General features: G+C 62.1%; 55 protein-coding genes (2 of these 55 running past the window's edge). 28 read left to right on the forward strand and 27 right to left on the reverse strand.

Annotation, left to right across the window (positions count from 1 at the left end; genetic code table 11):
- Nucleotides 1-764: the end of a TonB-dependent siderophore receptor gene (locus TMS3_RS18945; protein WP_083491791.1), read on the forward strand. The gene continues 1,363 nt to the left of window position 1, outside the view; the window shows 764 of its 2,127 coding nt (coding positions 1,364-2,127); its start codon lies off the left edge, out of view; it ends in the stop codon at nt 762-764.
- Nucleotides 765-788: 24 nt separating this feature from the next.
- Entirely contained in the window at nt 789-1,505 is a 717-nt protein-coding gene (locus tag TMS3_RS18950) for a DUF4198 domain-containing protein (RefSeq protein WP_025166870.1), read from the forward strand.
- Nucleotides 1,506-1,564: 59 nt separating this feature from the next.
- Here the strand turns inward: TMS3_RS18950 and hisC are convergent, their stop codons facing one another.
- The 10 genes from hisC to TMS3_RS19000 all read right to left on the reverse strand — a co-directional run bounded on the left by hisC (nt 1,565) and on the right by TMS3_RS19000 (nt 9,607).
- Nucleotides 1,565-2,617, reverse strand: a complete 1,053-nt coding sequence (hisC, locus tag TMS3_RS18955) for a histidinol-phosphate transaminase (RefSeq protein ID WP_025166871.1) — start codon at nt 2,615-2,617, stop codon at nt 1,565-1,567.
- A 128-nt stretch (nt 2,618-2,745) separates the two neighbouring features.
- Nucleotides 2,746-4,056 carry a histidinol dehydrogenase gene (gene hisD, locus TMS3_RS18960; protein ID WP_025166872.1) on the reverse strand — a complete coding sequence of 437 codons (1,311 nt, stop codon included), beginning with the start codon at nt 4,054-4,056 and terminating at the stop codon, nt 2,746-2,748.
- A gap of 123 nt (nt 4,057-4,179) precedes the next feature.
- Nucleotides 4,180-4,815 (reverse strand): ATP phosphoribosyltransferase, encoded by a 636-nt coding sequence (gene hisG / locus TMS3_RS18965; protein WP_025166873.1) that lies wholly within the window; start codon nt 4,813-4,815, stop codon nt 4,180-4,182.
- A gap of 99 nt (nt 4,816-4,914) precedes the next feature.
- A complete protein-coding gene (gene murA / locus TMS3_RS18970) occupies nt 4,915-6,180 on the reverse strand; it encodes a UDP-N-acetylglucosamine 1-carboxyvinyltransferase (RefSeq protein WP_025166874.1) in 1,266 nt (421 codons plus the stop codon).
- A gap of 22 nt (nt 6,181-6,202) precedes the next feature.
- Nucleotides 6,203-6,442, reverse strand: coding sequence for a BolA family protein (locus TMS3_RS18975; RefSeq protein WP_025166875.1), 240 nt, complete (start codon nt 6,440-6,442; stop codon nt 6,203-6,205).
- Between the two features lie 136 nt (nt 6,443-6,578).
- Nucleotides 6,579-6,887: an STAS domain-containing protein gene (locus TMS3_RS18980; RefSeq protein WP_025166876.1), complete on the reverse strand. Its 309-nt coding sequence runs from the start codon at nt 6,885-6,887 to the stop codon at nt 6,579-6,581.
- Nucleotides 6,884-7,516: an MlaC/ttg2D family ABC transporter substrate-binding protein gene (locus tag TMS3_RS18985; protein ID WP_025166877.1), complete on the reverse strand. Its 633-nt coding sequence runs from the start codon at nt 7,514-7,516 to the stop codon at nt 6,884-6,886. The genes TMS3_RS18980 and TMS3_RS18985 overlap by 4 nt, the downstream gene beginning before the upstream one ends.
- A 14-nt stretch (nt 7,517-7,530) precedes the next feature.
- Nucleotides 7,531-8,001 carry an outer membrane lipid asymmetry maintenance protein MlaD gene (mlaD, locus tag TMS3_RS18990; protein WP_025166878.1) on the reverse strand — a complete coding sequence of 157 codons (471 nt, stop codon included), beginning with the start codon at nt 7,999-8,001 and terminating at the stop codon, nt 7,531-7,533.
- Nucleotides 8,001-8,798, reverse strand: a complete 798-nt coding sequence (gene mlaE, locus TMS3_RS18995) for a lipid asymmetry maintenance ABC transporter permease subunit MlaE (RefSeq protein WP_025166879.1) — start codon at nt 8,796-8,798, stop codon at nt 8,001-8,003. The genes mlaD and mlaE overlap by 1 nt, the downstream gene beginning before the upstream one ends.
- Nucleotides 8,798-9,607, reverse strand: coding sequence for an ATP-binding cassette domain-containing protein (locus tag TMS3_RS19000; protein WP_025166880.1), 810 nt, complete (start codon nt 9,605-9,607; stop codon nt 8,798-8,800). The genes mlaE and TMS3_RS19000 overlap by 1 nt, the downstream gene beginning before the upstream one ends.
- Before the next feature lie 249 nt (nt 9,608-9,856).
- Between TMS3_RS19000 and TMS3_RS19005 the strand changes: the two genes are divergently transcribed.
- The 10 genes from TMS3_RS19005 (at nt 9,857) to TMS3_RS19050 (ending at nt 17,186) form a co-directional block, all read left to right on the forward strand.
- Complete coding sequence (locus TMS3_RS19005) at nt 9,857-10,831, forward strand: KpsF/GutQ family sugar-phosphate isomerase (RefSeq protein WP_025166881.1); 975 nt, start codon at nt 9,857-9,859, stop codon at nt 10,829-10,831.
- Entirely contained in the window at nt 10,831-11,355 is a 525-nt protein-coding gene (locus tag TMS3_RS19010) for a KdsC family phosphatase (RefSeq protein WP_025166882.1), read from the forward strand. The genes TMS3_RS19005 and TMS3_RS19010 overlap by 1 nt, the downstream gene beginning before the upstream one ends.
- A gap of 8 nt (nt 11,356-11,363) precedes the next feature.
- Nucleotides 11,364-11,933, forward strand: coding sequence for an LPS export ABC transporter periplasmic protein LptC (gene lptC, locus TMS3_RS19015; RefSeq protein ID WP_025166883.1), 570 nt, complete (start codon nt 11,364-11,366; stop codon nt 11,931-11,933).
- Nucleotides 11,920-12,462, forward strand: a complete 543-nt coding sequence (gene lptA / locus TMS3_RS19020; protein WP_025166884.1) for a lipopolysaccharide transport periplasmic protein LptA — start codon at nt 11,920-11,922, stop codon at nt 12,460-12,462. The genes lptC and lptA overlap by 14 nt, the downstream gene beginning before the upstream one ends.
- 2 nt (nt 12,463-12,464) lie before the next feature.
- Nucleotides 12,465-13,190 carry an LPS export ABC transporter ATP-binding protein gene (lptB, locus tag TMS3_RS19025; RefSeq protein WP_025166885.1) on the forward strand — a complete coding sequence of 242 codons (726 nt, stop codon included), beginning with the start codon at nt 12,465-12,467 and terminating at the stop codon, nt 13,188-13,190.
- Between the two features lie 134 nt (nt 13,191-13,324).
- Nucleotides 13,325-14,833 carry an RNA polymerase factor sigma-54 gene (locus TMS3_RS19030; RefSeq protein ID WP_025166886.1) on the forward strand — a complete coding sequence of 503 codons (1,509 nt, stop codon included), beginning with the start codon at nt 13,325-13,327 and terminating at the stop codon, nt 14,831-14,833.
- A gap of 185 nt (nt 14,834-15,018) precedes the next feature.
- Complete coding sequence (gene hpf / locus TMS3_RS19035; protein ID WP_025166887.1) at nt 15,019-15,327, forward strand: ribosome hibernation-promoting factor, HPF/YfiA family; 309 nt, start codon at nt 15,019-15,021, stop codon at nt 15,325-15,327.
- Nucleotides 15,328-15,342: 15 nt separating this feature from the next.
- Nucleotides 15,343-15,807 (forward strand): PTS IIA-like nitrogen regulatory protein PtsN, encoded by a 465-nt coding sequence (gene ptsN / locus TMS3_RS19040; RefSeq protein ID WP_025166888.1) that lies wholly within the window; start codon nt 15,343-15,345, stop codon nt 15,805-15,807.
- A 236-nt stretch (nt 15,808-16,043) separates the two neighbouring features.
- Nucleotides 16,044-16,901, forward strand: coding sequence for an RNase adapter RapZ (gene rapZ, locus TMS3_RS19045; protein ID WP_025166889.1), 858 nt, complete (start codon nt 16,044-16,046; stop codon nt 16,899-16,901).
- Nucleotides 16,902-16,913: 12 nt separating this feature from the next.
- The gene (locus TMS3_RS19050; protein ID WP_025166890.1) at nt 16,914-17,186 is read left to right on the forward strand and encodes an HPr family phosphocarrier protein; all 273 of its coding nucleotides are present in this window, start codon (nt 16,914-16,916) and stop codon (nt 17,184-17,186) included.
- A gap of 68 nt (nt 17,187-17,254) precedes the next feature.
- On the opposite strand, the gene pmbA is transcribed toward TMS3_RS19050, so the two are convergent.
- Nucleotides 17,255-18,601 carry a metalloprotease PmbA gene (gene pmbA / locus TMS3_RS19055; protein ID WP_025166891.1) on the reverse strand — a complete coding sequence of 449 codons (1,347 nt, stop codon included), beginning with the start codon at nt 18,599-18,601 and terminating at the stop codon, nt 17,255-17,257.
- A 251-nt stretch (nt 18,602-18,852) separates the two neighbouring features.
- On the opposite strand from pmbA, the gene yjgA reads away from it, so the two are divergent.
- Nucleotides 18,853-19,371 carry a ribosome biogenesis factor YjgA gene (gene yjgA, locus TMS3_RS19060; RefSeq protein ID WP_025166892.1) on the forward strand — a complete coding sequence of 173 codons (519 nt, stop codon included), beginning with the start codon at nt 18,853-18,855 and terminating at the stop codon, nt 19,369-19,371.
- 100 nt (nt 19,372-19,471) lie between these two features.
- On the opposite strand, the gene tldD is transcribed toward yjgA, so the two are convergent.
- The 8 genes from tldD to mreB form a co-directional block, all read right to left on the reverse strand.
- Complete coding sequence (tldD, locus tag TMS3_RS19065; RefSeq protein WP_025166893.1) at nt 19,472-20,929, reverse strand: metalloprotease TldD; 1,458 nt, start codon at nt 20,927-20,929, stop codon at nt 19,472-19,474.
- Nucleotides 20,930-20,931: 2 nt separating this feature from the next.
- Entirely contained in the window at nt 20,932-21,780 is an 849-nt protein-coding gene (locus tag TMS3_RS19070) for a carbon-nitrogen hydrolase family protein (protein ID WP_025166894.1), read from the reverse strand.
- A gap of 87 nt (nt 21,781-21,867) precedes the next feature.
- Entirely contained in the window at nt 21,868-25,695 is a 3,828-nt protein-coding gene (locus tag TMS3_RS19075; protein WP_025166895.1) for a YhdP family protein, read from the reverse strand.
- A 31-nt stretch (nt 25,696-25,726) separates the two neighbouring features.
- Entirely contained in the window at nt 25,727-27,184 is a 1,458-nt protein-coding gene (gene rng / locus TMS3_RS19080) for a ribonuclease G (protein ID WP_025166896.1), read from the reverse strand.
- A gap of 86 nt (nt 27,185-27,270) precedes the next feature.
- On the reverse strand, nt 27,271-27,870 hold the full coding sequence (locus tag TMS3_RS19085; RefSeq protein WP_029866484.1) for a Maf family protein: 600 nt from the start codon (nt 27,868-27,870) through the stop codon (nt 27,271-27,273).
- A gap of 40 nt (nt 27,871-27,910) precedes the next feature.
- Nucleotides 27,911-28,399, reverse strand: coding sequence for a rod shape-determining protein MreD (mreD, locus tag TMS3_RS19090; protein ID WP_025166897.1), 489 nt, complete (start codon nt 28,397-28,399; stop codon nt 27,911-27,913).
- Nucleotides 28,396-29,313 carry a rod shape-determining protein MreC gene (gene mreC, locus TMS3_RS19095; protein ID WP_407691629.1) on the reverse strand — a complete coding sequence of 306 codons (918 nt, stop codon included), beginning with the start codon at nt 29,311-29,313 and terminating at the stop codon, nt 28,396-28,398. The genes mreD and mreC overlap by 4 nt, the downstream gene beginning before the upstream one ends.
- Before the next feature lie 136 nt (nt 29,314-29,449).
- Nucleotides 29,450-30,487: a rod shape-determining protein MreB gene (gene mreB / locus TMS3_RS19100; protein WP_025166899.1), complete on the reverse strand. Its 1,038-nt coding sequence runs from the start codon at nt 30,485-30,487 to the stop codon at nt 29,450-29,452.
- Between the two features lie 239 nt (nt 30,488-30,726).
- Between mreB and gatC the strand changes: the two genes are divergently transcribed.
- The 6 genes from gatC to TMS3_RS19130 all read left to right on the forward strand — a co-directional run bounded on the left by gatC (nt 30,727) and on the right by TMS3_RS19130 (nt 36,043).
- On the forward strand, nt 30,727-31,014 hold the full coding sequence (gene gatC / locus TMS3_RS19105; protein WP_025166900.1) for an Asp-tRNA(Asn)/Glu-tRNA(Gln) amidotransferase subunit GatC: 288 nt from the start codon (nt 30,727-30,729) through the stop codon (nt 31,012-31,014).
- 16 nt (nt 31,015-31,030) lie between these two features.
- Nucleotides 31,031-32,482: an Asp-tRNA(Asn)/Glu-tRNA(Gln) amidotransferase subunit GatA gene (gene gatA, locus TMS3_RS19110; RefSeq protein ID WP_025166901.1), complete on the forward strand. Its 1,452-nt coding sequence runs from the start codon at nt 31,031-31,033 to the stop codon at nt 32,480-32,482.
- Between the two features lie 11 nt (nt 32,483-32,493).
- Nucleotides 32,494-33,942, forward strand: coding sequence for an Asp-tRNA(Asn)/Glu-tRNA(Gln) amidotransferase subunit GatB (gatB, locus tag TMS3_RS19115; protein WP_025166902.1), 1,449 nt, complete (start codon nt 32,494-32,496; stop codon nt 33,940-33,942).
- 64 nt (nt 33,943-34,006) lie between these two features.
- The gene (locus TMS3_RS19120) at nt 34,007-34,456 is read left to right on the forward strand and encodes a septal ring lytic transglycosylase RlpA family protein (protein WP_083491793.1); all 450 of its coding nucleotides are present in this window, start codon (nt 34,007-34,009) and stop codon (nt 34,454-34,456) included.
- Nucleotides 34,457-34,554: 98 nt separating this feature from the next.
- A complete protein-coding gene (locus TMS3_RS19125; RefSeq protein ID WP_025166904.1) occupies nt 34,555-35,643 on the forward strand; it encodes a calcium/sodium antiporter in 1,089 nt (362 codons plus the stop codon).
- A gap of 19 nt (nt 35,644-35,662) precedes the next feature.
- A complete protein-coding gene (locus tag TMS3_RS19130; protein ID WP_025166905.1) occupies nt 35,663-36,043 on the forward strand; it encodes a carboxymuconolactone decarboxylase family protein in 381 nt (126 codons plus the stop codon).
- A 41-nt stretch (nt 36,044-36,084) separates the two neighbouring features.
- Here the strand turns inward: TMS3_RS19130 and TMS3_RS19135 are convergent, their stop codons facing one another.
- From TMS3_RS19135 to TMS3_RS19145, 3 genes are all read right to left on the reverse strand, one after another.
- Nucleotides 36,085-37,026, reverse strand: coding sequence for an AEC family transporter (locus tag TMS3_RS19135; RefSeq protein WP_025166906.1), 942 nt, complete (start codon nt 37,024-37,026; stop codon nt 36,085-36,087).
- Between the two features lie 208 nt (nt 37,027-37,234).
- Nucleotides 37,235-37,795 (reverse strand): response regulator transcription factor, encoded by a 561-nt coding sequence (locus TMS3_RS19140; RefSeq protein ID WP_025166907.1) that lies wholly within the window; start codon nt 37,793-37,795, stop codon nt 37,235-37,237.
- A gap of 22 nt (nt 37,796-37,817) precedes the next feature.
- Entirely contained in the window at nt 37,818-39,071 is a 1,254-nt protein-coding gene (locus TMS3_RS19145; protein ID WP_025166908.1) for an ATP-binding protein, read from the reverse strand.
- Between the two features lie 226 nt (nt 39,072-39,297).
- Between TMS3_RS19145 and TMS3_RS19150 the strand changes: the two genes are divergently transcribed.
- From TMS3_RS19150 to TMS3_RS19180, 7 genes are all read left to right on the forward strand, one after another.
- The gene (locus TMS3_RS19150; protein ID WP_025166909.1) at nt 39,298-40,026 is read left to right on the forward strand and encodes an SIMPL domain-containing protein; all 729 of its coding nucleotides are present in this window, start codon (nt 39,298-39,300) and stop codon (nt 40,024-40,026) included.
- A 223-nt stretch (nt 40,027-40,249) separates the two neighbouring features.
- The gene (locus TMS3_RS19155) at nt 40,250-41,851 is read left to right on the forward strand and encodes an ABC transporter substrate-binding protein (protein WP_025166910.1); all 1,602 of its coding nucleotides are present in this window, start codon (nt 40,250-40,252) and stop codon (nt 41,849-41,851) included.
- A gap of 108 nt (nt 41,852-41,959) precedes the next feature.
- Complete coding sequence (locus TMS3_RS19160; protein ID WP_025166911.1) at nt 41,960-43,567, forward strand: ABC transporter substrate-binding protein; 1,608 nt, start codon at nt 41,960-41,962, stop codon at nt 43,565-43,567.
- 167 nt (nt 43,568-43,734) lie between these two features.
- The gene (locus TMS3_RS19165) at nt 43,735-44,745 is read left to right on the forward strand and encodes an ABC transporter permease subunit (RefSeq protein ID WP_025166912.1); all 1,011 of its coding nucleotides are present in this window, start codon (nt 43,735-43,737) and stop codon (nt 44,743-44,745) included.
- Nucleotides 44,746-44,758: 13 nt separating this feature from the next.
- Complete coding sequence (locus TMS3_RS19170; RefSeq protein WP_025166913.1) at nt 44,759-45,670, forward strand: ABC transporter permease subunit; 912 nt, start codon at nt 44,759-44,761, stop codon at nt 45,668-45,670.
- A 100-nt stretch (nt 45,671-45,770) separates the two neighbouring features.
- Complete coding sequence (locus TMS3_RS19175) at nt 45,771-46,748, forward strand: ABC transporter ATP-binding protein (RefSeq protein WP_025166914.1); 978 nt, start codon at nt 45,771-45,773, stop codon at nt 46,746-46,748.
- Nucleotides 46,745-47,734 (forward strand): peptide ABC transporter ATP-binding protein, encoded by a 990-nt coding sequence (locus tag TMS3_RS19180; protein ID WP_025166915.1) that lies wholly within the window; start codon nt 46,745-46,747, stop codon nt 47,732-47,734. The genes TMS3_RS19175 and TMS3_RS19180 overlap by 4 nt, the downstream gene beginning before the upstream one ends.
- Before the next feature lie 134 nt (nt 47,735-47,868).
- On the opposite strand, the gene TMS3_RS19185 is transcribed toward TMS3_RS19180, so the two are convergent.
- The 5 genes from TMS3_RS19185 to TMS3_RS19205 form a co-directional block, all read right to left on the reverse strand.
- Nucleotides 47,869-48,789 carry a 5-oxoprolinase subunit C family protein gene (locus TMS3_RS19185; RefSeq protein WP_025166916.1) on the reverse strand — a complete coding sequence of 307 codons (921 nt, stop codon included), beginning with the start codon at nt 48,787-48,789 and terminating at the stop codon, nt 47,869-47,871.
- On the reverse strand, nt 48,786-49,463 hold the full coding sequence (gene pxpB / locus TMS3_RS19190) for a 5-oxoprolinase subunit PxpB (protein WP_025166917.1): 678 nt from the start codon (nt 49,461-49,463) through the stop codon (nt 48,786-48,788). Before pxpB ends, TMS3_RS19185 begins: the two co-directional genes overlap by 4 nt.
- Nucleotides 49,460-50,206: a 5-oxoprolinase subunit PxpA gene (locus TMS3_RS19195; protein ID WP_025166918.1), complete on the reverse strand. Its 747-nt coding sequence runs from the start codon at nt 50,204-50,206 to the stop codon at nt 49,460-49,462. The genes pxpB and TMS3_RS19195 overlap by 4 nt, the downstream gene beginning before the upstream one ends.
- 101 nt (nt 50,207-50,307) lie before the next feature.
- Nucleotides 50,308-52,686: a PepSY domain-containing protein gene (locus TMS3_RS19200; RefSeq protein ID WP_025166919.1), complete on the reverse strand. Its 2,379-nt coding sequence runs from the start codon at nt 52,684-52,686 to the stop codon at nt 50,308-50,310.
- Nucleotides 52,687-52,874: 188 nt separating this feature from the next.
- Nucleotides 52,875-55,172 carry a TonB-dependent receptor gene (locus TMS3_RS19205; protein ID WP_025166920.1) on the reverse strand — a complete coding sequence of 766 codons (2,298 nt, stop codon included), beginning with the start codon at nt 55,170-55,172 and terminating at the stop codon, nt 52,875-52,877.
- A gap of 216 nt (nt 55,173-55,388) precedes the next feature.
- On the opposite strand from TMS3_RS19205, the gene TMS3_RS19210 reads away from it, so the two are divergent.
- On the forward strand, nt 55,389-56,069 hold the full coding sequence (locus tag TMS3_RS19210; protein ID WP_025166921.1) for a Fe2+-dependent dioxygenase: 681 nt from the start codon (nt 55,389-55,391) through the stop codon (nt 56,067-56,069).
- A 3-nt stretch (nt 56,070-56,072) separates the two neighbouring features.
- A protein-coding gene (locus TMS3_RS19215; protein WP_025166922.1) for a tetratricopeptide repeat protein crosses the window boundary here: on the forward strand, nt 56,073-56,434 show its beginning. Its footprint extends 436 nt past the window's final position; 362 of the gene's 798 nt are visible here — the first part of the coding sequence; it begins with the start codon at nt 56,073-56,075; the stop codon falls past the right edge of the window.

Consider the following 56,434-nt stretch of genomic DNA (forward strand, 5'->3'; position numbering starts at 1 on the left):
CGATCGACAATCAGGTCAATGGTGCACGCAGCAATCAGAGCCACGATGCCCTGACCCAGCGCACCGGCCTGCTCTATCAGCTGACGCCGGCCGTCGGCCTGTTCGCCAATGCCTCCACCTCGTTCAAGCCGAATAACGGCCTGGATCGCAGCGATCGGCCGTTCGACCCGGAACAAGGCATCGGCTATGAGGCCGGCTTGAAGCTGGACCTGTTAGACAACCGCCTCAGCGCCACCCTGGCGGCCTTTCACCTGACCAAGGAAAACGTGCTGACCGCTGACCCGGTCGACGCCAGCTTTCAGACTGCCGCCGGGGAAGCGCGCAGCCAGGGCTTCGATCTGCAGCTCAGCGGCCAGTTGAGCGATGCCCTGCGGGTGATCGGTGCCTTCGCCTTTATCGACGCCGAGGTCATCAAGGGCGATGAGGCGCTGCCGGCCGGCAGTCGCCTGCTCGGTGTTGCCCGGCAAAGCGGCAGCCTGCTGGGCGTCTATGAGTTTCAGGATGGCTGGCTGCGCGGCTCGGACCTGGGCGCAGCCGTCACCTATGTCGGCGACCGCTCCGGTCAGACCGGCAGCGACTTCAACTTGCCGGCCTATCACACCCTCGACCTGCTCGCCCATTACGCCTTCAGCCCGCGGGTAAAGGTTGGTACCCATCTCAATAACCTGCTCGACGAGCAGTACTACGAACGCTCCTACAGCAACCTCTGGGTCATGCCCGGCGAGCCGCGCAACCTGAGCTTCAACCTGACTGTCGACCTCTGATTTCCCTCAACCCAAGGATCTCCCATGAAAAAAGTCTTTCCGTTACTCGCCGCAGCCCTGTTTATCGGCCAGATCCAGGCCCACGGCCTGTGGACCGAACAACGCCGTGGCAATATCGAAACCATCTACGGCCACGGCGCCGAGGACAATGCCTTCAAGGCCGAGAAAATCAGCGCTGCCTGGGCCTACGACAACCACGGCAAGATGATCCCGGTCACAGTCAAACGCCTCGACGACCACGCACGCCTAGAGCCGTTGAAGCCGCCAGCGCTGATGGCTGTTGCCCTGGACAACGGCCCCTGGTCGTTGACCCCGGACAAGCAGTGGATCAACCAGGGCCGCAGCAAGGTGCCGAACTCGACCCAGTCGCTGCACACCTTCAAGTACAGCCTGGCGATTTACCGGGAGGGCGCAGAGCTGCCGAAGCTCGATCAGCTGAAGATGGTCATCCTGCCGGAGACCGATCCGCTCGCAGTCGGCGTGGGCAAGCCGCTGCCGGTACGCGTGCTGATCGACGGCAAGCCCGCCGCGGGCATCGACCTGATCGGTGACTACCGCAGCGCCCCACACCAGATCAGCGCCAAGACCGACGCCCAGGGGCGCGCGCAGATCGAAGTACGCAATGAAGGACTGAATATCATCGCCGCCGAGGTCGACTTGCCGGTGGCCAATGATGCGGATATCGAAAGCCGCGGCCTGTTCACGTCGCTGACCTTCCTCGGCGAAGCACACCACGAATAACTAGCAGCGTATCCATAAAAAAGCCGGAGCAGAGCTCCGGCTTTTTTATATTCCAATGCTTACAAGCCGCTCAAGGCATCCAACAGCGCCTGGTTCTGCTCCGGCGTGCCGATGCTGATGCGCAGGAACTGGGCAATGCGCTGCTGCTTGAAGTGCCGCACGATCACCCCCTGCTCACGCAGGCCCGCGGCCAGGGTCGCCGCATCCTTGCCCGGATGGCTGGCGAAGACGAAGTTGGCGGCCGAGGGCAGCACCTCGAAGCCCAGCCCCTCGAGGCCGGCAACCACCGCGTCGCGACTTTCGATGACCTGGCGGCAGGTTTGCTCGAAATAGGCGCGATCCTCGAAGGCCGCCGCCGCACCGGCAATCGCCATGCGGTCCAGCGGATAGGAGTTGAAGCTGTTCTTGATCCGCTCCAGGGCCTCTATCAGCTCCGGGTGACCGACTGCAATACCGACCCGCAACCCCGCCAGAGAACGCGATTTTGACAGGGTCTGGGTCACCAGCAGGTTCGGATACTTGTCCACCAGCGCGATGGCGCTCTGGCCGCCGAAGTCGATATAGGCCTCGTCGACCAGTACCACCGAATCCGGATTGGCCGTCAGCAGCTGCTCGATGGCCTCCAGCGCCAGCACGCAACCGGTCGGTGCATTGGGATTGGGGAAGACAATGCCGCCATTCGGCCGCGCGTAGTCCTCGACACGAATCTGGAACTGCGGGTCCAGAGCGATCTGCTCCGAGGCGATGCCATAGAGACCGCAGTAGACCGGGTAGAAGCTGTAGCTGATATCCGGAAACAGCAGCGGCTTGTCGTGCTGGAACAGGCCGTGAAAGGCATGCGCCAGCACTTCATCGGAACCGTTGCCGACGAACACCTGGGCCGGCTGCACCCCGTAGTAATCAGCCACCGCCTGCTTCAGGCGCTCGCCGCTGGGGTCCGGGTACAGGCGCAGATTGTCATTCAGCTCGGCCTGCATGGCCTCGATGGCCTTGGGCGAGGGGCCGTAAGGGTTTTCATTGGTGTTGAGCTTGACCAGCTTGGCCAGTTTCGGCTGTTCACCCGGTACGTAAGGCACCAGGTCTTTGACGAAGGGGCTCCAGAATTTGCTCATCTGCCCTTCTCTCCTCGAATTCGTTCGATTGGCTTGCGTAGGAGCCAGCTTGCTGTGGTCCGGCAATCTGGCGATCGACGCCAAAGAGCATCGCGAGCAAGCTCGCTCCTACAGGTTCGGTATTCGCCTCAGGGCTTAATGCGGTACTCGGCGCTGCGGGCGTGGGCGGTCAGCGACTCGCCACGGGCCAATACACTGGCGCTCTTGCCCAGTTCGGAGGCACCGGCGGCCGAGCAATGGATGATCGACGAGCGCTTCTGGAAGTCGTACACGCCGAGCGGCGAGGAGAAGCGTGCAGTGCCCGAGGTCGGCAGCACGTGGTTCGGCCCGGCGCAATAATCGCCCAAGGCCTCGGCGGTATAGCGACCCATGAAGATCGCGCCGGCGTGACGGATCAGCGGCAGGTACTGCTCGGGGTTTTCCACCGACAGCTCCAGGTGCTCCGGGGCGATACGGTTGGCCACTTCGATCGCCTGGGCCATATCGGCGACCTGAATCAGCGCACCACGGGCGTCCAGGGAGGCGCGGATGATTTCGGCGCGCTCCATGGTCGGCAGCAACTTGGCGATGCTCGCGGCGACTCGGTCGAGGAATGCGGCATCTGGGCTGAGCAGAATCGACTGGGCGTCTTCGTCGTGCTCGGCCTGGGAGAACAGGTCCATGGCAATCCAGTCCGGGTCGGTCTGGCCGTCGCAGACCACCAGGATTTCCGAGGGTCCGGCGATCATGTCGATGCCGACCTTACCGAACACATGACGCTTGGCAGTGGCCACATAGATGTTGCCGGGGCCGACGATCTTGTCCACCGGCGGCACGCTCTCGGTACCATAGGCCAGCGCGGCCACGGCCTGGGCACCACCGATGGTGAAGACCCGATCGACCCCGGCGATGCACGCGGCCGCCAGCACCAACTCGTTGATTTCACCGCGCGGGGTCGGCACCACCATCACTACTTCCGGCACACCGGCAACCTTGGCCGGGATGGCATTCATCAGCACCGAAGAAGGATAGGAGGCCTTGCCACCCGGCACATACAGGCCGGCACGATCCAGCGGCGTGACCTGCTGACCGAGCACCGTGCCGTCGGCTTCGGTGTAGCTCCAGGAGTCCTGTTTCTGCTTCTCGTGATAGCTGCGCACGCGCTCGGCTGCCGTTTCCAGCGCCGCGCGCTGAGCCGGAGTGATGCGGGTCAGCGCCAACTCCAGACGCTCGCGCGGGAGGATCAGGTCGGCCATGCTGGCGACCTCGAGCCCATCGAAGCGCTGGGTGTATTCGACCAAAGCAGCATCGCCGCGGCTGCGCACGGCATCGATGATTTCCAGCACGCGCTGATTGACGCCCTCGTCCGACACGCTTTCCCAGCTCAACAGATGATCCAGATGACGGGCAAAGTCCTGATCTGCGGCGTTGAGTCGGCGGATAGCGATAGGACGGGTCATAGCGGGCCTCTTGATTGGCAAATGCTCGGGCGTCGCTAGGCTACCAAGCCCACCGCATGGACGCCCGAGAAAAGTGGCTATGACACGGATAGGCGAATGCGGCAGGACGCCGCACTGAGGGTATTAGCTGGGGTGTCGCGCCTCAACGGCTTCACGCAGCGTGTCAATCAGCGCCTGAATGCGCGCGTGCTGCATCTTCATCGAAGCCTTGTTGACGATCAGTCGCGAACTGACGTGAGCAATCAACTCCTGGGCCTCCAGACCATTGGCGCGCAGGGTGTTGCCGGTATCCACTACGTCGATGATCTTATCGGCCAGGCCCACCAACGGCGCCAGCTCCATCGAGCCGTACAGCTTGATCACGTCGACCTGACGGCCCTGTTCGGCGTAATAACGCTTGGCCACGTTGACGAACTTGGTGGCCACCCGCAGGCGTCCAGTCGGCTCCGGCGCACCGATCGCGCCGGCCGTCATCAGCTTGCACTTGGCGATCTGCAGGTCCAGCGGCTCATACAGCCCCTGGCCGCCGTACTCCATCAGCACGTCCTTGCCCGCGACGCCGAGGTCGGCCGCACCATGCTCGACATAAGTCGGCACATCGGTCGCGCGAACGATCAACAGGCGCACATCTTCCAGCGTGGTGGGGATGATCAGCTTGCGGCTTTTATCCGGATTCTCGGTTGGCTCGATACCGGCCGCAGCGAGCAACGGCAAGGTGTCATCGAGAATACGGCCTTTGGACAGGGCAATCGTGAGCATGGTTGATACACATCCTTAGAAACGGTTTGAAACGTCGCGAGCGCAGGCGAAGCGGCTTACAGTGCCGCCTCACCCAACGCAGCAGTTTTAAACTGCCTCTCAGCCCGGTACGCGGCGGATCTTGGCACCCAACAACTGCAGTTTTTCCTCAATGCACTCGTAACCACGGTCAATGTGGTAAATGCGATCGATCAGCGTATCGCCATCGGCGACCAGCGCCGCGATGACCAAGCTGGCCGATGCACGCAGGTCGGTGGCCATCACTGGGGCACCCTTCAGGCGCTCGGCGCCGCTGACGATCGCGGTATTACCCTCGACCATGATCTGCGCACCCATGCGGGTCATCTCATAGACGTGCATGAAGCGGTTCTCGAATACGGTCTCGATCACCGTGCCGGTCCCCTCGGCAATCGCATTGAGCGCGACAAACTGCGCCTGCATATCAGTCGGGAAAGCCGGATAGGGAGCAGTACGCAAGTTGACCGCTTTCGGTCGCTTGCCCTTCATGTCCAGCTCGATCCAGTCGTTGCCGCAGGTGATTTCCGCACCGGCTTCCTGCAGTTTGGACAGGACAGCCTCGAGGGTGGTCGGGTCGGCGTCCTTGACCTTCACCCGGCCGCCCGTGGCAGCAGCAGCCACCAGGTAAGTGCCGGTTTCGATACGATCGGGCATCACACTGAAACGTGCGCCGCCGAGACGCTCGACGCCGTCAATGATGATGGTGTCGGTGCCAGCCCCCTGGATCTTCGCCCCCATGGCGATCAGGCAATTGGCCAAATCGACCACTTCCGGCTCACGGGCGGCATTTTCCAGCACGCTGCGACCCTTGGCCAGCGTGGCGGCCATCAGGATGTTCTCGGTGCCGGTCACGCTGACCGTGTCGAAGAAGAAGTGCGCGCCACGCAAACCGCCTTCCGGCGCCTTGGCTTTGATATAGCCACCTTCCACATCGATCTTCGCGCCCATGGCTTCGAGGCCACGGATATGCAAGTCAACGGGCCGCGAGCCGATCGCGCAACCACCCGGCAGGGCCACTTCAGCCTCACCAAAACGCGCCACCAGAGGCCCGAGCACCAGGATCGAAGCACGCATGGTTTTCACCAGCTCATACGGTGCGACCAGGGTCTTGATCGCCCGCGCATCGACTTCCACTCCGAGCTTCTCGTCGATGACCGGCTCGATGCCCATGCGCCCGAACAGCTCGATCATGGTGGTGATGTCGTGCAGATGCGGCAAATTGCAGATGGTGATCGGCGCATCGCCCAGCAAGGTAGCGGCGAGGATCGGCAGAGCGGAGTTCTTCGCGCCGGAAATGCGGATTTCGCCATCGAGGCGCACACCGCCGGTAATAATCAGTTTATCCATAGCTATCTCGTCGCCCGCAGGCTTAGGAACGCGCGGCCCAATCGGCACGGCTGAAGAATTTCATGCTCACCGCATGGATGCTGCCATCGGCAATCCAGGGATTCAGGTGGGCGTAGATCTGCTGTTGACGCTTGACTGGGCTCAGGCCCGCCAATTCATCACTAACCAGATTCAGCTGGAAGTTACAGCCCTCGCCTTCTACTTCCACCTGGGTGTTCGGCAGTTTAGCCTCTAGGAGACTCTTTACTTCTAAGGCCTGCATGCTCAACCTCGATCAGCGCATTCATTAACGACAGCAGAGCCTAGGCTCGCGGGTCGAGCATCATACAAAAAAGCCCCTCGCCTGCGAACCCCGCGTGACACTGCGCCGACCGGGGCCCTGCCTATAGGGTCGGGACTCAGCCCTCCAGCGGCAGCACTTCGAGCAGCCCCGAAACACTGGCGATATCGCGCATATCCGCCGGCAGGCCACGCACAGCAAGGCTTTTAGCCGCTGCCTTGGCGTCACGCATGAACGCCAGTAGCAGCGACAGGCCCACGCTGCTGGACTTCTCCACAGCGCCGCAATCGATCACACAGACCTCGGCCTGACTGGCGCCAATCAGCCGACCGCCCTGCTCACGCAGCGCCGGACCACTCAGGTAGTCGAGCACGCCGGACAGCAGAAAAACCCCAGGCGCCTGCTCGACGATACTGGCCTGGCTCACGACTCGCCCTTGGCCTGGCGGGCCCTGGCCACGGTGTTAGCCCAGGTATCGATGACCTTATCCAGGTCATTGCCATTGTTCTGCATGGACTGAGAGAACTGATCGCGGAACAACTTGCCGACGTTGATACCGTTGATCACCACATTGCGCAGCTTCCAGCTACCTTCCTGGCTGACCATGGTGTAGGACAATGGATAAATCGTGCCCTTACCGTCCTTGATCTCCATGTTCACTGCCGTACGTTTCGGGTCCTGCTTACCGCTGGCCGGCAGTACGCGAATATCCTGGTTGTTGTATTCGAGCAAGGCGTTACCGTAGAACTGCATCAGGCTGCGCTTGAAGTTCTCCTGAAAACGCTGCATTTGCTCCGGGCTTGCCTGGCGCGAATACCGCACCGTCATGACGCCGCGAGAGATCCCCTCGACATCCACCACCGGGCCGAGGATGTTGTTCAGTGCCGAGTAGAACGCCGATGGATCGTTACGATATTGCTCCTTGTTGGCCTTCAAGTCGTCCAGCAGGGTACTGGTGGTCTGCTGCACCACCTCATGGGCAGTCGGTGCGGCGACTGCAAGTACAGGCAGGGCGGTCAGCAATATGAAAAAAGTAGTACGCAGTGTCTTGAGCATCGTTACATCCCTCATCAATTGGCCTGATCTTTATTCACTGAATTGAGCAGGAACTTACCGATCAGGTCTTCCAGCACCAGTGACGACTGGGTGTCGTGAATAGTGCTGCCATCGGCGAGCAACTCTTCGTCCCCCCCCACACTGATGCCGATGTACTTCTCACCGAGCAAACCGGCGGTGAGGATCGAGGCAGTCGAATCCAGCGGCAGGTTGTCCACGTCCTTGTCCAGCGCCATGGTGACACGTCCGGTGTAGCTGTCACGATCCAGGTCGATCGCCGTCACCTTGCCGATGGTCACCCCTGCCGTAGTCACCTTGGCCCGCACAGTTAGACCGGCGATATTGGTGAAGTGCGCATAGACCTTGTAAGTATTGTCAACGCTGCCGACCGTAAGGCCGCTGACGCGCAGCGCCAGCAGCAGCAGAGCCAGCAGTCCGGCCAACAAAAACAGGCCGACACCGATTTCCAGGGTGCGGTTTTGCATCAGAAGTCTCCAAACATCAAAGCGGTCAAAATAAAGTCCAACCCCAACACGGCCAGCGAGGCGTAGACCACTGTTCGGGTCGTGGCGCGACTGATGCCCTCCGAGGTGGGCTCACAGTCATAGCCTTGAAATACGGCGATCCAGGTAACGACGAAGGCGAAGACCAGGCTTTTGATCACCCCATTGAGCACGTCTTCGCGGAACGCCACACTGCTCTGCATATTGGCCCAGAACGAGCCTTCGTAGACCCCGAGCCAGTCGACGGCAACCATCGCCCCGCCCCAGATGCCGACCACGCTGAAGATCATCGCCAGCAGCGGCATCGAGATAAAACCGGCCCACAGGCGCGGCGCAACGATGTATTTGAGCGGATCGACGCCAATCATCGCCAGGCTGGACAGCTGCTCGGTGGACTTCATGTTGCCGATTTCCGCCGTCAGCGCCGAGCCGGCGCGCCCAGCGAACAATAAAGCAGTGACCACCGGTCCCAGTTCACGCAGCAACGTCAGCGCAACCATCTGCCCGACTGCCTGCTCCGAACCGTACTTCGCCAGGATACTGAAACCCTGCAGCGACAAGACCATGCCGATAAACACACCCGAGACCACGATGATTGCCAGGGACATGACCCCGACCGAATACAGCTGCTTGATCAACAACTGCAGCGAATTGCCCGATGAGCCACGGCCGAATAACGCGCGCAGGAGAAACACGGTAGAACGACCCAGCGTGGCCAACACATCGAGACCGGCACGACCGAACAGGCGTACCCGCTCGAGCGTAGATGTCTTGCGCATCAGCGCTCCCCCAATAAATCGTCGCGGTAGTTCGCCGCCGGAAAGTGAAAAGGCACCGGACCATCTGGCGTGCCCTGCATGAACTGGCGAACGCGTGGGTTCTCCGAGTTCATCAGTTCCTCCGGCGTGCCCTGCCCCAGTACCTGAGTATCACCCACGACATAGAGGTAGTCGGCAATACTGGCGGTTTCCGCCAAATCATGAGAGACCACGATACTAGTAATACCCAAGGCATCGTTGAGCAGACGAATCAAGCGCACCAAGACACCCATGGCAATAGGGTCCTGGCCGACGAAAGGCTCGTCGTACATCAGAATTTGTGGATCCAGGGCAATCGCCCGAGCCAGCGCAACGCGGCGCTTCATGCCGCCAGACAATTCATCCGGCATCAAGTCCAAGGCACCGCGCAACCCTACGGCCTGCAACTTCATCAGCACGATGTCACGAATCATTTCATCAGGTAGCTGGGTGTGCACGCGCAATGGAAAAGCAACGTTCTCGAACACATCCAGATCGGTGAACAGCGCGCCACTTTGAAACAGCACGCCCATCTGCTTGCGCATATCGAACAGCTCAGCGCGCGATAGCTTGGGCAGGTTCAGCCCATTGACCCACACCTCGCCCCGGCTCGGCTTAAGCTGAGCACCGATTAGGCGCAACAGCGTGGTTTTGCCACAGCCCGACGGTCCCATGATCGCGGTGACCTTACCGCGCGGGATGCGAATATCGACATTATTGAAAATTGCCCGGTCGCCCCGCTGAAAGCTCACGCCCTTCAACTCGACCGCGTACTTATTCTCGGCGCTCATCTGGACTCCTTGCGAACAACCTCCCTGGCAGACGTCCCGCTTCGCGTTGAAGACACCACGCCGACAGGACGGGCCGAAAACGGCCGCGCACTATAGCACCGCTCGATTAGCCGGCCCAAGTGACAACAAACGCTGCCAAGTACTGCACAATTTGAGATCAATCCGGCAGTCGAGCGATTCAAAGGTGAGTGCGCGAGCCTTTACCGCTATAATCGCCGCCTTTTCATTCGGCATGCCCCTCTAAACGCTATGAGCCAGTCCCACGAGCTGATCAAGTCCGCGCACCGCACCATCCGCCTAGAGATCGAGGCGGTCGAGGAGCTATTGCAACGGATCGACACTGACTTCATCCGCGCCTGCGAGCTTATTTTGGCCAGCAAAGGCCGTGTGGTCGTGGTCGGCATGGGTAAATCCGGGCATATCGGCAACAAAATTGCCGCCACTCTGGCCAGCACAGGCACCACGGCATTCTTCGTCCACCCGGCCGAGGCCAGCCACGGCGACATGGGCATGATCACCCGCGACGACGTGGTGCTGGCGCTGTCCAACTCGGGATCAACGGCAGAAATAGTCACCCTGCTACCGCTGATCAAGCGTCTCGGCATTACCCTGATCAGCATGACCGGCAACCCGGACTCACCGCTGGCCAAAGCCGCCGAAGTCAACCTGGACGCCCGCGTCTCCCAGGAAGCCTGCCCACTCAATCTGGCGCCGACTTCCTCTACTACCGCCTCGCTGGTTCTAGGCGACGCCCTGGCTATCGCCCTGCTGGAAGCGCGCGGCTTCACCGCCGAAGACTTTGCCTTCTCCCACCCAGGCGGCGCCCTGGGTCGACGCCTGCTGCTCAAGGTCGAGAACGTGATGCACGCGGGCAAGAGCCTGCCCCAAGTGCAACGTGGCACGTCGCTACGCGAGGCCCTACTGGAAATGACCCAGAAAGGCCTGGGCATGACCGTCGTCCTGGAACAGGATGGCCGTCTCGCAGGAATATTCACCGATGGCGACCTGCGCCGCACCCTGGATCGCGGCATCGATGTGCGTCACGCGACCATCGATGAGGTGATGACCATCCACGGCAAGACCGCTCGCGCCGAAATGCTCGCCGCCGAAGCCTTGAAAATTATGGAAGACCATAAGATCAGCGGACTCGTGGTGGTCGATGACGACGACCGGCCAGTCGGCGCCTTGAATATGCACGACCTGCTACGCGCTGGAGTGATGTGATGAACCCGCAACTACAGCAACGCGCGCAAGCGATCAAACTGGCGATCTTCGATGTCGACGGTGTGCTCACCGACGGCAAACTGTATTTCCTGGTCGACGGTAGTGAGTTCAAGACGTTCAACACCCTCGATGGCCACGGCATCAAGATGCTGATCGCTTCAGGCGTACGCACCGCGATTATCAGCGGTCGCAAGACCCCGGTGGTCGAGCGCCGCGCGCAGAACCTCGGCATTCAGCACCTGTACCAGGGCCGTGAAGACAAATTAGTGGTACTCGATGAGCTTCTTGGCGAACTCGGCCTAAGCTATGAACAGGTCGCCTATTTGGGTGACGACCTGCCGGACCTGCCAGTGATACGCCGGGTTGGCCTGGGCATGGCCGTTGCCAGCGCGGACAGTTTCGTCCGCCAGCATGCCCATGGCGTAACCCAGGCGCGCGGCGGCGAAGGCGCCGCGCGGGAATTCTGCGAGCTGATCATGTGCGCCCAAGGCAGTCTTGACGCCGCTCAAGCCGCCTACCTGTAGAGCCTACTATGCTGCGTAAACTGCTGACCCCCATCCTGTTCGTCATAGCCGCCGCACTCCTGGCCGCGATTGGCTACTGGAACATCAACCCCGACAGTTTTTCGGATAGACCGACCAAGCCCGGCAGCGAAAACGCTATCGACTTCTACGTAATCAACGCCAAGACCGTGCAATACCAGGTCGACGGCAAGCTGCATTACGAGATGACCACGGACAAATTGAAGCACCTCAAGGCCACCGACATCACCCTGCTGAGCAATCCGAACCTGGATCTATATCGCGGCAGCGACTTTCCCTGGCACGTGCGCAGCGAGCGTGGCGAAGTGGCGCCGGAAGGCAAGGAAGTCGAACTCATCGACAAAGTGCGCGTCGAGCGCACCGATGCCAAGGGCCGCCCAACCATTCTCACGACCAGTCGCCTGACCGTATTCCCCGAGAAGGAATATGCGCAGACCCAGCAAGCCGTTAGAATCGACGCGGCCAATGGGGTGACCACGGCACAAGGAATGAAAGCGTACTTGAATGACGGCAGGATGCTCCTGCTGTCCAACGTAAGAGGCCAGCATGAGGTTCGTTAAAACCTTCCCCCTACTCCTCGTTTTAAGCGCCGCGCTCGGAAGCGTCAGCGCTTGGGCACTGCCATCCGATAGCGAGCAGCCCATCCGCGTACAAGCTGATAGCGCAGAGCTTGACGACAAGCAGGGCGTTGCAGTTTATCGCGGCGACGTAGTGATTACCCAAGGCACCCTGAAGATCACCGGCAACACAGTGACTATCACGCAAAATGCCCAGGGCGATATCGAAGTCTTCACCGCAGTCGGCAAACCCGCCTACTACGAACAAAAACCCTCTGCGGACAAACAGATCGTCAAGGCTTACGGGCTGACCATCCAGTATTTCGCAGCCAATGAGCGCATCGTGCTGATCGATCAAGCCAAGGTGATTCAGGAAGGCAACACCTTCGAAGGCGAGAAGATCGTCTATGACACCCAGCGCCAAATCGTCAATGCAGGTCGCGCCACCGGCACCAACGTCACCACGCCACGCCCACGCATCGACATGGTGATCCTGCCGAAGAACAAACCAGCCGAACAGCAGGCACAGTAGCAATGGCCACTTTGAAAGCCCAACACCTGGCCAAGAGCTACAAAGGTCGCCAAGTCGTCCGAGACGTCAGTCTGAGCATTGACAGCGGGCAAATCGTCGGCCTGCTCGGCCCCAACGGCGCCGGCAAAACCACCTGTTTCTACATGATTGTCGGCCTGGTACAGGCGGACCAAGGCCGTGTATTGATCGATGACAACGACGTCAGCCATCAACCGATGCATGGCCGCGCACGTGCCGGCATCGGTTACCTGCCACAGGAAGCGTCGATTTTTCGCAAGCTCAGCGTGGCCGACAACATCATGGCCATCCTCGAGACGCGCAAAGACCTCGATAGCCCTAGCCGCCGCAAGGAGCTGGAGAGCCTGCTGCAGGAGTTCCACATCAGCCATATCCGCGACAACCTGGGCATGAGTCTGTCGGGAGGCGAACGCCGTCGCGTGGAAATTGCCCGCGCCCTGGCCACCGCACCGAAATTCATTCTGCTCGACGAACCCTTTGCCGGCGTCGACCCGATTTCGGTCGGCGATATCAAGCAGATCATCCACCACCTCAAAGCCAAGGGCATCGGCGTACTGATCACCGATCATAACGTCCGCGAAACCCTGGACATTTGCGAAACCGCTTACATAGTCAATGACGGCCAGTTGATCGCCGAAGGGAATGCCGAAGTCATCCTGGCCAACCAAATGGTCAAAGAAGTCTATCTGGGACATGAGTTCCGCCTGTAATAACGGCTTTTCTCAACCGAACAGCAGCTAGCGCTAGGCAAACCACTCAAGCTCAGGCATATAATTTGCTTCCTTGTGGCGCCCAAAGCGCCCTGTAGTGGATTGCGCACAGACGCCGGTAAATAAGGTCTGCAATGAAACCATCGCTAGTCCTGAAGATGGGCCAGCAGCTGACGATGACCCCGCAGCTGCAACAGGCCATCCGCCTACTCCAACTGTCCACCCTTGATCTGCAACAGGAGATCCAGGAGGCCTTGGAGTCCAACCCGATGCTCGAACGCCAGGAAGACGGCGAAGACTTCGACAATTCGGACCCCATGGCCGACGGTGCCGAAAACCAGACCCCTACCGCTCAGCAGGAACCCGCTCAGGCGGAGACCAGCTACCAGGAAACCCCGCAGACCGTGGACAACCTGGAGGACGGTGAGTGGGGCGAGCGCATTCCTAATGAGCTGCCGGTCGACACCGCCTGGGAAGACATCTACCAAACCAGCGCCAGCAGCCTGCCGAGCAACGATGACGACGAGTGGGACTTCACCACCCGCACCTCCGCAGGTGAAAGCCTGCAGAGCCACTTGCTCTGGCAGCTCAACCTGGCATCGATGTCCGACAAGGATCGCCTGATCGGCGTCACCCTGATCGATTGCATCAACGCCCAGGGCTATCTGGAGGAGACTCTCGAGGAAGTAGTAGAAGCCTTCGACCCTGAGCTGGACATTGAACTGGACGAAGTGGAAGCCGTACTGCACCGCATCCAACAGTTCGAGCCGGCCGGCATCGCCGCCCGGGACTTGCGCGAATGCCTGCTGCTGCAACTACGTCAACTGCCAGCCAATACTGCCTGGCTGTCCGAAGCCCAGCGCTTGGCAAGCGACTATCTCGACTTGCTCGGTAGCCGCGACTTCAGCCAGCTGATGCGCCGCATGAAGCTCAAAGAGGATGAACTGCGGCAGATCATCGAGCTGATCCAGAGCCTCAACCCGCGCCCAGGCTCGCAGATCGAATCGGGCGAACCGGAATATGTGGTACCCGACGTTATCGTGCGCAAGCACAACGACCGCTGGCTGGTCGAGCTCAACCAGGAAGCCATGCCGCGCCTAAGGGTTAACGCCCAGTACGCCGGCTTCGTGCGCCGCGCCGATGCCAGTGCCGACAACACGTTCATGCGCAACCAACTGCAAGAAGCACGCTGGTTCATCAAGAGCCTGCAAAGCCGCAACGAAACCCTTATGAAAGTGGCCACCCAGATCGTCGAACACCAACGTGGCTTTCTCGACTATGGCGATGAAGCCATGAAACCCTTGGTACTGCACGATATTGCCGAGGCAGTGGGCATGCATGAATCGACCATTTCACGGGTCACTACGCAAAAATTCATGCACACCCCTCGCGGCATTTACGAGTTGAAATACTTCTTCTCCAGCCACGTCAGCACCGCAGAGGGCGGCGAGTGCTCGTCGACTGCAATCCGCGCCATTCTCAAGAAACTGGTCGCCGCGGAAAATGTAAAAAAGCCGTTGAGTGACAGCAAGATCGCTGGTTTACTGGAAGCACAGGGCATACAAGTGGCCCGCCGCACTGTCGCAAAATACCGTGAATCCCTCGGAATAGCGCCCTCCAGTGAGCGCAAGCGATTGATGTGAGGCGGCACGAACAGGAGATTGATCACAACACCCTTGCCCTCGCCCCCTTCAAAAGCAGCCATACTGCCAAGACGCGAGAGCGACAGTGCCTAGGTCAGTTTTTCGCAACAGTCTTCAGCATCAAAGTGTTCCGGCGGCAGGGCCGTTAGCCTGCCTCTTACACATGGCAACAAGGAGAAAGCGGTATGCAAGTCAACATCAGTGGACACCAGCTGGATGTGACCGACGCCCTGCGCGACTATATCGACGAGAAGCTCAGTCGATTGGAGCGCCACTTCGACAAAATCACCAATGTGCAAGTCACCATGGAGGTCGAGAAGCTCAAGCAGAAGATCGAGGCGACGTTGCACATCGCCGGCGGCGAAGTCGTCGCCAATGCTGAACATGACGACATGTATGCAGCCATCGACCTACTGACCGACAAACTCGACCGACAACTCATCAAGCACAAGGAAAAGCATCTCGACCGTCAGCAGGGTGCAATGGCTCGCTGACAGCGCCTACCTCCTATGATCCGACTTGAAAATATCCTGACCCCCGGCCGTTCCTTGGTGAATGTGCCGGGCGGCAGTAAAAAACGTGTTCTCGAACAGATTGCCAATCTGGTAGCGCGCGAGCTGCCGGACCTCAATGGTCAAGACATTTACGAGAGCCTGATTGCCCGCGAAAAGCTTGGCTCGACCGGTTTCGGTAACGGCATTGCCATCCCGCATTGTCGCCTGCCGGGCTGCGCCGCGCCGATCAGCGCCCTGCTGAGACTGAGTACAGCGGTGGATTTCGATGCCATCGACGGCGTACCCGTCGATCTGCTGTTTGTCTTGTTGGTGCCAGAGGCCGCTACCGATGAGCACCTGGAACTACTACGTCAGATCGCCAGCATGCTCGACCGAGGCGACGTGCGCGAACGTCTGCGCCAGGCCCCAGATAGCGATACCCTGTATCAGGTCGTAGTGGACGTGCAGAGCGGCCGCTAGGCAGAAACTCTGTTGAACGCAGGCCGCGAGGAGAGAGGCTTGGCTACTCGAAACAAACGGCACGTTATGCAGACCGGTAACCAGATGCCCCCTTCCCTCTGGGCGACGTATCGACTCTTGCCCTGCCTCGCAGCAGGGCTTGTCCAGAAAAATGCCACTGCCTGCATCAAACGTCTCGTCTGGCGAGCTTCGGAGTGGCAACGCGGTACCACCTGTCATCTCAGCAGAGCCTAATCATGCGTTTGATCATCGTCAGCGGCCGCTCCGGCTCCGGCAAAAGCACCGCCCTCGATGTTCTTGAAGACAACGACTTCTACTGCATCGACAACCTCCCCGCCGGGCTGCTCCCTGAGCTGGCCGAGCGCGCCCTGCTGCACACCGAACTGTTGCACCCCCAGGTGGCGGTATCGATCGATGCCCGCAACCTGCCAAGCCACCTCAAGCGCTTCCCCGAACTGCTCGACGAGGTTCGTGCTCGGCATATTCAGTGTGATGTGATTTACCTGGATGCCGACGAAGAAACCCTGCTCAAACGCTTTTCCGAAACACGTCGGCGCCACCCCCTGACCAACGAAAACCGCTCATTGGCGGAAGCCATTGCCGATGAAAGCCAATTGCTGGGACCGATCATCGACCTGGCCGACCTGAAGATAGACACCACTCATCTCAATCTGTATCAGTTGCGCGACAGCCTCAAGCTACGCCTGCTGAACCGCCCCGAACCCGGCACGGCTTTTCTGGTGGAGTCTTTCGGCTTTAAACGCGGCATGCCGGTGGATGCCGACCTGGTCTTTGATGTGCGCTGCCTGCCCAACCCTTATTGGAAACCTGATCTACGCGACTACTCAGGCCTCGACCAGCCCGTGGTCGAGTACCTGTCAGCTCAGGCCGATGTCGAGGAAATGTATCAAGACGTCTTCACTTATCTGAAGAAATGGCTGCCACGTTTCGCCGCCAGCAATCGAGCTTATGTCACAGTGGCCATCGGCTGTACTGGCGGCCACCACCGCTCGGTATACTTGGCCAACCGCCTCGGTGAGGCCCTCAAACCCATCCTGAAAAACGTCCAGATTCGCCACCGCGACCTCAGTTAAGGAATTGCCGCGATGCCCACCTGCGAAATCACCATCATCAACAAACTGGGCTTGCATGCGCGTGCTGCCGCAAAGTTTGTCGGCGTCGCAGGGCGCTTTCCTTGTCAGGTCAGGGTCGGTCGTGCGCCGGAAAGTCTGGTGGACGGCAAAAGCATCATGGCCGTGATGATGCTCGCCGCAGGCAAAGGCACACCGATTCACCTGCACACCGAAGGCGAACAGGATCATGACGCGCTCTCTGCATTGGTAGAGCTGATCAACAACCGCTTCGACGAAGGCGAATAAGCGCAGCCAGGCAAACAAAAGCGGCTAGCCGAGCCAACGGCTAGCCGCTTTTTTTTAACTCACAATGATCAGCTACCTGCCACCGTCATCCGTTCGATCAGCACCGAGCCGGTGCGGATATTGCTGCGCAGCTCCAGGTCACTGCCCACCGCTACGATTTGCTTGAACATATCGCGCAGGTTGCCGGCGATGGTCACTTCCTGCACTGGAAACTGAATCTCGCCATTCTCCACCCAGTAACCGCCGGCGCCTCGAGAATAGTCGCCGGTGACCATATTCAAGCCCTGCCCCATCAGCTCGGTGACCAACAGGCCACGACCCATACGCTTGATCAATGCCTGCTGGTCTTCCTCGCCATGGCTGACGAACAGGTTATGCACCCCGCCCGCGTTAGCCGTGCTGGGCATGCCCAGCTTGCGCCCGGAGTAGGTGCCGAGCACGTAGGACAGCAACTCGCCGCCCTCGACGAACGACTTGGCATAGGTAGCCAGACCATCGCCATCGAAAGCGGCACTGCCCAGCGCACGCGGAATATGCGGGCGTTCATCGAGTTTCATCCACTCGGGGAATAACTGCTGGCCCAAGGTACCTTCGAGAAAGGAGGACTTGCGGTACAGGTTGCCGCCGGAGATCGCCGCCAGGAAGTTGCCGAACAAACCGGTCGCCAGCTCGGCGGAAAACAGCACCGGCACCTCACAGGTCGGCACAGGACGAGCGCCCAGACGACTGACCGAACGCTGCGCGGCGCGCAGGCCAATGCTCGCGGCATCGCTCAGTAACTCGCCCTGACGATTGACGTCATACCAGTAGTCGCGCTGCATCTGCCCACCATCCTCGGCGATCATCACGCAGCTCAGGCTGTGCCGTGTACTGGCATAACCACTGACAAATCCATGGCTGTTGCCGTACACGCGGCAGCCTTGATGAGTATTCAAGGTGGTGCCATCGGCGTTCTTGATTCGCGTGTCCGCGGCAAAGGCCGCCGCCTCGCAGACCAGCGCTTGCTCGATAGCCTGCTCCGGACTGATCGCCCAGGGATGATAGAGGTCCAATTGCGGCAACTCGGTAGCCATCAGCGCGGCATCGGCCAGACCGGAACAGTCGTCCTCCGACGCATGCTTAGCAATCGCCAGCGCCGCCGCCACGGTCTCGCGAATGGCCGCCTCACCGCTGGCAGAGGTACTCGCCGAGCCCTTGCGCTGACCAACATACAGGGTGATGCCAAAGCCCTGATCACGGTTGAACTCGACTGTTTCCACTTCGCGCTGGCGCACCGTGGTGGACAGGCCCTGCTCCACCGATACTGCGACCTCACAGGCACTGGCACCCTGCTTTTTCGCCTCGGCGATGATCTGCTCGACCTGAGCCTGCAATTGCGGCACGGCCTGAGGACCGACTATTTCTACTGCACTCATAAACACTCCTAAGAATCTGTTCAGGATCTACTACGGGCCTGGGCGTGATGCTGCGTTAACGATGGCTTCTAAAGGCTCATTTACAGCCAGTCATCCCCGCTCACTCAGCCGTTTTGCCTTGCCTGACCTTTCCTCGCTTTGACCCTGATCGGATTCTAAGCATTAGAAGCCAAGCTGCGGCCTGTAAGTCCAAACGCTTGCAGCTGGAAACTTGCTGCTATCATGGCGGCGTTTTCCACTGGACCGCCCCCATGTCTGAATACCTTGACGACTTCTCCGGCGAGAAGAGTAAAACCCAGGTCAAACGCGAGCTGCACGCATTACAAGATCTGGGTCAACGCCTGACCACCTTAAAGCCCGACCTGCTGAACAAGCTACCGTTGACCGATGAGCTACGCCGCGCATTGGCCGAGGCGCCGAAGCACACCGCCAACTCCGCGAAAAAGCGCCATGTGCAGTTCATCGGCAAGCTCATGCGTGACCAGGATATCGAAGCGATCCTTACTCTGCTCGATCAGCTCGACGCCTCGACCCGCCAGTACAACGAACGTTTTCACAACCTGGAGCGCTGGCGCGACCGCCTGCTCAACGGCAACGACGAAACCCTTGAGACTTTCGTCGGTGAGTACCCGCAAGCGGATCGCCAGCACCTGCGTCAACTGATCCGCCAGGGCCAGCACGAGCTCGCGCAAAACAAAGCGCCTGCCGCCTCACGCAAGCTTTTCAAATACATCCGCGAGCTGGATGAAACCCAGCGCGGGCTGCGTTAAAAACCGCTACAGCCCTGTAGGGTGGGTTAGCCGCGCAGCGGCGTAACCCACCATAACCAGCCGCCGCTCCCGCGGCCCGCTCGGAGGGTCAAGACCCACCCTAGGCACCGGTCCCGCCCACGGTAATAGCATCGATCTTCAGGGTCGGCTGACCGACGCCCACCGGCACCGACTGGCCGTCCTTGCCACAAGTGCCAACGCCGCTGTCCAGAGCCAGGTCATTACCAACCATCGACACCCGACTCATGGCTTCGGGACCATTGCCGATCAGGGTTGCGCCCTTGACCGGCGCGGTGATCTTGCCGTCCTCAATCAAATACGCTTCGCTGGTGGAGAACACGAACTTGCCGCTGGTAATGTCGACCTGGCCACCGCCGAGATTGGCGCAGTAGATACCCCGCTTTACCGAACGGATAATTTCTTCAGGGTCGCTCTCACCCGCCAGCATGTAGGTGTTGGTCATGCGCGGCATCGGCAGGTGTGCATAAGATTCGCGCCGACCATTACCGGTACAGGCCACGCCCATCAGACGCGCGTTCAGCTTGTCCTGCATATAGCCCTTGAGTACGCCATTTTCGATCAGCGTGGTGCACTCGGTCGGCGTGCCCTCATCATCCACGCTCAACGATCCGCGGCGCTCGGCCAGAGTGCCGTCGTCGACGATGGTGCACAGGCTGGAGGCAACCATTTCACCCATGCGGCCGCTGTAGGCGGAACTGCCCTTGCGGTTGAAGTCGCCCTCCAGGCCATGCCCCACCGCCTCATGCAGCAGCACGCCGGACCAGCCAGCGCCCATCACCACCGGCATGCTACCGGCCGGCGCGGGAATCGCCTCCAGATTGACCAGCGCCTGACGCAGCGCCTCGCGGGCATAACCCATGGCGCGGCTTTCGTTGAGGCCATCTTTCGCCAGGAAATAGCGGTAATCGGTACGCCCACCACCGCCATGACCACCGCGCTCGCGCCGGCCATTCTGCTCGACGATGACACTGACATTGAAACGCACCAGCGGGCGTACATCGGCGCCCAGACTACCGTCGTTGGACGCGACCAACACCCGATCCCAGACCCCGGCAAGGCTGACCGTTACTTGCTTGATCCGCGTATCGAGGGCCCGAGTCGCCTGATCGATCTGCTTCAACAGCTCGACCTTCTCCGCCCGGCCGATCACATCCAACGGGTTATCCGGAGCATACAAGGCCGTCACGGCTGAGCTGCTGAACGCCTGTACCCGGCCCTGCTGTCCGGCGCGGGCAATCGAGCGGGCAGCGCGCGCCGCCTGGCTCAGGGCCTCAGCAGTGATGGCGTTGCTGTAAGCGAAACCGGTTTTCTCGCCGGACTGGGCGCGCACCCCAACCCCTTGGTCGAGATTGAAGCTGCCCTCTTTGACGATGCCATCCTCGAGCACCCAGGTTTCCGAGACCTGACTCTGAAAGTACAAATCGGCGGCATCGATGCCAGGGCCGACCAACTCGCCCAGCACGCTGGGCAGATGATCGATAGTCAAACCGCCCGGGCTCAACACATGCTCACTGACGGACAACAACATCTCGCTCATAACTACTCCAAACCTGGCAGCCGCGGTTCGGCCGCTGCAAAAAATCGTTTATGCCGGGCCACCGGCATACGTTGGCGGATAGCGGCTTGCTCGGCAGCGTCGCGCGCGGCCAGGAGCAGCCCTTCACCCTGTGCCTGTTCGGCCAACACCCGCCCCCAGGGATCGATGATCGCCGAGTGGCCAAAAGTCTCGCGACCACCAGGATGACAACCACCCTGGCCTGCAGCCAACAGGTAGCACTGCGTTTCAATGGCGCGAGCGCGGGTCAGCACCTGCCAATGAGCCGCACCGGTCACCGCAGTAAAGGCCGAAGGAACGCTGATCAGCTCCGCCCCCGCTTCACACAAGGCGCCATACAGCTCAGGAAAACGCAGGTCGTAGCACACCGTCAAACCCAAGCGCCCAACGGGCGTGTCGGCCACCACCAGACTATGCCCATGGGCATAGTCGTCCGACTCGCGGTAACGACCGCGACTGTCGGCGACATCCACATCGAACAGGTGCAGCTTGTCATAGCGCGCCACGCGCTCGCCCTGCTCGTCGATCAGCAGCGAACAGGCCATTGCCTTGGCATCGGGCTTGCCGTCCGGCGGCAAGGGCAAGGTGCCGGCGACTATCCATAAGCGCAAGTCACTCGCGGCCTGTTTCAACCAGGGCAAGATCGGCCCGTCACCATAGGCTTCACGGCGACCCAGTGCGGCCAGGTCACGCCGGCCCATGGCGGCGAAATTTTCCGGCAACACTGCCAGTCGTGCACCGCCCGCGGCCGCCCGTTCAAGCAGGCGGCGGGCCTGAGCCAGATTAGCCAGCACATCGTCCTGACTGACCATTTGAATCACCGCGAGGCTCATGCGTACTCCTCCTCGGGGGAGAGATGAACCACCAGCTTACAAGGCATGCCCGCCGAATGCATGGCCGTACCAGTCAATCCACGACCCTCAGCGCTGCTTTTCAAAGGGCTTGTCGAAAGTGATTTGCGGGTCATCCAAGGAACCTTTGACGTCGTATTGCACGCTGGCAAAGCGCGCCACACGATCGCCCAGCAGTTTATCCACCAGGAATAACGCCCCGCCAATCGCCGGCGCACCGACGATCAAGGCCGCCAGCGGCAGGTTGTTGGTCACCGGCAAGGTGACCAACAGCTTGGCATCGATCGACTGGTCGACCATGTTCAGGGTGCCATTCAGCTCCAGGTTGCTCGAGGGCCCAGTCAGGGCGATCGGTTTACGGGTGACGAAGACCCCGTCCGAGGCGACCAGCAGCCCCTTGACCCGGTCATAACTCAGTCCTTTACCGAGCAGGTCGGAAAAGTCCAGGCGCAGGCGGCGGCCAATCGAATTGAAGTTGAGCAGGCCAAATATCCGCAGTGCCGAAGCAGAACCCTGCACCTCGACGAACTGGCCTTTGCGCAAGGATGCATCCATGCTGCCGGAGAAACGTTTCAGGCTGACCCAGGCCGGCGAGCCCGGCCAGCGTCCATCGACATCCAGACGGAAGCTTTCGCTTGTGGCCGTTGGCGCGAAACCCCAGGCCAGCAGCACCTCAGTCAGATCCTTGCCCTGCAGGCGGCCTTTATACCAACTGCTGGATGCGCCCGGTGCGCCTTCCCAGCCGGCGTTGCCCGTCACCTGCAGCCCCTTGAGATTCAGGTTCAAGCTGCTGAACTGCAGACCACTGGCATTCGGCCGCGCCTTGAACGACCAGGCGCCCAACAGCTCTGTGCCTCGCAATACCTGGTCGATTCGCAGATCAAGAGCCGGGATTTGCCGAGGATCGACACTGGCCAACAGGTCGGGCCGGTCCTCGACCGTGGCCACCTTCGTCTCGGCTGCGGGTAACCGCAGGTATTCAAGCTCGACCGCAATTGGTGCAGCAGACGCATCAGGCAGGCCAACTCGACCTTTCAACAACTGACTGTCCAGACTCAGGGACCAGGCTCCAGATGCGCGCTGTAGCTGCACCTGGAGGTTGTCCACCGTGCTGCCAAAACCGCTGAATCGACCGATGCTTAAGCGTGCATCCTTGAACAGCTGCTGGGCATCGTCCCGCGGCACATTCGCATAGGGTTTCAGAGCTGCCTGCCAGGCGGACCAGTCCAACTCTGATACCTTGCCACGGACTCGCAGCCCTTTACCCCCCGGCAAGCTGGCCAGACCATCGGCCAAACGCAGCTCGCCTCGCCCCTCACCCGGCAGCCCAGGCGGCGCGGCAAACGACAAGCTAGCCAGATCGGCGTACTCCAACCAGTAACGCCGCTCGCTCCCGCCCAGGCTCATGCGCCAGTCGGCATAACGCTGCTCATCCGCACGCTTACCAAAGGGCGCCGGCAACTCGACAGCCAGACCCTCGAGACTGGAGTCCACCCGCAGCAGGCTGTCGTCACCATCGAGGGTCAGGCGCAGGCGATAGGGTAAGGTGCCGGCCAAAGGCAGCGGCTGGGTGACGCCCAGCCAGTCAGTCAGGTTGTTCAGGGGTACCTGACCACGCGCTTCTATCAGGCTGCGCGGGCGGCCATTGGCGCCTTCGGCAACCGCCTTGCCGCGTACCGCATGACCCAGCACCTGGGCACGAATATCCGGCGCACTCAAACCACTGGCAGTGTTGTAACGAAAAGCGCCGCGCAGCTGACTCAGCTCTAGCACCGGGGTACTCAGCTTGAGCTGCGCGCCCTCGGTGGCGAAATCCACCAGCACATCCGGAGTCTGCCCTTTGCGCAAGGGTAGATCGAGCGTGAGCGAGCCGCTCAGCGGCCCCTTGCCCTGCCAGCCGGCGAACGTCTCGGCCGTGCCCATGGGCGCCTCCTGGAGAATTGTCAAGGCATCGCCCACGCTGCTCTGGATCTCGGCAGTCAACTGCAAGCGCGGTGCCTGCCCCTCAGCGGCATGCGGAATATCGGCGCGAACGCTGCTCACTCGACTGTTCAGCAAACGCCCCTGGCTTACCCGTACCCGGACGCCACTGTCCTCGATGAACACGTCACCCTGCGCCTCGCGCAATGCTGGCCAACCTGGCTGGAAAGCCAACTCGGCATCCTTGACGGCGAAGAACAGGCTGAGGCTGCGCGCCGCATCGCTGGCGCCCGTGTTCAATGAGCCCTGATACTGGAAGTAGCCCTCATCGACCTTGCCGCTATTAATCGCGACCTTGAGCCATCGAGCCAACTCTGCACTCATACCCGGCGCACGAGTTGGCAGGTATTTCTCGGTATAACGGGCGTCGCCTTCACGCAGGCCGACACGCAGATCCATGTAGTCTTCCGCTTCGGCATCGTGCAGCAGGCGAATGAGGAAATCGCCTGCGATCCTGCCCTCTTCGCCGACCACCTGCAAATACGGGCTGCGCAGGGTGAAACCCTGCTCATCCAGCCGCCAGGTCAGGCGCGCATTAGCCTGCTGATACAACCAGGGTTTGGGAAACAACGTGGTCAGGTGCAGGGAAAAGTTTTCCGTGGCAAGCCGCAGCTCACCCTCACCCAGGTCGCCACTGAGGCTGCCCGTGACATTCTCCACCGCTGGCGACGCGTGATAGGCGGCAAAGCCAATACGCTCGAGATTGACGGCAAACTGCAGGCGTTTTGCGCCCTCCACCTGAGGTCGGTAGTCCAGCGTCATATTGCGCAGGGCACCGTGCGGTTGCAGGCTACTGAGGAGCTGCATGCCGCTGTCAGGCAAGGGTGCCAAGCCTTCGATCAATGGCAATAACGGCGCCAGGTCGAGCCGATCGGCACTCACCAGCCATTGCTCTTCAACTTCCTGGCTACCCGGCTGCTGGCGCAGACTCAACTGCACCTCCCCCCAGCGCTTGTCGCCCTGGCTCAGGGCCAGGTCATCCAACAACAGCTCGAAACCCTGCTTCTTACGGGTGAAATAGGCGCTCACCGCCACGTCTTGCAGCTGCACCGCTTCACGCTGGGCATAAGCGGCCGACACCTGAGGCGCATGCAAGCGACTGACTGCACGCTGCACGGCACCCTCGGCCCAGGACAACCAGACTTCACCGCCGGCCTCCAGCTGCTCCAGGCGCCAGGCGCGCGTCAGGCTCGGCGGCAGCCAACGCGCCCAGTCACTTTGCGGCAGGCTCAGGTACAGTTCGGCAGATGAATTCCGCCAGTTCTCGGTCGACAGTCGCGTGCGCAGCTGCAACGCCACAGGCTGGCCATCCGGCAGCAACAGACGCGCATCCAAACGCTGGCGCCGGGCCCCATTACCCAGCGTCAGATTGACATAGGTGAAGGTTTGCGCCGGGTGTCCATGGGCCTCCAGGGTCACCTGACTGTTGAGCAGCGACAGTCGGCTGACCGCTTGCAGCTGAGTCAGCATCTGCCGCGGATCGACGCCCCCCACCTCACTCCGCTGCGGCAGGCCTTTGAGCGTCCAGGCCCCCTGCGGATCTTGCAGTACGCTGAGCTGCACGCCATCCAGCTCGAGCTGGGCCAGCCGCGGCTGGCCAGTCAACAGACTGGCCAGCATATCCGGCACTACGCGTATCTGATCCAGGCGCAGCGCACTGGGGCCTTCGCCCACCAGTACATCGTGGGCGATCAGCACGGGGGCAAAGCCTTGCCAGTGACCTTCCAGCCGACCTATTTCGAGCGACATGCCCAACGCTGCGCGGGCCTTGTCTTCGGCTTCCAGGCGATATTCGGCAACCAGCGGCACCAGCTGACGGCCGAGGCTGACATACAGCGCCGCCAGCATCAAAACCAGGGCACAGAAACCCAGGCCCCAGCGAATCGAAGCGAAGAACCAGCGGGCCAAACGCTCCACTCAGTTCATGCCCCGAAACAGCACGGCCAGATCACAGCAGGACCACATCGTATTGCTCCTGGGAGTACATGGTCTCGACCTGAAATTTGATGGTACGACCGATAAAAGCCTCCAGATCGGCGACATTGCCCGACTCTTCGTCGAGCAGACGGTCCACCACCTTCTGATTGGCCAGCACTCGGTAACCTTCGGCCTGATAGGCACGGGCCTCGCGGAGAATTTCGCGAAAGATGTCATAGCAAATGGTTTCCGGCGTCTTCAGCTTGCCACGACCCTGGCAGCAGACACACGGTTCACACAATATCTGTTCCAGGCTCTCGCGCGTGCGCTTGCGGGTCATCTGCACCAGGCCCAGCTCGGTAATACCGATGATGTTGGTCTTGGCGTGGTCGCGCTCCAGTTGCTTTTCCAGGGTGCGCAACACTTGCCGCTGGTGCTCTTCATCTTCCATGTCGATGAAGTCGATGATGATGATGCCGCCGAGGTTACGCAGACGCAGCTGGCGGGCGATGGCCGTGGCAGCCTCCAGGTTGGTCTTGAAAATGGTTTCCTCGAGGGTGCGGTGGCCGACGAAGGCGCCAGTGTTGACGTCGATGGTGGACATCGCTTCGGCGGGGTCGATGATCAGGTAACCGCCCGACTTCAGCGGCACTTTGCGCTCCAGGGCTTTCTGAATTTCGTCCTCAACGCCATACAAATCAAAAACCGGCCGCTCGCCCGGGTAATGCTCCAGACGGCCGGCAATTTCCGGCATCAGTTCGGCGCCAAACTGGGTGATCTTCTGGAAGGTTTCCCGCGAGTCGACGCGGATCTTCTCGGTACGCAAGCTGACCAGATCACGCAGGGTGCGCAAGGCCAGGCTGAGGTCCTCATAGATCACCGAGGGTGCCGGCGCGGCCTGGATTTGTCCGCCAATCTGCTCCCACAGGCGGCGCAGGTAGCGAATATCGATGAGAATCTCCTCGGCACCGGCACCATCTGCGGCGGTGCGCAGGATGAAGCCGCCGGCCTCCTCGATACCTTCGGCTTCGACGCAATCGGCAACGACCTGCTTGAGCCGCTCGCGCTCGCCTTCGTCTTCGATCCTCAGCGAGATGCCAACGTGGCTGGTGCGTGGCATGTACACCAGGTAGCGCGAGGGAATCGACAGCTGGGTGGTCAGCCGCGCGCCCTTGCTGCCAATCGGGTCCTTGGTGACCTGTACCACCAGCGCCTGCCCTTCATGCACCAGGGCGCTGATGCTTTCCACCGCACTGCCCTCACGGCTGGAAATTTCCGAGGCGTGGATAAACGCCGCGCGCTCAAGGCCGATATCGACGAACGCCGCCTGCATGCCCGGCAGGACGCGCACCACTTTGCCTTTATAGATATTGCCGACGATGCCGCGCCGCTGTGTGCGCTCGACATGCACTTCCTGCAGCACGCCGTTTTCCACCACCGCCACGCGCGACTCCATCGGCGTGATATTGATCAGAATCTCTTCACTCATGCGGCCATCTCTTCTCAGGTGAAGCTGAAAGCTGGGGAAGCGCAGCGCTCAGCCCGCGCCGTCGCTCACTCGCCGCTTGCAACCTCTTAACTGTGGACCGGCAGCGACTGCCAGCACGGAATAGCGAATTCTGCGAGCAGTTCAGCCGTTTCGCACAGGGGTAAGCCCACCACCGCCGAATAACTGCCCTGCAACTGGCTGACGAATATCGCCGCCAGGCCTTGAATAGCATAACTGCCGGCTTTGTCCTGCGGTTCGCCACTAGCCCAATAAGCCTCTATCTCGCCGCGCGACAGCGCACGGAAGGTCACCTGGCTGGAGACCACCCGTACCGCCAAGCGCGCGCGTGATGCCAACGCCACCGCCGTCAGCACCTGGTGCTCGCGACCGGCCAATGCTGTCAGGGTAGCAAGGGCCTCTTCGCGATCAGCAGGTTTACCGAGAATGCGCCCATCGAGCACCACCGCGGTATCGGCTCCCAACACCACGACCTCTTGCGGACTGTCCAGCGAGCCCAGGCCGGCCAAGGCTTTAGCGCGCGCCAGGCGCTCGACATAGGCACTGGGCAGTTCATCTGGCAGCGGGCTTTCATCGATGGGAACACTGAGCTGGATGAAGGGCACACCAATTTGCGTCAACAACTCACGTCGACGCGGCGACCCCGAAGCCAGATAGAGCGTGGCCATGCAGACTTCTCCCTGTTAGGTACGGCAAGACCAGACCCGCTTAATTGACGCTGAGACGCTGATGCACGCCTCGCAAGATCGCATAGACCCACGGCCACAACAGCGCACTGACCAGGGCCGGCAAGACAAACTCCAAGGTCGGCGGGCGACTGCCGGTCAAGGCATTGAGCCACAGTTGCACCAGTTGGGCCAAGCCGAACACCACCAGCAGCACCATGCTCTGTTGCCACAGCGGGAACATGCGCAAGCGCTGATGCAGGTTCAGCACCAAGAAGGTGATCAGGGTCAGGATCAAGGCATTCTGCCCCAGCAGAGAACCGTTGAGTACGTCGGCCAGCAGGCCGAAGCACCAGGCAGTGGCCATGCCTACGCGATGTGGCACGGCCAACGTCCAATAGGTCAGGAACAGCGCCAGCCAGAGCGGGCGACCAATCTCCATGAACTTGGGCAAAGACGCCACACTGAGCAATAACGCCAAGGCGAGACTGAGCCAGATCACCCACACATTGCGCGCACGTACAGCGATCATTGCCGGGGCTCCTGATCAGTGGCTGGAGCGGGCCGCGGGGACGCGACTGCGCCGCCGGGTGACACCTCCGGCTGCGCCCGCTCCTGGCGATCCACCGCTTCCTGAGCCTCGGCCGACTCGGTCGCACGCTGCTCCGGCGTACGCGGATCGGTAAACACCAGAAGCATGTAGCGGCTGCGATTCAAATTAGCGGTCGGAGTGGCCCGAACGATAGCAAAAGGCTGACCAGAGTCGTGAATCACTTCAGTCACAGTGGCCACCGGGTAGCCCGTCGGAAAGCGCTGACCGAGCCCGGAGCTGACCAACAGGTCGCCTTCTTTGATATCCGCGGTATCGGCCACATGGCGCAATTCCAGACGCTCCGGGTTACCGGTGCCGCTGGCGATAGCGCGCAGGCCGTTACGATTGACCTGCACCGGAATGCTGTGGGTGATATCGGTCAGCAGCAACACCCGCGAGGTGTAGGGCATGACCTCGACCACTTGTCCCATCAGACCGCGCGCGTCGAGGATCGGCTGGCCGAGCAGCACCCCGTCTTTCTCGCCCTTGTCGATCAGGATGCGATGAGTGAACGGGTTGGGGTCGATACCGATCAGCTCGGTGGCCAAGACCTCGTCATCGACCAGCGCCGAGGAATTGAGCAGCTCGCGCAAGCGCACATTCTGCTCGGTCAGCGCCGCGAGCCGCTGCAGGCGACGCTGCATCATTAGCCCTTCGGCCTTGAGCTTTTCGTTTTCGGCGGCCAGCTCACTGCGCGAGCTGAGTTGCTCGTTGGCGTTTTGCCACAGGGTGACGGGCAAGCGTCCCAACCAGTAGACCGGCTCGACGATCAGACCCAACTGATTGCGCAACGGCTGCAACGCCGAGAAGCGTGCATCCACCACCATCAGCGCGACCGAGAGCACGGCAAGCACCAACAGGCGTACGCCGAGCGAAGGACCTTTGGCAAATAGGGGTTTGATCGGCGGCTCCTCACGGCTTCAAGCATCACGCAAAAAAGCTGCAAGCGAGTGGTAACCGGCTTGCAGCTTGGGACTTGGAGCAGATGACTTATTCCGTGGACAGCAGATCCATGGTGTGACGATCCATCATGTCCAGGGCCTTGCCGCCGCCACGGGCGACGCAGGTCAGCGGGTCTTCGGCAACGATCACTGGCAGGCCGGTTTCCTGGGCCAGCAGCTTGTCCAGGTCCCGCAGCAAGGCGCCGCCGCCGGTCAGCACCAGTCCGCGCTCGGCGATGTCCGACGCCAGCTCGGGAGGCGACTGCTCCAGCGCACTCTTGACCGCCTGGACGATGGTCGCCAAAGACTCCTGCAGAGCTTCCAGCACTTCGTTGGAATTCAGAGTGAAACTGCGTGGCACACCTTCGGCCAGGTTACGTCCACGCACGTCAACTTCGCGGACTTCACCACCCGGGTAGGCAGTGCCGATTTCCTGCTTGATCCGCTCGGCAGTGGCTTCGCCGATCAAGCTGCCGTAGTTGCGGCGCACGTAAGTGATGATGGACTCGTCGAAACGATCACCGCCCACCCGTACCGATTCGGCATAGACCACACCGTTCAGGGAAATCAGCGCAATTTCCGTAGTACCGCCGCCGATATCGACGACCATCGAACCACGCGCTTCTTCCACCGGCAAACCGGCACCAATGGCGGCGGCCATCGGCTCTTCTATCAGGAACACTTCACGCGCACCGGCACCGATGGCCGACTCGCGGATGGCACGACGCTCCACCTGAGTGGACTTGCAAGGCACGCAGATCAACACGCGCGGGCTCGGCTGTAGAAAGCTGTTTTCGTGCACTTTATTGATGAAATACTGCAGCATCTTCTCGCAGACGCTGAAGTCGGCGATCACGCCATCCTTCATTGGGCGGATGGCAGCAATATTGCCTGGAGTACGCCCGAGCATACGCTTGGCTTCGGTGCCGACCGCCACAACGCTCTTCTGGTTGCCATGTGTGCGGATAGCAACCACGGATGGCTCATTCAGCACAATGCCGCGCTCGCGGACATAAATAAGGGTATTGGCAGTGCCCAGGTCAATTGACAAATCGCTGGAAAACATGCCACGCAGTTTTTTGAACATGGGATAGGGACCCTAGGCAACGCGTGGGTAAAAAAGTGCGGCAAACTCTAACAACGGCAGGGATTTTGAGCAAGGCACCAATATGTTAGATTGCCTGTTTTTCCGGGCTTCTGGGCCCATCATCGCGGCCTTAGACTGCCAATTCATGGCATACGTTCCTTGCATATTTCATGCACGGCGACCCAGCTCACATTTCCACTGGCAGCCTTACATCGACTGCCTTCCATATGGAGAACCTAATGGCGCTTGAACGCTCCGAGGTGGAAAAAATCGCCCATCTGGCCCGACTGGGCCTGAATGAAGGCGATATTCCACGTACCACCGAGACTCTCAACAACATTCTCGGCCTGATCGATCAGATGCAAGCGGTCGACACCAGCGGCATCGAACCACTGGCCCACCCGCTGGAAGCCACTCAGCGCCTGCGCGCCGATGCAGTCACCGAAGAAAACCGTCGCGCCGCCTATCAGGCCATCGCACCCGCGGTGGAAAACGGCCTGTACCTGGTTCCGAAAGTCATCGAGTAAGGGAAAGAGCCTAGCCATGCATCAATTGAACCTGGCCGAGATCGCCCGCGGACTCGCCGACAAGCAATTTTCGTCCGAAGAACTGACCCGCAGCCTGCTGGCGCGCATTCAGCAACTCGACCCGCAACTGAACAGCTTCATCACCGTGACCGAAGAACTGGCCCTGGCGCAGGCCAAGGCGGCCGATGCTCGCCGCAGTGCTGGCGAAAACGCCCCCCTGCTCGGCGCACCGATAGCGCACAAGGACCTGTTCTGCACTGAAGGCGTACTGACCAGCTGCGGCTCGAAGATCCTTAGCGGCTTCAAAGCGCCCTATAACGCCACCGTGGTCGAAAAGCTCGCCGCTGCCGGCACCGTGACCCTGGGCAAGCTGAACATGGACGAATTTGCCATGGGCTCGGCAAACGAATCCAGCCACTACGGCCCGGTGAAGAACCCCTGGGACCTGACCCGCGTCCCTGGCGGCTCTTCCGGTGGTTCGGCTGCCGCGGTAGCTGCACGCCTGCTGCCAGCCGCCACCGGCACCGACACCGGCGGTTCGATCCGCCAGCCAGCGGCGCTGACCAACCTCACCGGAATCAAGCCGACCTACGGCCGCGTTTCGCGCTGGGGCATGATCGCCTACGCCTCCAGCCTTGATCAGGGCGGCCCCCTGGCGCGCACCGCCGAGGACTGCGCACTGATGCTGCAGGCCATGGCCGGCTTCGACGCCAAGGACTCGACCAGCGTCGAGCAGCCAGTGGACGACTACCTCGCAGCCCTGACGCAACCACTCAAAGGCATGCGCATCGGCCTGCCGAAGGAGTACTTCGGCGCGGGACTCGATGCCCGTATCGCCGACGCCACGCTGGCCGTGGTCGAAGAACTGAAGAAGCTCGGCGCCACGGTCAAAGACATCAGCCTGCCGAACATGCAGCACGCGATTCCGGCCTACTACGTGATCGCCCCGGCCGAGGCCAGCTCCAACCTGTCGCGCTTCGATGGCGTGCGCTTCGGCTACCGCTGCGAGAACCCGGCCAACCTCGAAGACCTGTACAAGCGCTCGCGCGGCGAAGGTTTCGGTGCGGAAGTGAAGCGTCGCATCATGGTTGGCACCTACGCGCTGTCCGCCGGTTACTACGACGCCTACTACCTGAAGGCGCAGAAGATCCGTCGGCTGATCAAGAATGACTTCGTCAGCGCCTTCAACGAGGTCGACGTGATCCTCGGCCCGACCACGCCGAACCTGGCCTGGAAGCTGGGCGAAAAGAGCGACGACCCGGTCGCCGCCTACCTGGAAGACATCTACACCATCACCGCCAACCTCGCCGGCATTCCCGGCCTGTCGATGCCGGCCGGTTTCGTCGACGGCCTGCCGGTGGGCGTGCAGTTGCTCGCGCCGTACTTTCAGGAAGGTCGCCTGCTCAACGTGGCGCACCAATATCAACAAGTCACTGATTGGCACACTCGTGCGCCAGCCGGATTCTGAGGACGATTCACATGCAATGGGAAACCGTGATCGGGCTGGAAATCCACGCACAGCTCAGCACCCAATCGAAGATCTTCTCCGCCAGCGCCATCGCCTTCGGCGCCGAGCCGAATACCCAGGCCAGCCTGATTGACCTCGGCATGCCTGGCACCTTGCCGGTGCTCAACGCCGAAGCGGTGCGCATGGCCTGCAAGTTCGGCCTGGCGATCGATGCCGAAATCGCCGGCAAGAACATCTTTGCGCGCAAGAACTACTTCTACCCGGACCTGCCCAAGGGCTACCAGACCAGCCAGATGGATGACCCCATCGTCGGCAAGGGTTTCCTCGACATCACCCTGGAAGACGGCAGCCAGAAGCGCATCGGCATCACCCGTGCGCACCTGGAAGAAGACGCCGGCAAGAGCCTGCACGAAGACTTCCACGGCATGAGCGGCATCGACCTCAACCGCGCCGGCACGCCGCTGCTGGAGATCGTCTCCGAACCGGACATCCGCAGCGCCAAGGAAGCGGTAGCCTACGTCAAGGCGATCCACGCCCTGGTGCGGTATCTGGGCATCTGCGACGGCAACATGGCCGAAGGCTCGCTGCGCTGCGACTGCAACGTCTCGGTACGCCCGGTCGGTCAGGCCGAATACGGCACCCGCGCCGAGATCAAGAACGTCAACTCGTTCCGTTTTATCGAGAAGGCGATCAATCATGAGGTGCAGCGGCAGATCGAGCTGATCGAGGACGGCGGCAAGGTGGTGCAGGAAACTCGCCTGTACGACCCGAACAAGGACCAGACCCGCTCCATGCGCAGCAAGGAAGAAGCCAACGATTACCGCTACTTCCCCTGCCCCGACCTGCTGCCGGTGATAATCGAGCAGAGCTTCCTCGACGAGGTACGCGCCAGCCTGCCGGAATTGCCGGTGCAGAAACGCGCACGCTTCGAGGCCGAGTTCGGCCTGTCCGCCTATGACGCCGACGTGCTGGCAAGCAGCCGCGAGCTGGCCGACTACTTCGAGGCGGTCAACAGCGTGTGCGGCGACGCCAAGCTGGCCGCTAACTGGGTGATGGGCGAGCTGTCCAGCCTGCTCAACAAGGACAATCTGGAGATCCAGCAATCGCCGGTCTCCGCCGCGCAACTGGGCGGGATGATCCAGCGCATCAAGGACAACACCATCAGCGGCAAGATCGCCAAGATGGTCTTTGAAGCCCTGGCCACTGGCGAAGGTGCAACGGCTGACGAGGTGATCGAGAAGAAGGGCCTCAAGCAGGTCACCGATTCTGGCGCCATCGAGAAGATGCTCGATGAAGTGCTGGCGGCCAACGCCGAGCAGGTCGAACAGTACCGCGCCAGCGATGAAGCCAAGCGCGGCAAGATGTTCGGCTTTTTCGTCGGTCAGGCCATGCGCGCCTCCAAGGGCAAGGCCAACCCGGGGCAAGTGAACGAATTGCTGAAAAAGAAACTCGAAGGCTAAGCCTTTTACCATGACCAGCGCCGGGCTTGCCCGGCGTTGTTTTATTCAGCGGAGAACCCGACCGATGCCCACTCGTAGCCCGGATGCAATCCGCGGCCATTGCCACCCCCGGAATTCATCCGGGCTACAGCTGCGCACACTGATCCAGCGCGGAGCGATCCTACTGGCTCTGTTCGGCATACTTGCCGGCTGCGCCGGTCATCGTTTCAACCAGGGTGGTTACAGTGCCGAGGGCAAGGCGTCCTATTACGGCGCGCGACACCACGGCAAGAAAACCGCCAGTGGCGAACGCTTCGACCAGCACGCACTCACCGCCGCCCACCGCAGCCTGCCCTTCGGCAGCCGGGTGCTGGTGACCAACTTGCGCAATGAACACAGCGTAGTGGTGCGCATCAATGATCGCGGCCCCTACTCCAGAGGGCGGATCATCGACCTGTCGAAAGGTGCCGCCGAGAGACTTGGCATGCTGCGCGCAGGCGTAGTGCCGGTGCGCGTGCAACAACTGGCGGACTGAATCCGCGCCTTACAAACGGTAACCAAGTCGCGCCACGCCCCTCTGGTGCACCGCCGGCGGATCACTACACTAGGCGCACTTTCCAGGAGCCCCCAAGCATGACCCTGCTGACCTTCGTTTACCTGATCGCCGGCTTGGTGCTGCTGGTCGCCGGCGCTGAAGTGCTGGTCCGCGGAGCTGCCAAGCTGGCCGCGCAGTTCGGCATCCCACCATTGATCATCGGACTGACCGTGGTCGCCTTCGGTACCAGCGCACCGGAAACCGCCGTCAGCGTGCAGGCCGCGCTCGGCGGTAACGGAGATATCGCGGTCGGCAACGTGCTCGGCAGCAATATTGCCAACGTCTTGCTGGTACTCGGCCTGTCAGCCCTGGTTGCACCACTGGTGGTGTCGCGGCAGCTGATCCGCCTGGATGTACCGATCATGATCGGTGCCAGCCTGCTGACCTTCGCCCTGGCCTGGGACGGCAGCCTTAGCCGACTCGACGGCAGCTTACTGATCGTCGGCATACTGGCCTACACCGCCTTCCTGATCATCGGCAGTCGCAAGGAAAAAACCGCAGAGGACGATGAATTCACCAAAGAGTACGGCCTGCAGCAAACGCCCAAGCGTTATGCCGGGCTGATCAATCTGGGCCTGATCGTCCTGGGCCTCGTACTGCTCGTGGTCGGCTCCAACTTCCTGGTCGAAGGCGCCGTCAGCCTGGCCCGCGCCCTGGGCCTGTCGGAGCTGGTCATCGGCCTGACGGTCATTGCCGTCGGTACTTCACTTCCCGAACTGGCCACCTCGATCATCGCCGTCGCCAAGGGCGAGCGCGATATCGCCGTGGGCAACATTGTCGGCAGCAACATCTTCAACCTGCTTCTGGTACTCGGCCTCGCTTCGCTGGTATCGACGCCGGGCCTGTCGATCTCGCCGAACGCCCTGGCCTTCGATTTCCCGGTAATGATCGCAGTGGCCGTCGCCTGCCTGCCGATCTTCTTTACCGGTTACCGTATCAACCGCTGGGAGGGCCTGCTGTTCTTCGCCTACTACCTGGCCTACACCTTCTACCTGGCCCTGTTCGCCAGTGGTCGATCATTCGCCCAGACCTTTGGCGAGGCCATGCTCGGTTACGTGCTGCCGCTCACCGCGGTGACCCTGCTGGTGATTGCCGGTCGTTCCTGGCACAGAAAACGCCTGGCTTGAATATCAAAGGAGCACAGCAATGAGCGATCAAACCGTCGACGGCCTGCAGGTGCGTCGCGAAGTCATGGGCGACGCCTTCGTCGACCGTGCCCTGGACAACGCCAGCGACTTCAGCCAACCGCTGCAAGATTTCATCAACCAGCACGCCTGGGGTGGTGTGTGGAACCGTCCGGGCCTGGATCGTAAAACCCGCAGCCTGATCACCCTGGCCGCGCTGACCGCACTGAAATGCCCGCAGGAGCTGAAAGGCCATGTACGCGGTGCGCTGAACAACGGCTGCACGGTGGAGGAAATCCGTGAGGCGCTGCTGCATTGCGCGGTATATGCCGGCGTGCCGGCCGCGGGCGAAGCCTTCCGCGCGGCGCAGGAAGTGATAGACGCCCATCAGGCCCAGGCTTAATCCTGCCTCGAGCCATGGCCTGACGCGTCCGCTGGCGCGGCTTAGATCCAGCCGGCCCACTGCAGCAGCAGCAGGCCGACATTGATGGTCAGCACCGCCGCCAGGGTGGTGATCACCACGATCACCGCCGCCAGCTGATGATTGCCGTTGTAGGCCCGCGCCATGACGAAGCTGGCGGCGGCAGTGGGACTGGCGAAGTAGAGAAACAGAATTGCCAGATCGGCATCCCGAAAGCCGCACAACCAGGCCCCCAGAGTCGCCAGCAGCGGCTGCCAGACCATCTTCATCAGGCTCGAACTGAGGGCGATGCCACTGCTCGCGCGCAGCGTGGCCAGGGTCAGGGTGCCACCAATGCAGATCAGCGCCAGCGGCAGGGTCATCTGCGCGAAATACTGGCCGGAGGTCATCAGCCAGTCCGGCAGCGGCACCTGCCAGTAGGCGAACGGCATGGCCGCGACCACCCCGATGATCAGCGGATTGCGCAGGATACTCCGGCAGATGGCCCACGGATCAGACTTGGCGTCCTGGCTGTAGATGGCGAGGATCATCGCGGCGAGCACGTTGTAGCAGAGGATCACCAGGCCAGCCAGCACACTGCCGACCGACAAGCCGTAATCGCCGTACAGGCTGGTGGCCAGGGCCAGGCCGACGATGCCATTGTTGCCGCGAAACGCCCCCTGCACATAGATGCCGCGGTCCACCTTGGGGCAGCGCCAGATGGCCCAGCCCCAAATCAGCAGAAAGCACGCCAGGGTCGCCAGCACGAAGTAGCCGAGCAGGGCCGGGCGCAGGGCCGTCTGCAGATCCGCCTTGATGATGCCGAGAAACATCAGGGTGGGCATGGTGCCGCGAAACACCAGCGCCGAGGCGGTGTTGATAAACGCGGCGTCGATCCAGCCCACTCGCTTCAATGCCACACCGAGAAACAGCATGGCGAAAACCGGTGCGGTGATGCCGAGGGTTTGCTGGACGACGGCGAGCATGACGGAGGCCAATAATGATCGGGGCGCCGATAGTAGGGGCTGCGCGCGGTGGCGTCGAGGCCAGCGCCTACCCGGTCATGGGCCAGCGCGTAGCCCGGATGCAATCCGGGGCAGGTTCTCAACTGCGCCGCAGAGTTCCCGGATTACATCCGGGCTACGGTCGTTCAGATCGTGCTGGAACCGAGCAACAACCCATGAAGAGGATCAGTCAGCGACGTACCGGGCGCTTCTGCAATTTGCGCTGCAGGGTGCGCCGATGCATGCCCAGCGCGCGGGCGGTGGCGGAGATGTTGCCTTCGTGCTCGGCCAGCACCCGCTGGATGTGCTCCCACTGCAGGCGGTCCACCGACATCGGGTTTTCCGGTACCAGGGTGTCCAGGTCGGCGTGCTGGGAAAGCAAGGCAGTGAGCACGTCATCGGCGTCGGCCGGTTTGCACAGGTAATTGGTCGCACCGCGTTTGATCGCCTCGACTGCGGTGGCGATGCTCGAATAACCGGTGAGGATCACCACGCGCATCTCGGCATCCAGTTCCAGCAGCTTGGGCAACAGCACCAGTCCGGAGTCGCCTTCCATCTTCAGATCCAGTACCGCGTAATCCGGCAGGTCCTGCTCGGCCAGTTTCAGCCCTTCCTCGGCCGAACTGGCGGTGGACACCCGCAGGCCCCGGCTGCTCATGGCGCGTGCCATGACCCGGGTGAACGTCGGGTCGTCGTCGACCAGCAGCAGGTGCGGCTTTTCTTCGCCGTCTAACAGGGATTCTTCGCTCATATTCACTCCTTGATGGCCTGATTCAGGCCCGGCCATAGGCGCGCGGCAACTTGAGCTCGGTGAGCGTGCCGCCCTCTTCGTGGTTATACAGTTTTACCGTACCGCCGGCACGGGTGACACTGGCCTGACTGAGAAACAGGCCGAGACCGAACCCCTTGCCCTTGGTGGTAAAGAACGGCCGGCCGAGCTGCTCGGCAATCGCCAGCGGCACCCCGTCGCCAAAATCGCGGATGCTCAGGCGCAGCCACTGATGATCCCAGTCGAGGCGGATATCCAGCTTGTCCGGGCAGGCGTCGGCGGCATTATTCAGCAGATTGAGCAGCGCCTGGGTGAGGTCCGCCGGCGGCATCAACCGTGGCGGTGCGCCACGCCCCAGGCATTGATAGCGGTAGCTGGCCTCGGGCCGCATCAGGTGCCAACGATTGAGGGTGGTTTCCAGCCACTCGACACTGGACTGTTCCACCACGGCCTGACGACGGTCCGCCTCGGCGGCGCGCACCAACTGCTGCAAGGTCTCTTTGCACAGTTTGACCTGCTCTTGCAGCACGGCCAGGTCTTCTTGCAGCATCGGTTCCTGATGCTCGCGGCGCAGCTCCTTGATCAGCACGCTCATGGTCGCCAGCGGAGTGCCCAATTCATGGGCGGCGCCGGCGGCCTGGGTGGCAACGGCGAGCAACTGCTGATCACGCAGGCCCTCCTCGCGGCGCTCTGCGCGGTGCTGCTCCTGTTGACGCAGTTCCTCGGCCATCTTCGCCACGAAGAAGGTGATCAGCGCCGCCGCCAGGGCGAAGCTCAGCCACATGCCGTAGATCAACAGACTCTCGCGTGGCCCCGGCGGCAGCTGCAGCGGATGCGACCACATCAACAACAGCGTGTAGCCGGCCAGCGCCAGCCCCGACAGGGTGATGGTGTACAGCCAGGGCAAGGTCGCTGCGGCGATAGTCAGCGGCACCAGGTAGTAGGAGACGAACGGGTTGGTCGAGCCGCCTGAGTAATACAGCAACACGCTGTGGATAATCAGGTCGCAGCCCAGTTGCACCGCGTATTCCTGCTCGGTGACAGGCCAGGGCCCGCGCAGGCGCAGGGCCGTGAGCAGACACAGCACCAGCGAGACGCCGAGCGTGACGCTCAGTTCCAGCCAGGGCAGTGGCAACAGACCGGAGTTATAGGCCAGGCCCACCGAGCCTGCCTGGGCCGCCAGGACCAGGATGCGGATCAGGGTCAGACGCCAAAGATTTTGCCGACTGGCCGACAACAACTGCACGGGTGCGAGCATAGACTCTCCAAAAGGCTCGTGTGCCGAGCTTGGCGAGTATAACCAAGGCTCCCGCCCCTCAACTGCGGCAACTGGCCGCAGTTGAGGGGCGCGGCGCACGCCAGCCGAGACGGCACAGCCAGCGAGCCCATCAAGGAACCGCTGTTAACCCGAATAGTCGGATATCTACGTCTACCCTCAGGAACACGTCGCACATCCCGTGCGCAGTTGCTCACAAGGAACCGTTATGCAGCCATTGTCTCGTCTCACCAGTGCCCTCATCTTCAGCGCCGTTGGTCTGCTCAGCCTAGCGGCGCAGGCCGATGAAGCGCGCTACAACCAGATCGCCTTGCGCGCTGAAGTCAGCCAGGAAATCAGCCACGACCTGATGCACGTCACCCTCTACAGCGAGGCGCAGCACAGCGACCCGGCCAAACTGGCCGCCGAGATTACCCGCACGCTGAACAGCGCGGTCAACCAGGCGCGCGCCGTCAAAGAGGTCAAGGTCGCCCTCGGCAGCCGGCACAGCTACCCGATTTATTCTGAAAACAAGGGGGACGACAAGGGACAGGACATCAGCGCCTGGCGCGAGCGCGCCGAACTGCGCCTGGAAAGCGCCGACTTCGCCGCGCTGTCAAAACTCACCGGCGAGATGCTCAAGCAGCTGAAAATGGGTGGCATGGACTTCAGCATTGCCACAGCCACTCGCAAAAACCATGAGGATGCGCTGCTCAAAGAGGCCGTGGCGGCCTTTCAGGCCCGCGCCAAGCTGGCGACCGAAGCGCTCGGCGGCAGCGGCTACAAGCTGGTCAGCCTGAGCCTCAACAGTAACGGCTTCCAACCGCCGATGCCGATGCGCATGGCACGCGGCAAAGGCATGGCGATGATGGAGGCCGCAGTGGCGCCGGAGATCGAGGCCGGCACCAGTCAGGTGACCGTTAATGCCGACGGCATCATCGAAGTGCAGATGCCCTGAACCGCCCCTTGCAAGCCTCCAGCGCTGCTAACCGAAGATAGCGGCGCTTTGCCAGCCTTATCGGCGAAAAATTGCATAGATGCGACAGTCACGTACAACTTCATCACGGTTACCCGGCTCAAGTTCACTCAGCACTTGCCTCCGGCATATGCCGTGCATAGTTTCTGCCAAGGTCTTCACAAGAGGCCCCTCAGGATCACAACCACAATAATATGAGGTCGTCATGCGTAAAAACGCCGTCATCCAGGCTTTTCTCGTTGCTGGGCTGATCGCCAGCACTCCGCTCGCCCAAGCCGCCAGTAACCTGGTGTACTGCTCCGAAGGCAGCCCCGCCGGGTTCGACCCGGGCTTGTACACCACCGGCACCGACTTCGATGCCTCAGCGGAAACCGTATTCAACCGCCTGACCCAGTTCGAGCGCGGTGGCACCGCCGTCACCCCCGGCCTGGCGGAGAAATGGGACATCGCCGACGATGGCCTGAGCTATACCTTCCATCTGCGCCCAGGGGTGAAATTCCATACCACCAGCTACTTCAAGCCGAGTCGCGAGTTCAACGCCGACGACGTGCTGTTCACCTTCCAGCGCATGCTCGACAAGAACCATCCATTCCGTAAGGCCTACCCTACCGAGTTCCCATACTTCACCGACATGGGCATGGACGCCAACATCGCCAAGCTGGAAAAGCTCGACGACAAGACCGTCAAGTTCACCCTCAACACAGTGGACGCCGCCTTCATCCAGAACCTGGCCATGAGCTTCGCCTCGATCCAGTCGGCCGAATATGCCGAGCAGTTGCTCAAGGCGGGTCAAGCCGCCGACATCAACCAGAAACCGGTCGGCACCGGGCCCTTCGTGTTCAAGCGTTACCAGAAGGACTCGCAGATTCGTTTCACTGGCAACAAGGACTACTGGAACCCGGATGACGTGAAGATCGACAACCTGATCTTCGCCATCAACACCGACGCCTCGGTACGCATGCAGAAGCTCAAGGCGGGCGAATGTCAGGTCACCGTCTACCCGCGCCCCGCCGATCTGGACTCGCTGAAGCAAGAAGCCGACCTGCAGATGCCGGAACAGGCCGGTTTCAACGTCGGTTACCTGGCGTACAACACCGAGCACAAGCCATTCGACAAGCTTGAGGTGCGCCAGGCGTTGGATATGGCGGTGAACAAGCAGGCCATCATCAAGGCCGTCTATCAGGGCGCCGGACAGCTGGCCGTCAACGGCATGCCGCCGACCCAGTGGTCCTACGATGAGACCATCAAGGACGCCGGCTACAACCCGGAAAAAGCCAAGCAGCTGTTGCAAGAGGCCGGTGTCGCCGAAGGCACCGAAGTCAGCTTGTGGGCCATGCCGGTGCAACGTCCTTACAACCCCAATGCCAAGCTGATGGCCGAGATGCTTCAGGCCGACTGGGCCAAGGTCGGCATCAAGGCGAAGATCGTCAGCTACGAATGGGGCGAGTACAACAAGCGCGCCAAGGCCGGCGAGCACGACGCCCTGCTGATCGGCTGGACCGGCGACAACGGTGACCCGGACAACTGGCTGGGCGTGTTGTATGGCTGCGATGCCATCGGTGGCAACAACTATGCTCGCTGGTGTGACCCTGAGTTCGACAAGCGCATCAAGCAGGCCAAGGCGATTAACGACAAGGAGCAACGCAGCGTCCTCTACAAAGAGGCTCAGCAGATCCTCAAGCGCGAAGTGCCGATCACCCCGATTGCTCACTCCACGGTGTATCAGCCGATGAGCAAGAAGGTCCAGGACTTCAAAATCAGCCCATTCGGCCTGGTTTCGTTCTACGGCGTCAGCGTCGGTAAGTAACCCACCCAAAGTGAACACCCGAGCCGGTTACCCACCGGCTCGGGCTCCGTGCCAGAGCGGCCTATCCGGCGGCTACTGATCCGCACTGCCGTCCTTCGGGGAAGCACCATGGCGAACTGTCCACGCTTGTTGATCCACCTGCTGCTCTGTGGCGCCCTCGCCGCTGCCAGCCAGACTTTTGCCGCCAGTGACGATCTGGTGGTCTGTACCGAAGCCAGTCCAGAAGGCTTCGATATTGTCCAATACACCGCCGCAACCACCGCCGACGCCTCGGCAGAAACCCTGTTCGAGCGCCTGCTGGCCTTCGCCCCCGGCACTACCCAGCTGATTCCCGGCCTGGCCGAGCGCTGGGAGGCGTCCGTCGATGGCCTGAACTACACCTTTCACCTGCGCCACGGGGTGAAGTTCCACAGCACCACCTGGTTCACCCCGAGCCGCGACTTCAACGCCGACGACGTGCTCTGGAGTTTCCAGCGCCAGCTCGATCCGCAGCACCCCTGGCACGCGCAATCGCTGCGCGGCTTTCCCTACGCCGAAGCCATGGGCATGGCGGCGCTGATCGAGCGCATCGAGCGACTCGACGACTACCGTGTGCGCTTTGTCCTCAAACACCCGGAGGCGCCCTTCCTGGCCGACCTGGCCATGGGCTTCGCCTCGATCTACTCCGCCGAGTACGCCGACCAACTGCTCAAGGCTGGCACGCCGGAGCGGCTCAACAGCCAACCGATCGGCACGGGGCCATTCGTCTTCGAGCGCTACGCCAAGGATGCCCAGGTCCGCTATCGCGGCAATCCGCAGTACTGGCAGGGCGCGCCGGCGCTGCAGCGACTGATTTTCGCCATCACCGCCGATCCCAATGTGCGCCAGCAGAAACTCAAGGCCGACGACTGCCAGATCGCCCTGTACCCGCGCCCGGTGGATATCCCCGCGCTGAAAGCCGATACCGCGCTGCAGGTGCTGGAGCTGGACTCGTTGCTGACCGCCTATATCGGCATCAACACCCGCCACCCGCCGCTGGACGATGTGCGAGTGCGCCAGGCGCTCAACCTGGCCTTCGACCGCGCGGCTTACCTGCGCGCGCAATACGGCGAAGGCGGTGCCAGCCTGGCGGTGGCGCCTTACCCCGCCACCCTGCTCGGTTACAACGAGCAGCTCAGCCCCTGGCCGTATGATCCGCCCCGCGCGCGCCGGTTGCTCCGCGAGGCAGGACACCAGGATGGCTTCAAGCTGTCGATCTGGACCCGTCCCGGCGGCGGCCCGACCAACCCCAATCCGGGCATCGGCGCGCAGATGCTGCAGGCCGATCTAGCAGCCATCGGCATCCAGGCCGACATTCGCGTGTTCGAGTGGGGCGAGCTGATCAAGCGGGCGAAGAATGGCGAACACGACCTGGTGTTCATGGGCTGGGCCGGCGACAACGGCGACCCGGACAACTTCCTCACGCCCAACCTGTCCTGCGCCGCGGCCGAATCCGGGGAAAACCAGGCCGGCTGGTGCGATGCGCAGTTCGACGCGCTGATCAGCCAGGCTCGTCAGGTGCAGGCGCCGGCACAGCGCGCCGAGTTGTACCGCCAGGCCCTGGCCATCTTCCATGAGCAGGCGCCCTGGATAGCCTTGGCCCACCCCAAGCAGTTCAGCGCCCTGCGCCGCGAGGTCAAAGGCTTCGTCCTCAGCCCCATGGGCTCGAACAACTTTGCCCGGGTGACACGACAATGAGCACAACTCCCGTAGCCCGGATGCAATCCGGGGAAACCATTTCGCAACGACCTAGAGCAGTCCCCGAATTTCATCCGGGCTACGCAAGACTGCATAACCCCCTACAACAACAGCGCCTGGCCATGCAGCCCGGCGCGCCGATCCAACCGTTGGAGTACTGACATCACATGCTGTCCTTCATAGCCAGACGCCTGGGGCTGCTGATCCCCACTTTCTTCGGGGTCACCCTGTTGACCTTCGCCTTGATCCGCCTGATTCCGGGCGATCCGGTGGAGGTGATGATGGGTGAACGCCGGGTCGACCCGCAGATGCACGCCGAGGCCATGGAGCGCCTGGGCCTGAACAAGCCGCTGTACGCCCAGTACCTCGACTACATCGGTGACCTGGCCCAGGGCGACCTGGGTGAATCGCTGCGCACCCGCACCAGCGTGTGGAGCGAGTTCCTCACCCTGTTCCCCGCCACCCTGGAGCTGTCGCTTGCCGCGCTGCTGTTCGCCGGCACCCTGGGGCTGACCGCCGGAGTGATCGCCGCACTGAAACGCGGGTCGCTGTTCGACCACGGGGTGATGGGCATCGCCTTGACCGGCTACTCCATGCCGATCTTCTGGTGGGGCCTGCTGCTGATCATGTTCTTCTCGGTAAACCTGGGCTGGACCCCGGTGTCCGGGCGCATCGACCTGCTCTACGACATCCCGCCGGTGACCGGTTTCATGCTGATCGACAGCCTGCTCTCGGACGAGGAAGGCGCCTTCGTCGATGCCCTGCAGCACCTGATTCTGCCGGCCGTGGTGCTCGGCACCATTCCCCTGGCGGTGATCGCGCGCATGACCCGCTCGGCGATGCTCGAAGTACTGCGTGAAGACTACGTGCGCACGGCGCGGGCCAAGGGCCTGTCGCCGGCTCGCGTGGTGTTCGTGCACGGCCTGCGCAACGCGCTGATCCCGGTGCTCACGGTGTTCGGCCTGCAAGTCGGCGCCCTGCTGGCCGGCGCGGTGCTGACCGAGACCATCTTCTCCTGGCCGGGCATCGGCAAGTGGCTGATCGAGTCGATCGGCGCCCGCGACTACCCGGTGGTGCAGAACGGCATCCTGCTGATCGCCTGCCTGGTGATCCTGGTCAACTTCGTGGTGGACATCCTCTACGGCCTGGCCAATCCACGCATTCGCCATCAGCGCTAAGGAGAGCCGGACCATGAATGCTTCCACCGAAGTTCCAGTCATCGACCAAAGCCTGCTCTACCCCTCGCCGCTCAAGGAATTCTGGCAGGCCTTCGCCCACAACAAGGGCGCCGTGGCCGGTCTGCTGTTCATGCTGCTGGTGGTGTTCTGCGCGCTGTTCGCCCCCTGGGTCGCGCCGTACAACCCCAGCGAGCAGTTCCGCGACTTCCTCCTCACCCCACCGGCGTGGCTGGAAGGCGGCCAGGCGCAGTTCCTCCTCGGCACCGACGAACTGGGCCGCGACCTGCTCTCGCGGCTGATCCATGGCGCGCGGTTGTCACTGATGATCGGTCTGGCCTCGGTGCTGATGTCGCTGATCCCCGGCATCCTTCTGGGCCTCACCGCCGGCTTCTTCCCGCGCCTGCTCGGGCCCTCGATCATGCGCCTGATGGACGTGATGCTGGCCCTGCCCTCGCTGCTGCTGGCGGTGGCCATCGTCGCCATCCTCGGCCCAGGCCTGATCAACACGGTGATCGCCATCGCCATCGTCTCGCTGCCGGCCTACGTGCGCCTGACCCGCGCGGCGGTGATGGGCGAACTGCACCGCGACTACGTGACCGCCTCGCGCCTGGCCGGCGCCGGCCTGCTGCGCCTGATGTTCGTCACCGTGCTGCCCAACTGCATGGCGCCGCTGATCGTCCAGGCCACCCTGAGTTTCTCCTCGGCGATTCTCGACGCCGCCGCGCTGGGTTTCCTCGGCCTCGGCGTGCAACCGCCGACGCCCGAGTGGGGCACCATGCTGGCCTCGGCGCGCGACTACATCGAGCGCGCCTGGTGGGTGGTCTCCTTGCCCGGCCTGACCATTCTGCTCAGCGTGCTGGCGATCAACCTGATGGGCGACGGCCTGCGCGACGCGCTGGACCCGAAACTCAAGAATGCCGTCTGAGGAGCCCCGGATGAACGATCGAGTAGCCCGGATGCAATCCGGGACCGCCCCCCATGAATCGCCCCGGATTGCATCCGGGCTACACGCTGGAGCGCACCCTGTGAACCTCCTCGACATCAAGAACCTGTCCGTGCGCTTCGGCGACGCCAGTGCCGTACCGGTGGTCGACGGTCTCGACCTGCACGTCGACAAGGGTGAAGTGCTGGCCATAGTCGGCGAGTCCGGCTCCGGCAAATCGGTGACCATGATGGCGCTGATGGGCCTGATCGAAGCCCCCGGCAGGGTCAGCGCCGACAGCCTGCAGTTCGACGGCACCGACATGCTGCGCCTGAAGGGCAAGCAGCGCCGGCACATCGTCGGCAAGGACCTGGCGATGGTCTTCCAGGACCCGATGACCTCGCTCAACCCGAGCTTCACCGTCGGTTTCCAGATCGAGGAAGTGCTGCGCGAGCACCTCGGTCTGAAGGGCAAGGCCGCGCGCCAACGGGCCCTGGAGCTGCTGGAGAAGGTCGAAATACCCGCCGCCGCCAGCCGCCTGGATGCCTATCCGCATCAGCTCTCCGGCGGCATGAGCCAGCGCGTGGCGATTGCCATGGCGATCGCCGGCGAACCCAAGTTGTTGATCGCCGACGAACCGACCACGGCGCTGGACGTGACCATTCAGGCGCAGATCATGGACCTGCTGCTCAACCTGCAACGCGAGCAGAACATGGGCCTGGTGCTGATCACCCACGACCTCGCCGTGGTCGCCGAGACCGCCCAGCGCGTGTGTGTGATGTACGCCGGCCAGGCGGTGGAGGTGGGCAGCGTGCCCGAGCTGTTCGACGCCCCGGCCCACCCCTATACCGAGGCGCTGCTCAAAGCGATTCCCGAACACTCGCTGGGGGCCAAACGCCTGGCCACCCTGCCCGGCATCGTCCCCGGCCGCTATGACCGGCCGCAGGGCTGCCTGTTGTCGCCGCGCTGCCCCTATGCCCAGCCACGCTGCAGCGAGCAGCGGCCGACGCTGGACCCCCACCCGCGCGGCGCGGTGCGCTGTTTCTTTCCCCTCAACCTGAACGCGGAGGTGGCCCGATGAGCACCGCAGCAACTACTAATGCCGTGCTCAGCGCCCGCGACCTGACCCGTCACTACGCCGTGTCACGCGGCCTGTTCAAGCCGCATGCCAATGTGCAGGCGCTCAACGGCGTGTCCTTCGAGCTGCAAGCCGGCAAGACCCTGGCCGTGGTCGGCGAATCCGGCTGTGGCAAGTCGACCCTGGCGCGCGCCCTGACCCTGATCGAGGAGCCCAGCTCCGGCAGCCTGCAGATCGCCGGGCAGGAAGTCACAGGCGCCAGCAAGAGCCAGCGCAAGCAACTACGCCGTGACGTGCAGATGGTGTTCCAGAGCCCCTTCGCCTCGCTCAACCCACGGCAGAAGATCGGCGATCAGCTGGGCGAACCGCTGCTGATCAACACCCCACTGTCGCGTGTCGAGCGCCGCGAACGGGTGCAGGCGATGATGCAACAGGTTGGCCTGCGCCCCGAGCACTACCAGCGCTACCCGCACATGTTCTCCGGCGGCCAGCGTCAGCGCATCGCCCTGGCCCGGGCGATGATGCTCAACCCCAAGGTGCTGGTGGCGGACGAACCGACCTCGGCCCTGGACGTGTCGATCCAGGCCCAGGTGCTCAACCTGTTCATGGACCTGCAGGAGCAGTTCAACACCGGCTACGTGTTCATCTCGCACAACCTCTCGGTGGTGCGCCACGTCGCCGACGACGTGCTGGTGATGTACCTCGGCCGCCCGGTGGAAATGGGTCCCAGCGAACGCATCTATGCGCGCCCGCTGCACCCCTATACCCAGGCGCTGCTCTCGGCCACCCCGACGATCCACCCGGACCCGGCGAAGCCGAAAATCAAGATCAGTGGCGAGCTGCCCAACCCCCTCGACCCACCGTCCGGCTGCGCCTTCCACCAGCGCTGCCCCTATGCCAACGAGCGTTGCCACGGCGAGGTGCCGCAACTGCGCTTGCTCGATGCGCGGCAGGTGGCCTGTCACCATGCGGAGCGGATCAACAGCTGAGCCTCAGGGAGTGCGCGCTGGAACAGCTTCGCGGCCAAGGCCGCTGCCACAACACTCGGCATATCGAGGGGCTCCCGTGGGAGCGGCCTTGGCCGCGATTGGCCGGCGACGATCAGGTCCTCAAGGATGACCAGCTAACGCCCGAAGAACCGATAGAACCGCCGCAGTTCGTCCTGGGCGTCGCTGAGGCTGACGGCGATAAAGCGCAGGTGCTGGTGCGCCGGGCACTGCGCCAGACGACTCAGGTCGAGCGGATGCAGCCAGCCGAGCAGCGGATAGCCGCCCATGGTCTGACGGTCCGCCATGAGGATGATCGGCTGGCCATCCGCCGGCACCTGGATGGCGCCGCTGGCAACCCCCTGCGACCACTGCCGCTCAGGCGCCACCAGCGCTTCACCCTGCAGCCGCGCACCCATGCGGTCGGACTGTGGGCTGAGTTGCCAGCTCCGGGCGAAGAAGGCCTGCAACTGGTCTTCGTCGAACTCCGCCGCATCGCCCCCGGTAATCACCCGCAACACCGGCGTTGCCCGGTAATCCGGTTGATAGGTCCAGGGCACGCTGGCCGCCAAGGCGAAGCGGGCCGGCGCACAGGACAACAGATCGCCCGCGACCAGCTTGCCGCCCAGGCCGTGCAAGCCGCCGAGTTCCTCGCGCGCTTGCGTGCTGACACTGCCCAGCACCGCGCTCGCGCGAAAACCTCCGGCCACCGCCAGATAGGCGCGCTGACCACTGCGCACGAAGCCCAGCTTGAGGTGTTGACCGGCGCGCACCGCGAAGCGCGACCAGGCCGGACGCGTCTGGCCATCGATGCCAATCGGCGTGTCGGCGCCGCACACCGCGACCCAGGTATCCACTTCGGCGAGCAGTTCGAGATCACCCAGGGCGACTTCCAGCAACGGCGTGCCCCAGGGGTTGCCGAGCAAACGGTTGGCCCAGGCCGCCGCGTGCAGATCCAGCGGCCCGGCCGGGGAGACGCCGAGGTGCTGCCAGCCATAGCGTCCACCATCCTGCAGCAGGCTCAACGGTCCCGGCTTGAGCACCCGCAGGCCCTTCACTGGCGGCTCCGTTCGTCGCGAAAACGCTGCTCGTCGACGGCCACGAAACGCACCCGGTCGCCCAGCGCTAGCGGACAGGGCGGCTCGCGCCTCGCCTCGAACAGGCGCCAGGGACACAGGCCGAGCAGGTGCCAGCCACCGGGCGAGACCTGCGGGTAGATCGCTGTCTGCCGCTCGGCGATCGCCAGGCTACCGGCCGGCACCGTCGTGCGGGGCGTGGCGCGGCGTGGCAAGACCAGGCGCTCGGGCAATTCGCCGAGGTAGGCAAAGCCCGGCGCGAAACCAATCGCACCGACCCGGTATTCGCTGGCGCTGTGCAGCTCGATCACCTGCTCGACGCTCAGGCTGCACAGGCGGGCGACCTCCTGCAGGTCCTCGCCGGCGTACCAGATCGGAATCTCATGCAGCGTTGCGGGTGACTCCAGGGGCGGGTCGCCCAACCACTGTTCCAGTAACGGTGTCAGCCCCTGGGCCAGCGTCAGGTGGTCGGTACGGCTGAGGTCATAGTGCAGCAGCAGGCTGGTCCAACCGGGCACCAGATCGATCAGCTGCTCGCCGAAGCGCAGACGGATTTGCTCGGCCAATGCAGCGATGCGCAACGGTAGCTGCGCGTCGGGTTGTTCGGCCAACACCAGCATCAGCGCCTCGGCGCCAGCCGGTTCGAGGCGGATCACAGGGCATCCAGTTGCGCACGCAGGCGGCGCAGCACGGCCAGCGACTCGGGGTTGTCGCCATGCACGCAGAGGCTGTCGGCGATGAGCTGCAGGGGCTTGCCGTCGATATCGGCGAACGGCTCACCGTGAGCGATCGCCATGGCCTGGTCGAGAATCCGTTGCGGCTCGTGGTGTATTGCACCAGCCAGGCGCCGGGGCGCCAGCTGACCATCGGCCAAATACGCACGGTCGGCGAACGCCTCGAAGATCAAGGGCACGTCGGCAGTATCGGCCAGCTCCAGCTCGCGGCGGTTGTCGGCCAGCGCCAGTACCATCAGCGGCAGGCCCTTGCGATAGGTGACGCAGGCCTCCAGCACGGCGGCGAACAGGGCATCGTCGCGCACCAGGTCGTTGTACAGCGCGCCATGCGGTTTGACGTAAGCCAGCTGGGTGCCGGCGGCGCGGCAGAAGGCCTCCAGCGCGCCGAGCTGATACAGCACCAGCGCGGTGACCTCCTCCGGCGAGCAGCTTAGATGCCGGCGGCCGAAACCAGCCAGGTCGGGATAGGACGGATGGGCACCGATGCGCACACCGTACCGCATCGCCAAGGCCACGGTGCGCTGCATGGTCAGGGGGTCGGCGGCGTGGAAGCCACAGGCCAGGTTGGCCTGGTCAATCAGCGGCATGGCGAGCGCATCGTCGCCCATCTGCCAGACGCCGAAGCTCTCGCCCATGTCGCAGTTCAGTAGGATTCGTCTGTTCATGCAGCAAGCTTAGAGCGGCGGCAGGAGCGGCACCAGTAGCCCGGATGCAATCCGTGTTCATGCGCTCTCTGGCCGGCCGCGAATTACATCTGGGCTAGGCGTCAATAGACGTCGCGGCGATAACGTCCCTGTTCGATCAAATCAGTCACCGTCGTCTCGCCCAGCTGTTCATGCAGCACGTCATCCACCCCGGCGGCCATGCCGGCGAGGCTGCCGCACACGTAGATCGCAGCACCTTGATCCAGCCAGTCGCGTAGCTGCTCGGCGGACTCGCGCAAGCGATCCTGCACATAGACCTTGTGCGTCTGGTCGCGGGAAAACGCCAGGTCCAGGCGTTCCAGCTCAGCACTGGCCAGCCAGCCATGCAGTTCGTCGCGGCAATAGAAGTCGTGGGCCTGATTGCGCTCGCCGAACAGCAGCCAGTTACGCCTGTGCCCGGCCGCGATGCGCGCCTTGAGCAGGCTGCGCAAGCCTGCCAGACCGGTGCCATTGCCCAGCAGAATCAGCGGCCGGGCATCTTCCGGCGGATGGAAGCTGCTGTTGCGCCGCAACCGCGCCCTGAGTGCCTGCGCGAGTTCGAGCTCATGGCACAACCAGCCAGAGCCCAGCCCCAGGGAACCGTCGGGGTGGGTTTCCTGGCGCACGATCAACTCCAGTGCGCCATCGCTCGGCAACGACGCAATCGAGTACTCGCGCACGGCCACTTCGCCGTCGTTGCGCGGCAGCACTTCGAGCAGATCCCCCGCCTGCCAGGTCGCGCCCTCGGGCGGTTGCAAGCGCAACATAAAGGTCGGCGCGCCGGCACTGCCGGGGTTCAGGCATTCTCGGGCGAGCAAGCGCCACTCGGCGAAGGGCCGCTCCAGCGTCGGCAGCGCAGCGGCCCCGGTCAGCGCGGTGAGTTGCCGCCGCCAACTGGCAAGCGCCTCGACATCGCCACCGTCCACCTCCACCGGAGCGAACAGACTGCTGGCGCCCTGGCGGGTCAACCAGCCATGCAGACGCCGGGCAAAGCCACAGAACTGCTGGTACTGGCGGTCGCCCAAGGCCAGCACCGCATAGCTCAGCTCGCCCAGCGCCAGCTCACCCTCAAGCAGCCTGCGTTCAAAGCCACGCGCGCTGTCCGGTGCCTGACCGTCGCCGAAGGTGCTGACCACGAACAACGCGTTCTGCGCCTGACTCAGGCTGCGCTCATCCAGCGAGGCCAGGGATTGCACCGTCACCGGCAGCCCAGCCGCTTGCAATTGCCCGGCGGTCTGCCAGGCCAGTTGCTCGGCGAAACCACTCTGGCTGGCAAAACCGATCAGCCAATTCTTTTGCCCGGTTGCGCCTTCGACCAAGCCCCGGCGTGCGCGCAAGATCGCGCGTTTTTTGCGCCGTCGATCGAGATAGAGCAACCAGCCGGTGATCGCGAACAGCGGCATGGCGGCGCTGGCCAGCAGCATCAGGATGCGCCCGGGTAAGCCGAAATACTCGCCGGTGTGCAGGGCATAGACGCTGGCCAGCAACTGCGCGGAGAAGGACTTGTCGACATAGCGCTCATGCCGACTGACCTGACCGCTGAGCGGGTCGAGCCTGAGCTGGTTGAGTGCACGCGGATGCTCGGCGTCCGCCAGCAGGTAGAACACCGTAGCCGGCTTACCGGCCACGGGTGCCAGGCGCAGGTTCCAGGCCACCAACTGCGGGCCGGCGGCGTCCTGCAAGCTGCGCCAAACCGCGTCATAGTCGACCGCCGGCGGCGCGACTGGTGCCTCTCCTCGCCCGCTTCGTGACGCTCGTGAGCCGTCCCGTTTGCCTTGCTGTTGCGCGGGTGCATCGCCGAGCAGACGAGTCATGCCCTCACGGTACCAGTCGTAGGACCAGTACAGGCCGGTCAAGGATGCACAGAGATAAAACACCAGGCACCAGGTGCCGGCGACCGCGTGCAAGTCCCACTTGAAGGCACGCCCGCGCTTAGCCCAGTCGAGGGTCAGCCAGGCACGCCAGTTCAGCGCCTTGCGCGGCCAACGCAGATACAGACCAGACAGACAGAAGAACACCAGCGCCAGGGTGCTGGCAGCGGTGATCTGCTGGCCCGTCTCGCCCATGGCCAGGAACCGATGCAACTGCAGCATCAAGCCGAAGAACTGCTGGCCGCTGGGCTCGGCGAGCAGCTCGCCGCTGTAGGGGTCGAAGTAGCGCATTGGCCCACGCCGCTCGCCCGCCGGCGGGGTGAAGAACACTCGTGCGGCGCTGTTATCACGGCTATCCAGCCACAACCCGGAGACAGTCTTGCCTTCTGCTGCCTGAATCTTGCTCACCAGCTCGGCCGGCGTCAGCATCCCGGAGTCGCGCGACTCGACGCGCAGCACCTGTGGATTGAGCGCCGCCATGATCTCGCCTTCGAAACTATAGAGCGCACCGGTTACGCCCATCAGGGCTAACACCAGGCCGGCACTGATGCCAAAGAACCAATGCAACTGGAACAGAACTTTCTTCAACACGACCCGCCACCTCAACCCATGAAGCTCACGCCCACCGCCTCGTATGGGCGGTAGATTTCAGCGCGCAAGTTTATTTGAGAATTAATATCAAGCGAGAATAATTTACACATCACTTACTCAGACCCGGACACAACAGGCCCCGCCCGACAGCAGTCGGGCGGGGCCTGTGCGTACATCCTCTAGCAGGCCTAGAAGTGAACGTTGGTGCTGAGCAGAGCCGTACGACCCGCTGCCTGACTGGCGAAGTGAGCCGAGTAGGCCTTGTCGTAATAGGTTTCGTCGGTGAGGTTCTGCACGTTGAGTTGCAGGTCGACGTTCTTGGTCAGCTTGTAGCTGGCCATGGCGTCGTAGCGCCAGTACGAGTCAACGTAGACGGTGTTGGCGACGTTACCCCAGACTTCATCCATGTAGAAGGCACCACCGCCAACGGTCAATTTGTCGGTCACGTTGTAGGTGGTCCACAGGGTTAAGCTGTTTTCAGGCGTATTGGCCAACTGGTTGCCGTTATCCAGGCTGTCGACAAATACACCGCCGAGCGAGACTTTGCCGCCATCAACCAATTCGCTATCCAGGTAGCTGTAGCCCGCAAATACCTGCCACTTGTCGGTGATCTTGCCGGTAGCCGACAGTTCCACACCCTCAACCCGGGTGGTGCCCACGTTTTCGTAGGTATTGGTGTCCACCAGTACGCGGGCGTTGTCTTTCTCGGTACGAAACACTGCTGCCGTCAACGACAAGCGATCATTCAATACATCCCACTTGGTACCGAGTTCATAGTTACGGGTTTGTTCCGGCTCAAAATCGCTGGCAAGCAAGTTGCCAGCGCGATCGGTGCTACCAGGCAACGGGTTGGCATCGGTGCCTTCACTGAGCATCGAACCCGGTGGAGTGGCCGCCGTGGCGTAAGACACATAGATGCTGCCGTTATCGGCTGGCTTCCAGACCAAGCCCAGCTGACCGGTCACGAACTCGCTGGTGTCGTTGCCCTTGGCGGTAGTCGCGCCAGCTGCGGTATAGGTCTTGTACTGGGTATCGAAGTGGTCGTAACGCAGGCCCATGTTCAACAACCATTCGGGCGCCAATTCCAGGGTATCGAAGGCATAGAGCGCCCGCGTAGTGCTGGACGTGTCCGTACCGGCGTAATTGCGGGCAATGCTCCCGGTCCAGGCATCATCAGGGTTCGGATTGCTCAGCGAGGTGCAGTTGCCGCCGTCGCTCGGCCCCGTGCAGGTAGTGATTTTGCTGTTCGGGGATACGCTATAACTCTGTTTCTCAGCATTCTCGCGACTGAACTCGATACCGGTAGAGAAGCTGTTCTTGTGCCCTCCGAGATAGAACTCTCCAAACAGATCGGTCTGGTTGGTGGTGGTAGCGGTATTGCCGACCCGACTATTAGCACGACGCCATACGCCATCATTGACCACGTTACCGGCACTGTCATCGGGCTGGGTGAGCACGTAATCCTGCATGCTGTTGCCATGGCGCAAGGTGTTCTTGAGCGTCAGCGTATCGTTCAGGTCGTGCTCGATGGCGATGGTGGCGATGTCGGTACGCGTCTTGCGAAAATCACGCTCCGTTAAACCGTAGAAGTTGCTGCTATCGCCGCCGTCAGTTGGCTTATCCGGGCTGGCGGTCGTGTGCGCCCGACCCACCGAGTAGCCGTAGGGAATGCCGGAATCCGGCAAGTCATTACTTTCCATATGGTAGAAATCGAGATTCACCCGAGTGTCCGTGCCCAGGCCAAAGGCCAATGACGGCGCAATGCCCCAGCGGTCATAGTTGACCTTGTCGCGTCCCGCCACATTGCTTTCGTGGCTCATCAGATTGAGGCGGCCAGCGGCGTTATCAGTGAATTGATAGTTACCGTCGAGGGTATAGCGCTGGGTCTGGTCGGAGCCCCAGGTAGAACCACCGTCAAAGGAGTTACCCAGGTGCGCCTTCTTGCTCACCAAGTTGATGCTCCCACCGGCGGCGCCGCGCCCACCAATGGCCGAGTTCGGCCCTTTGCTGACCTCGATGGACTCGACCGCGAAGATTTCCCGAGTTTGCGCCCCCGTATCGCGCACGCCATCCAGATAGGTATCGCTCTGCGCATCAAACCCACGAATGAACGGCCGGTCCCCCTGAGGGTTCCCCCCCTCACCCGCGCCCATGGTGATGCCCGGCACGGTGCGCAAGGCATCCTGCAATGACATGGCGCCGGTGTCCTTTAGCACCTGTTGCGGCACAACCGTGATGGAGCGCGGTGTATCTAGCAACGCAGCCGTATATTTCGGCGACTGAGCACGCTCGGCCTGATAGCTAGTGGCGGTATCTTGCTCGCCCACTACCGTAGTGGCATCGAGGGACAGCGGCGACGGCTTGCTCTCGATGCTTTCCGCGGCGAGGGCCATTTGCGCCGTAGACAGCGTGGAGATCGCCACACCAACAGCAGTGGCAAGCAAGCGTGGCGAGTAAGTGGTCGCCCCATTGGACGTGATGGACATGCAAGTTCCTCCCCAGGAGTGGCAAAGGCCGCGGAGGTTATTGCAATCGACTCTCATGCACAATTGAAACTTATTCTCATTTGTGAAAATTTACACTCTACTTACACTTCTGCCGAGTGCTCTAGCTCAACGGATAAGCGCAGTTAGCCAGGGTTTTACATCGCACATGAGAACAAATATCATCGGCATCTAATTTTCAATACGCGCAGGCGCATCATGCTTTTTCACATCCCTGGCATTTTTTCCCCTGCTGAAGTGGCGCAGATTCGCCAAGCACTTGAACAAGCCGAATGGGTGGATGGCAAGGTCACAGCGGGTTATCAATCCGCCAAAGCCAAGCACAACCTGCAACTGCCGGAAGACTCTCCTCTTGCACGTGATATCAGCGAATCCATGCTGCAGCGCCTGTGGCTAAACCCCCTATTCATGTCCGCCGCCTTGCCGCACAAGGTTTTCCCTCCGTTGTTCAACTGTTACACCGCCGGTGGCTCATTCGATTTCCATATCGACAACGCCATCCGCCAGGTACGCAACAGCCCGGAGCGAGTGCGCACCGACCTGTCTGCCACCCTATTCTTCACTGAGCCGGACGAATACGACGGTGGCGAACTGGTGATTCAGGACACCTTCGGCACCCAACGTATCAAGCTGCCGGCTGGTGATCTGCTGCTGTACCCCGCCACAAGCCTGCATAAGGTCGAGGCCGTGACACGCGGCGCGCGCCTGGCATCGTTCTTCTGGACCCAGAGCCTGGTTCGCGAGGACAGTCAACGCAGCTTGCTGTTCGAGATGGATCAGGCCATTCAGAGCCTGACGCGAGACGTACCCGAGCACCCGGCACTGATCCAGTTGACCGGCAACTACCACAACCTGCTACGCCGCTGGGCAGAGGTCTGAACGATGAACGTCGTCCTGCACCGCAAGGTAGTACTGACCGACGATGACCTGCCGGCCGCACTGGACAGCGACCCACGCCAGTCGGCCCGCCTGATCCTGACTGCCGCAGGCCAGGGCATCGTCGAGGCGCAAGTGTTGCTCGGCCAGATCCTGCTGGACGGACGCGGCATCAGCAAGGACCCGCCTCTGGCGCTGAACTGGTTCCGCATTGCCGCCCGCAGCGGCAATGCCATGGCACTGAATATGCTCGGCCGCTGCCTGGAACATGGCTGGGGCTGTTCAGCCGATGCAGCTACAGCGGCGCAACACTACCGCACAGCCACACACGCGGGGCTGGATTGGGGCATGTACAACCTGGCCAACCT

This window comes from Pseudomonas taeanensis MS-3 (genome assembly GCF_000498575.2).
In the GTDB taxonomy this organism is placed as follows: domain Bacteria; phylum Pseudomonadota; class Gammaproteobacteria; order Pseudomonadales; family Pseudomonadaceae; genus Aquipseudomonas; species Aquipseudomonas taeanensis.

What these genes read in the sequence shown, in the direction of transcription:
- TMS3_RS18950 (WP_025166870.1), top strand. Translation starts at nt 789, where the DNA reads ATGAAAAAAGTCTTTCCGTTACTCGCCGCAGCCCTGTTTATCGGCCAG.
- hisC (WP_025166871.1), bottom strand. Translation starts at nt 2,617, where the DNA reads ATGAGCAAATTCTGGAGCCCCTTCGTCAAAGACCTGGTGCCTTACGTA.
- hisD (WP_025166872.1), bottom strand. Translation starts at nt 4,056, where the DNA reads ATGACCCGTCCTATCGCTATCCGCCGACTCAACGCCGCAGATCAGGAC.
- hisG (WP_025166873.1), bottom strand. Translation starts at nt 4,815, where the DNA reads ATGCTCACGATTGCCCTGTCCAAAGGCCGTATTCTCGATGACACCTTG.
- murA (WP_025166874.1), bottom strand. Translation starts at nt 6,180, where the DNA reads ATGGATAAACTGATTATTACCGGCGGTGTGCGCCTCGATGGCGAAATC.
- TMS3_RS18975 (WP_025166875.1), bottom strand. Translation starts at nt 6,442, where the DNA reads ATGCAGGCCTTAGAAGTAAAGAGTCTCCTAGAGGCTAAACTGCCGAAC.
- TMS3_RS18985 (WP_025166877.1), bottom strand. Translation starts at nt 7,516, where the DNA reads ATGCTCAAGACACTGCGTACTACTTTTTTCATATTGCTGACCGCCCTG.
- mlaD (WP_025166878.1), bottom strand. Translation starts at nt 8,001, where the DNA reads ATGCAAAACCGCACCCTGGAAATCGGTGTCGGCCTGTTTTTGTTGGCC.
- mlaE (WP_025166879.1), bottom strand. Translation starts at nt 8,798, where the DNA reads ATGCGCAAGACATCTACGCTCGAGCGGGTACGCCTGTTCGGTCGTGCC.
- TMS3_RS19000 (WP_025166880.1), bottom strand. Translation starts at nt 9,607, where the DNA reads ATGAGCGCCGAGAATAAGTACGCGGTCGAGTTGAAGGGCGTGAGCTTT.
- TMS3_RS19005 (WP_025166881.1), top strand. Translation starts at nt 9,857, where the DNA reads ATGAGCCAGTCCCACGAGCTGATCAAGTCCGCGCACCGCACCATCCGC.
- TMS3_RS19010 (WP_025166882.1), top strand. Translation starts at nt 10,831, where the DNA reads ATGAACCCGCAACTACAGCAACGCGCGCAAGCGATCAAACTGGCGATC.
- lptC (WP_025166883.1), top strand. Translation starts at nt 11,364, where the DNA reads ATGCTGCGTAAACTGCTGACCCCCATCCTGTTCGTCATAGCCGCCGCA.
- lptA (WP_025166884.1), top strand. Translation starts at nt 11,920, where the DNA reads ATGAGGTTCGTTAAAACCTTCCCCCTACTCCTCGTTTTAAGCGCCGCG.
- lptB (WP_025166885.1), top strand. Translation starts at nt 12,465, where the DNA reads ATGGCCACTTTGAAAGCCCAACACCTGGCCAAGAGCTACAAAGGTCGC.
- TMS3_RS19030 (WP_025166886.1), top strand. Translation starts at nt 13,325, where the DNA reads ATGAAACCATCGCTAGTCCTGAAGATGGGCCAGCAGCTGACGATGACC.
- hpf (WP_025166887.1), top strand. Translation starts at nt 15,019, where the DNA reads ATGCAAGTCAACATCAGTGGACACCAGCTGGATGTGACCGACGCCCTG.
- ptsN (WP_025166888.1), top strand. Translation starts at nt 15,343, where the DNA reads ATGATCCGACTTGAAAATATCCTGACCCCCGGCCGTTCCTTGGTGAAT.
- rapZ (WP_025166889.1), top strand. Translation starts at nt 16,044, where the DNA reads ATGCGTTTGATCATCGTCAGCGGCCGCTCCGGCTCCGGCAAAAGCACC.
- TMS3_RS19050 (WP_025166890.1), top strand. Translation starts at nt 16,914, where the DNA reads ATGCCCACCTGCGAAATCACCATCATCAACAAACTGGGCTTGCATGCG.
- pmbA (WP_025166891.1), bottom strand. Translation starts at nt 18,601, where the DNA reads ATGAGTGCAGTAGAAATAGTCGGTCCTCAGGCCGTGCCGCAATTGCAG.
- yjgA (WP_025166892.1), top strand. Translation starts at nt 18,853, where the DNA reads ATGTCTGAATACCTTGACGACTTCTCCGGCGAGAAGAGTAAAACCCAG.
- tldD (WP_025166893.1), bottom strand. Translation starts at nt 20,929, where the DNA reads ATGAGCGAGATGTTGTTGTCCGTCAGTGAGCATGTGTTGAGCCCGGGC.
- TMS3_RS19070 (WP_025166894.1), bottom strand. Translation starts at nt 21,780, where the DNA reads ATGAGCCTCGCGGTGATTCAAATGGTCAGTCAGGACGATGTGCTGGCT.
- rng (WP_025166896.1), bottom strand. Translation starts at nt 27,184, where the DNA reads ATGAGTGAAGAGATTCTGATCAATATCACGCCGATGGAGTCGCGCGTG.
- TMS3_RS19085 (WP_029866484.1), bottom strand. Translation starts at nt 27,870, where the DNA reads ATGGCCACGCTCTATCTGGCTTCGGGGTCGCCGCGTCGACGTGAGTTG.
- mreD (WP_025166897.1), bottom strand. Translation starts at nt 28,399, where the DNA reads ATGATCGCTGTACGTGCGCGCAATGTGTGGGTGATCTGGCTCAGTCTC.
- mreB (WP_025166899.1), bottom strand. Translation starts at nt 30,487, where the DNA reads ATGTTCAAAAAACTGCGTGGCATGTTTTCCAGCGATTTGTCAATTGAC.
- gatC (WP_025166900.1), top strand. Translation starts at nt 30,727, where the DNA reads ATGGCGCTTGAACGCTCCGAGGTGGAAAAAATCGCCCATCTGGCCCGA.
- gatA (WP_025166901.1), top strand. Translation starts at nt 31,031, where the DNA reads ATGCATCAATTGAACCTGGCCGAGATCGCCCGCGGACTCGCCGACAAG.
- gatB (WP_025166902.1), top strand. Translation starts at nt 32,494, where the DNA reads ATGCAATGGGAAACCGTGATCGGGCTGGAAATCCACGCACAGCTCAGC.
- TMS3_RS19120 (WP_083491793.1), top strand. Translation starts at nt 34,007, where the DNA reads ATGCCCACTCGTAGCCCGGATGCAATCCGCGGCCATTGCCACCCCCGG.
- TMS3_RS19125 (WP_025166904.1), top strand. Translation starts at nt 34,555, where the DNA reads ATGACCCTGCTGACCTTCGTTTACCTGATCGCCGGCTTGGTGCTGCTG.
- TMS3_RS19130 (WP_025166905.1), top strand. Translation starts at nt 35,663, where the DNA reads ATGAGCGATCAAACCGTCGACGGCCTGCAGGTGCGTCGCGAAGTCATG.
- TMS3_RS19135 (WP_025166906.1), bottom strand. Translation starts at nt 37,026, where the DNA reads ATGCTCGCCGTCGTCCAGCAAACCCTCGGCATCACCGCACCGGTTTTC.
- TMS3_RS19140 (WP_025166907.1), bottom strand. Translation starts at nt 37,795, where the DNA reads ATGAGCGAAGAATCCCTGTTAGACGGCGAAGAAAAGCCGCACCTGCTG.
- TMS3_RS19145 (WP_025166908.1), bottom strand. Translation starts at nt 39,071, where the DNA reads ATGCTCGCACCCGTGCAGTTGTTGTCGGCCAGTCGGCAAAATCTTTGG.
- TMS3_RS19150 (WP_025166909.1), top strand. Translation starts at nt 39,298, where the DNA reads ATGCAGCCATTGTCTCGTCTCACCAGTGCCCTCATCTTCAGCGCCGTT.
- TMS3_RS19155 (WP_025166910.1), top strand. Translation starts at nt 40,250, where the DNA reads ATGCGTAAAAACGCCGTCATCCAGGCTTTTCTCGTTGCTGGGCTGATC.
- TMS3_RS19160 (WP_025166911.1), top strand. Translation starts at nt 41,960, where the DNA reads ATGGCGAACTGTCCACGCTTGTTGATCCACCTGCTGCTCTGTGGCGCC.
- TMS3_RS19165 (WP_025166912.1), top strand. Translation starts at nt 43,735, where the DNA reads ATGCTGTCCTTCATAGCCAGACGCCTGGGGCTGCTGATCCCCACTTTC.
- TMS3_RS19170 (WP_025166913.1), top strand. Translation starts at nt 44,759, where the DNA reads ATGAATGCTTCCACCGAAGTTCCAGTCATCGACCAAAGCCTGCTCTAC.
- TMS3_RS19180 (WP_025166915.1), top strand. Translation starts at nt 46,745, where the DNA reads ATGAGCACCGCAGCAACTACTAATGCCGTGCTCAGCGCCCGCGACCTG.
- TMS3_RS19195 (WP_025166918.1), bottom strand. Translation starts at nt 50,206, where the DNA reads ATGAACAGACGAATCCTACTGAACTGCGACATGGGCGAGAGCTTCGGC.
- TMS3_RS19205 (WP_025166920.1), bottom strand. Translation starts at nt 55,172, where the DNA reads ATGTCCATCACGTCCAATGGGGCGACCACTTACTCGCCACGCTTGCTT.
- TMS3_RS19210 (WP_025166921.1), top strand. Translation starts at nt 55,389, where the DNA reads ATGCTTTTTCACATCCCTGGCATTTTTTCCCCTGCTGAAGTGGCGCAG.